Source organism: Sinorhizobium terangae (assembly GCF_009601505.1).
Lineage (GTDB): Bacteria > Pseudomonadota > Alphaproteobacteria > Rhizobiales > Rhizobiaceae > Sinorhizobium > Sinorhizobium terangae.
This window is the reverse complement of record NZ_WITC01000008.1, coordinates 1-54,958: the sequence shown is the minus strand read 5'-3', so window position 1 is coordinate 54,958 and position 54,958 is coordinate 1. Positions and strand designations below refer to the sequence as shown.

At 61.7% G+C, this 54,958-nt stretch carries 48 protein-coding genes, 1 tRNA gene and 2 pseudogenes; 29 read left to right on the top strand and 22 right to left on the bottom strand.

The genetic code is table 11. The features are described 5' to 3' along the window. Window positions 1–126: 126 nt before the first annotated feature. From GHK62_RS01245 to GHK62_RS01235, 3 genes are read right to left on the bottom strand one after another with little or no spacing between them, the layout of a single operon-like run. Entirely contained in the window at window positions 127–1,056 is a 930-nt protein-coding gene (locus GHK62_RS01245) for an NAD-dependent epimerase/dehydratase family protein (protein ID WP_153436549.1), read from the bottom strand. Next, window positions 1,053–1,931 carry a glycosyltransferase gene (locus GHK62_RS01240; protein ID WP_153436548.1) on the bottom strand — a complete coding sequence of 293 codons (879 nt, stop codon included), beginning with the start codon at window positions 1,929–1,931 and terminating at the stop codon, window positions 1,053–1,055. Before GHK62_RS01240 ends, GHK62_RS01245 begins: the two co-directional genes overlap by 4 nt. After that, on the bottom strand, window positions 1,928–3,148 hold the full coding sequence (locus tag GHK62_RS01235; RefSeq protein ID WP_153436547.1) for an NAD-dependent epimerase/dehydratase family protein: 1,221 nt from the start codon (window positions 3,146–3,148) through the stop codon (window positions 1,928–1,930). The genes GHK62_RS01240 and GHK62_RS01235 overlap by 4 nt, the downstream gene beginning before the upstream one ends. Before the next feature lie 130 nt (window positions 3,149–3,278). Here GHK62_RS01235 and ybgC point away from each other — a divergent pair, with 130 nt between their 5' ends. Continuing rightward, window positions 3,279–3,746 carry a tol-pal system-associated acyl-CoA thioesterase gene (gene ybgC / locus GHK62_RS01230; RefSeq protein WP_153436546.1) on the top strand — a complete coding sequence of 156 codons (468 nt, stop codon included), beginning with the start codon at window positions 3,279–3,281 and terminating at the stop codon, window positions 3,744–3,746. 29 nt (window positions 3,747–3,775) lie between these two features. On the opposite strand, the gene ligD is transcribed toward ybgC, so the two are convergent. The 4 genes and pseudogenes from ligD to GHK62_RS01215 all read right to left on the bottom strand — a co-directional run bounded on the left by ligD (window position 3,776) and on the right by GHK62_RS01215 (window position 7,520). Then, the gene (ligD, locus tag GHK62_RS01225) at window positions 3,776–6,373 is read right to left on the bottom strand and encodes a DNA ligase D (RefSeq protein WP_153436545.1); all 2,598 of its coding nucleotides are present in this window, start codon (window positions 6,371–6,373) and stop codon (window positions 3,776–3,778) included. Window positions 6,374–6,382: 9 nt separating this feature from the next. Then, complete coding sequence (locus GHK62_RS35365) at window positions 6,383–6,706, bottom strand: hypothetical protein (RefSeq protein WP_452595773.1); 324 nt, start codon at window positions 6,704–6,706, stop codon at window positions 6,383–6,385. A 113-nt stretch (window positions 6,707–6,819) separates the two neighbouring features. Further along, window positions 6,820–7,236 (bottom strand): annotated as a pseudogene (gene ku / locus GHK62_RS35360) (non-homologous end joining protein Ku); the annotation flags it as partial. An 11-nt stretch (window positions 7,237–7,247) separates the two neighbouring features. Further along, window positions 7,248–7,520 (bottom strand): hypothetical protein, encoded by a 273-nt coding sequence (locus GHK62_RS01215; RefSeq protein ID WP_153436544.1) that lies wholly within the window; start codon window positions 7,518–7,520, stop codon window positions 7,248–7,250. Between the two features lie 301 nt (window positions 7,521–7,821). Here GHK62_RS01215 and tolQ point away from each other — a divergent pair, with 301 nt between their 5' ends. The 14 genes and pseudogenes from tolQ to serA all read left to right on the top strand — a co-directional run bounded on the left by tolQ (window position 7,822) and on the right by serA (window position 24,830). Then, on the top strand, window positions 7,822–8,541 hold the full coding sequence (gene tolQ / locus GHK62_RS01210) for a protein TolQ (RefSeq protein WP_136508078.1): 720 nt from the start codon (window positions 7,822–7,824) through the stop codon (window positions 8,539–8,541). Window positions 8,542–8,568: 27 nt separating this feature from the next. After that, on the top strand, window positions 8,569–9,021 hold the full coding sequence (tolR, locus tag GHK62_RS01205; RefSeq protein ID WP_136508077.1) for a protein TolR: 453 nt from the start codon (window positions 8,569–8,571) through the stop codon (window positions 9,019–9,021). A 9-nt stretch (window positions 9,022–9,030) separates the two neighbouring features. Beyond that, window positions 9,031–10,101, top strand: coding sequence for a hypothetical protein (locus GHK62_RS01200; protein WP_153436543.1), 1,071 nt, complete (start codon window positions 9,031–9,033; stop codon window positions 10,099–10,101). An 81-nt stretch (window positions 10,102–10,182) separates the two neighbouring features. Further along, the gene (gene tolB / locus GHK62_RS01195; RefSeq protein WP_153436542.1) at window positions 10,183–11,493 is read left to right on the top strand and encodes a Tol-Pal system beta propeller repeat protein TolB; all 1,311 of its coding nucleotides are present in this window, start codon (window positions 10,183–10,185) and stop codon (window positions 11,491–11,493) included. Between the two features lie 474 nt (window positions 11,494–11,967). Further along, window positions 11,968–12,498 (top strand): peptidoglycan-associated lipoprotein Pal, encoded by a 531-nt coding sequence (pal, locus tag GHK62_RS01190; RefSeq protein WP_153436541.1) that lies wholly within the window; start codon window positions 11,968–11,970, stop codon window positions 12,496–12,498. A gap of 204 nt (window positions 12,499–12,702) precedes the next feature. Further along, window positions 12,703–13,734 (top strand): tol-pal system protein YbgF, encoded by a 1,032-nt coding sequence (gene ybgF / locus GHK62_RS01185; protein ID WP_153436540.1) that lies wholly within the window; start codon window positions 12,703–12,705, stop codon window positions 13,732–13,734. A 10-nt stretch (window positions 13,735–13,744) separates the two neighbouring features. Beyond that, window positions 13,745–15,077: pseudogene (gene tilS, locus GHK62_RS01180) on the top strand (tRNA lysidine(34) synthetase TilS); the annotation flags it as partial. A gap of 104 nt (window positions 15,078–15,181) precedes the next feature. Continuing rightward, window positions 15,182–17,119 (top strand): ATP-dependent zinc metalloprotease FtsH, encoded by a 1,938-nt coding sequence (gene ftsH, locus GHK62_RS01175; protein WP_136508071.1) that lies wholly within the window; start codon window positions 15,182–15,184, stop codon window positions 17,117–17,119. 406 nt (window positions 17,120–17,525) lie between these two features. After that, on the top strand, window positions 17,526–18,878 hold the full coding sequence (glmM, locus tag GHK62_RS01170; RefSeq protein ID WP_153436538.1) for a phosphoglucosamine mutase: 1,353 nt from the start codon (window positions 17,526–17,528) through the stop codon (window positions 18,876–18,878). A 292-nt stretch (window positions 18,879–19,170) separates the two neighbouring features. After that, on the top strand, window positions 19,171–19,935 hold the full coding sequence (locus GHK62_RS01165; RefSeq protein ID WP_153436537.1) for an outer membrane protein: 765 nt from the start codon (window positions 19,171–19,173) through the stop codon (window positions 19,933–19,935). 214 nt (window positions 19,936–20,149) lie between these two features. Continuing rightward, window positions 20,150–20,770: a hypothetical protein gene (locus GHK62_RS01160; protein ID WP_153436536.1), complete on the top strand. Its 621-nt coding sequence runs from the start codon at window positions 20,150–20,152 to the stop codon at window positions 20,768–20,770. A 193-nt stretch (window positions 20,771–20,963) separates the two neighbouring features. Continuing rightward, on the top strand, window positions 20,964–21,812 hold the full coding sequence (locus GHK62_RS01155) for an outer membrane protein (protein WP_153436535.1): 849 nt from the start codon (window positions 20,964–20,966) through the stop codon (window positions 21,810–21,812). A 163-nt stretch (window positions 21,813–21,975) separates the two neighbouring features. Then, entirely contained in the window at window positions 21,976–23,154 is a 1,179-nt protein-coding gene (locus tag GHK62_RS01150; RefSeq protein ID WP_153436534.1) for a phosphoserine transaminase, read from the top strand. 80 nt (window positions 23,155–23,234) lie between these two features. Continuing rightward, complete coding sequence (serA, locus tag GHK62_RS01145; RefSeq protein ID WP_153436533.1) at window positions 23,235–24,830, top strand: phosphoglycerate dehydrogenase; 1,596 nt, start codon at window positions 23,235–23,237, stop codon at window positions 24,828–24,830. Between the two features lie 107 nt (window positions 24,831–24,937). Here the strand turns inward: serA and GHK62_RS01140 are convergent, their stop codons facing one another. After that, window positions 24,938–25,828, bottom strand: coding sequence for a DMT family transporter (locus tag GHK62_RS01140; protein ID WP_184108574.1), 891 nt, complete (start codon window positions 25,826–25,828; stop codon window positions 24,938–24,940). A gap of 206 nt (window positions 25,829–26,034) precedes the next feature. Here GHK62_RS01140 and GHK62_RS01135 point away from each other — a divergent pair, with 206 nt between their 5' ends. Together GHK62_RS01135 and GHK62_RS01130 are read left to right on the top strand one after the other, a co-directional pair. Beyond that, the gene (locus GHK62_RS01135; protein ID WP_153436531.1) at window positions 26,035–27,333 is read left to right on the top strand and encodes an adenylosuccinate synthase; all 1,299 of its coding nucleotides are present in this window, start codon (window positions 26,035–26,037) and stop codon (window positions 27,331–27,333) included. 63 nt (window positions 27,334–27,396) lie between these two features. After that, window positions 27,397–29,661, top strand: coding sequence for a hypothetical protein (locus GHK62_RS01130; protein ID WP_153436530.1), 2,265 nt, complete (start codon window positions 27,397–27,399; stop codon window positions 29,659–29,661). Between the two features lie 90 nt (window positions 29,662–29,751). Here the strand turns inward: GHK62_RS01130 and rpoH are convergent, their stop codons facing one another. Then, complete coding sequence (gene rpoH / locus GHK62_RS01125; protein ID WP_153436529.1) at window positions 29,752–30,657, bottom strand: RNA polymerase sigma factor RpoH; 906 nt, start codon at window positions 30,655–30,657, stop codon at window positions 29,752–29,754. A 291-nt stretch (window positions 30,658–30,948) separates the two neighbouring features. Continuing rightward, window positions 30,949–31,977 carry an RluA family pseudouridine synthase gene (locus GHK62_RS01120; RefSeq protein WP_153436528.1) on the bottom strand — a complete coding sequence of 343 codons (1,029 nt, stop codon included), beginning with the start codon at window positions 31,975–31,977 and terminating at the stop codon, window positions 30,949–30,951. Window positions 31,978–32,006: 29 nt separating this feature from the next. On the opposite strand from GHK62_RS01120, the gene GHK62_RS01115 reads away from it, so the two are divergent. Together GHK62_RS01115 and GHK62_RS01110 are read left to right on the top strand one after the other, a co-directional pair. Beyond that, window positions 32,007–32,393 carry a hypothetical protein gene (locus tag GHK62_RS01115; RefSeq protein WP_153436527.1) on the top strand — a complete coding sequence of 129 codons (387 nt, stop codon included), beginning with the start codon at window positions 32,007–32,009 and terminating at the stop codon, window positions 32,391–32,393. A gap of 10 nt (window positions 32,394–32,403) precedes the next feature. Next, window positions 32,404–33,234 carry a TrmH family RNA methyltransferase gene (locus GHK62_RS01110; RefSeq protein ID WP_153436526.1) on the top strand — a complete coding sequence of 277 codons (831 nt, stop codon included), beginning with the start codon at window positions 32,404–32,406 and terminating at the stop codon, window positions 33,232–33,234. 36 nt (window positions 33,235–33,270) lie between these two features. Here the strand turns inward: GHK62_RS01110 and GHK62_RS01105 are convergent, their stop codons facing one another. Next, window positions 33,271–34,425 (bottom strand): coiled-coil domain-containing protein, encoded by a 1,155-nt coding sequence (locus GHK62_RS01105; protein ID WP_184108573.1) that lies wholly within the window; start codon window positions 34,423–34,425, stop codon window positions 33,271–33,273. A gap of 226 nt (window positions 34,426–34,651) precedes the next feature. Further along, window positions 34,652–35,239, bottom strand: coding sequence for a DUF1134 domain-containing protein (locus GHK62_RS01100; RefSeq protein WP_153436525.1), 588 nt, complete (start codon window positions 35,237–35,239; stop codon window positions 34,652–34,654). 350 nt (window positions 35,240–35,589) lie between these two features. On the opposite strand from GHK62_RS01100, the gene chpT reads away from it, so the two are divergent. Continuing rightward, on the top strand, window positions 35,590–36,243 hold the full coding sequence (chpT, locus tag GHK62_RS01095; RefSeq protein ID WP_167528120.1) for a histidine phosphotransferase ChpT: 654 nt from the start codon (window positions 35,590–35,592) through the stop codon (window positions 36,241–36,243). Window positions 36,244–36,601: 358 nt separating this feature from the next. Next, window positions 36,602–36,964: a response regulator gene (locus GHK62_RS01090; protein WP_153436523.1), complete on the top strand. Its 363-nt coding sequence runs from the start codon at window positions 36,602–36,604 to the stop codon at window positions 36,962–36,964. 289 nt (window positions 36,965–37,253) lie between these two features. Here GHK62_RS01090 and ctrA read toward each other — a convergent pair whose 3' ends face one another. After that, complete coding sequence (gene ctrA, locus GHK62_RS01085) at window positions 37,254–37,955, bottom strand: response regulator transcription factor CtrA (protein WP_136508054.1); 702 nt, start codon at window positions 37,953–37,955, stop codon at window positions 37,254–37,256. A 443-nt stretch (window positions 37,956–38,398) separates the two neighbouring features. Between ctrA and GHK62_RS01080 the strand changes: the two genes are divergently transcribed. After that, window positions 38,399–38,749: a flagellar export protein FliJ gene (locus GHK62_RS01080; protein WP_136508053.1), complete on the top strand. Its 351-nt coding sequence runs from the start codon at window positions 38,399–38,401 to the stop codon at window positions 38,747–38,749. A 318-nt stretch (window positions 38,750–39,067) separates the two neighbouring features. On the opposite strand, the gene GHK62_RS01075 is transcribed toward GHK62_RS01080, so the two are convergent. Next, a complete protein-coding gene (locus tag GHK62_RS01075; RefSeq protein ID WP_153436522.1) occupies window positions 39,068–39,349 on the bottom strand; it encodes a GNAT family N-acetyltransferase in 282 nt (93 codons plus the stop codon). 228 nt (window positions 39,350–39,577) lie between these two features. Then, on the bottom strand, window positions 39,578–39,853 hold the full coding sequence (gene sciP / locus GHK62_RS01070) for a CtrA inhibitor SciP (RefSeq protein WP_003527546.1): 276 nt from the start codon (window positions 39,851–39,853) through the stop codon (window positions 39,578–39,580). 482 nt (window positions 39,854–40,335) lie between these two features. On the opposite strand from sciP, the gene GHK62_RS01065 reads away from it, so the two are divergent. From GHK62_RS01065 to GHK62_RS01055, 3 genes are all read left to right on the top strand, one after another. Then, entirely contained in the window at window positions 40,336–41,079 is a 744-nt protein-coding gene (locus tag GHK62_RS01065; protein WP_153436521.1) for a helix-turn-helix transcriptional regulator, read from the top strand. 178 nt (window positions 41,080–41,257) lie between these two features. After that, a complete protein-coding gene (mnmA, locus tag GHK62_RS01060; protein ID WP_184108572.1) occupies window positions 41,258–42,454 on the top strand; it encodes a tRNA 2-thiouridine(34) synthase MnmA in 1,197 nt (398 codons plus the stop codon). A 134-nt stretch (window positions 42,455–42,588) separates the two neighbouring features. Beyond that, window positions 42,589–42,665, top strand: a tRNA-Met gene (locus tag GHK62_RS01055). 193 nt (window positions 42,666–42,858) lie between these two features. Here GHK62_RS01055 and GHK62_RS01050 read toward each other — a convergent pair. From GHK62_RS01050 to GHK62_RS01040, 3 genes are all read right to left on the bottom strand, one after another. Then, window positions 42,859–43,890 carry a hypothetical protein gene (locus GHK62_RS01050; protein ID WP_202982032.1) on the bottom strand — a complete coding sequence of 344 codons (1,032 nt, stop codon included), beginning with the start codon at window positions 43,888–43,890 and terminating at the stop codon, window positions 42,859–42,861. Window positions 43,891–44,052: 162 nt separating this feature from the next. Next, a complete protein-coding gene (locus GHK62_RS01045) occupies window positions 44,053–44,775 on the bottom strand; it encodes a hypothetical protein (protein ID WP_153436519.1) in 723 nt (240 codons plus the stop codon). Window positions 44,776–44,794: 19 nt separating this feature from the next. Further along, entirely contained in the window at window positions 44,795–45,283 is a 489-nt protein-coding gene (locus GHK62_RS01040) for a Panacea domain-containing protein (protein ID WP_153436518.1), read from the bottom strand. Window positions 45,284–45,777: 494 nt separating this feature from the next. Here GHK62_RS01040 and GHK62_RS33435 point away from each other — a divergent pair, with 494 nt between their 5' ends. Further along, a complete protein-coding gene (locus tag GHK62_RS33435) occupies window positions 45,778–45,945 on the top strand; it encodes a hypothetical protein (RefSeq protein WP_167528119.1) in 168 nt (55 codons plus the stop codon). On the opposite strand, the gene GHK62_RS01035 is transcribed toward GHK62_RS33435, so the two are convergent. From GHK62_RS01035 to hutF, 3 genes are all read right to left on the bottom strand, one after another. Then, window positions 45,935–46,240 carry a hypothetical protein gene (locus tag GHK62_RS01035; protein WP_234886732.1) on the bottom strand — a complete coding sequence of 102 codons (306 nt, stop codon included), beginning with the start codon at window positions 46,238–46,240 and terminating at the stop codon, window positions 45,935–45,937. The genes GHK62_RS33435 and GHK62_RS01035 overlap by 11 nt on opposite strands. 333 nt (window positions 46,241–46,573) lie before the next feature. Further along, window positions 46,574–47,158 (bottom strand): HutD/Ves family protein, encoded by a 585-nt coding sequence (locus tag GHK62_RS01030; RefSeq protein WP_153436517.1) that lies wholly within the window; start codon window positions 47,156–47,158, stop codon window positions 46,574–46,576. Window positions 47,159–47,362: 204 nt separating this feature from the next. Next, window positions 47,363–48,739, bottom strand: a complete 1,377-nt coding sequence (gene hutF / locus GHK62_RS01025; protein ID WP_153436516.1) for a formimidoylglutamate deiminase — start codon at window positions 48,737–48,739, stop codon at window positions 47,363–47,365. A 132-nt stretch (window positions 48,740–48,871) separates the two neighbouring features. On the opposite strand from hutF, the gene hutC reads away from it, so the two are divergent. Together hutC and GHK62_RS01015 are read left to right on the top strand one after the other, a co-directional pair. Beyond that, the gene (gene hutC, locus GHK62_RS01020; protein ID WP_153436515.1) at window positions 48,872–49,615 is read left to right on the top strand and encodes a histidine utilization repressor; all 744 of its coding nucleotides are present in this window, start codon (window positions 48,872–48,874) and stop codon (window positions 49,613–49,615) included. A gap of 31 nt (window positions 49,616–49,646) precedes the next feature. Beyond that, window positions 49,647–52,565, top strand: coding sequence for an aminotransferase (locus GHK62_RS01015; protein WP_153436514.1), 2,919 nt, complete (start codon window positions 49,647–49,649; stop codon window positions 52,563–52,565). Window positions 52,566–52,616: 51 nt separating this feature from the next. On the opposite strand, the gene GHK62_RS01010 is transcribed toward GHK62_RS01015, so the two are convergent. After that, window positions 52,617–53,558 carry an AraC family transcriptional regulator gene (locus GHK62_RS01010; RefSeq protein ID WP_153436513.1) on the bottom strand — a complete coding sequence of 314 codons (942 nt, stop codon included), beginning with the start codon at window positions 53,556–53,558 and terminating at the stop codon, window positions 52,617–52,619. Window positions 53,559–53,779: 221 nt separating this feature from the next. Here GHK62_RS01010 and GHK62_RS01005 point away from each other — a divergent pair, with 221 nt between their 5' ends. Next, the gene (locus tag GHK62_RS01005) at window positions 53,780–54,826 is read left to right on the top strand and encodes an NAD(P)-dependent alcohol dehydrogenase (protein WP_153436512.1); all 1,047 of its coding nucleotides are present in this window, start codon (window positions 53,780–53,782) and stop codon (window positions 54,824–54,826) included. The last annotated feature ends 132 nt before the right edge of the window (window positions 54,827–54,958 follow it).

Below are 54,958 nucleotides of genomic sequence, written 5' to 3'. Positions count from 1 at the left end.
CGTCCTTTGGGACGCACAAAGGACGCTGTAACTCTTTGATTCCACGCATTGTGCTTTCCGAAAATCGGGCCCGATTTTCGGGCCGATGCGCTAACACCGCTTGCGGGGAGAGGATTATTCCTCGAGTTAAACGCGACGAGAGGGGCAATCGCCGGCGTTCGAGGTCCCGTATCCCGCCAACCCCCGGGTCGTCGCGGCTAGCCGGTCCTTTCCGCCGGGCGCCCAGCCGAGCGCGCGCAGATTGTCGGTGGACATTGCGTTGAAAGCGGCCATCTCCGCCACGGGCGGTAACGGATGGGAGCAACCGGTTGCCTTCTGCAGAATGGAGAGGATTTCACGGTTGTCGGTGAGCACGTCTGAGACGTTGAAGACTTTGCCGGAGACCTTGGTGGTCTCCGCCTCCAACACAAGCCTCACAGCCTGAGCTACGTCGTCGCCGTGCACTTCCGTACCGGCGCGTGGCGGAACCGCTTTGCCAGCGAGATAGTCGGCGAACAGGCTGCTCCATTTGTGTTTCCGCCCGGGACCCGCCGGCCCGTAGACGCCGGTCACGCGCAGGCTGGTCGTGGCGAAGCTGTGGCCGGTCATCGATTTCAAGGCGTCTTCGCCGGCTAGTTTTACCATGCCGTAGAGCGTGTCGGGCATCGCCGGCGACGTCTCGTCGACAAGGGGCGGCGCCGTTTCGCCGTAGACGGCACGGCTCGACAGAAACACACAGCGGCGAACCCCGGCCGCGCGTGCCTCATCGAAAAGGCGGACCGAGCCGTCGAGGTTGGCGCGCCGGAAGCCCTCCGGATCCGCGCCTTCGCCGCCACGATACTTGCCCTCGACATGCTCGAAGGCGGCGTGTACGAAATAATAGATGTCGTCGAATGCCGTGATCTGGTTCGCATCCGGGTCGAGGCGGAGGGGAACATAGGCTACCGGCTGCGAGAAGAACCCGGTGGCCGGAGGCATGCGACCGCCGACTGCAGCCTTGTAGCCGTGGGCGATGAGGTGCTCGACGATGAACCGGCCGACGAAGCCGGTGCCGCCGGAAACAAGGACGCGAGTCATGGGGTCAGGGCGCCGGGTTGTGGCGGATTGTCGAGCGTGTGGAGGTCCGGAATATTCTCGCCAGTCAGGTAGGCGTGCCAGAGCTCGATCAGCGGCCGAAGAGCGTCGGCGCGCGGGTGATCCGCCTCCCACGGCTTCTCATACTGGTAATGCAATACGCCGATCGAGCGCCAGTCCCAGAGCGCCGGCAGATTGAACCAGACATATTGCAGCATGTTCATCGTCACCGGCAGGCCGTGCCAGTCGGGAAAGTAGCTCTGCAGGAATGTCTGGTCGGTACGGGGCCAGAAGGCCCCCGGCGCGTCCAGAACCGCAAGCATCCTGTCGAACGTCTCGACCGACGGTTCCGCGACGAAGACGCCGGAATTCAGTCGGTGAAAATCGCCGAGGCTCTCGTAGACGTTCGGCGCGGCGGAAAATTCCGGGTAGCGGAAGAGCTTGTCGATGTTACGCAGGACGATCGCATCGGCGTCGATGAAGACGCAGCGCTCGTATTCGACGAGCTGCCAGAGCCGGAGCTTGCAGAAATTGTCGAGCGGCGAGTGGAATTCGGGTTTCCGGCCCTTGGTGAAGGGCACCTTCTCGTGGACGTTGCGGCGCGCATGGCGGGCGTTGAAGTCGTCGGAAAGGGGCAGGAGCTCCGTTTCGACGAGGCGGCAATCGAATTGCGTGAGCGGCTCGAGCGCGGCGGCATCCACCCCGCCGGTGTAGAGCACGACGATATCTGCGGGCGTTCGGGTAAGCCGGATCGACCGCAGCAGTGCGCGTGCGCCGAGCACATACTCGGCATTGGTGACGAGCGTCACGAAGGCGTGGCGGGCGGCAGGAGGCGAGGAGGGGCGGAGCCCCCCCGGCTGGGGCGTCGCAGGGGTCATGAAACGGATTTCAGTCGCTTGCCTTCCGGATCGTGATTGATCAAGGGTGCAATGTCCTTCGTCCAGGCGGAGACAGCCGGGACACGCGAACGATCGACGCGGTAGGCGAATTTCTTTGCCACATCGACGATTTCCGAAAGCAGGCCGTCCTGAAGGCGGATCGGATCGAGGCCCAGCGCCAGGAATTTCTCGTTATGAACCACCAGGTCGTTCTCGGCGGCCTCCTTGCGGGGATTGGGCAGCCAGGCGATTCTGGAGTCGGTCATGGCGGCGATCATTTCGGCGAGATCACGGACGCGATGCGTCTCGGTCATCTGGTTGAAAATCTCGACACGGCTGCCGCGCGCAGGCGGATTGTTGAGCGCGAGCTCGATGCAGCGGACCGAATCCTGGATATGGATGAAGGCGCGGGTCTGGCCGCCGGTGCCGTGAACCGTCAGTGGGTAGCCGATTGCTGCCTGGATCAGGAAGCGGTTGAGCACCGTGCCGTAATCGCCGTCATAGTCGAAACGGTTGATGAGCTGCTGATGCCGGCGCGTCTGTTCGGTGTGCGTGCCCCAGACGATGCCCTGGTGCAGGTCGGTGATCCGGAGACCATCGTTCTTGGCGTAGAACTGGAAAAGAAGCTGATCGAGGCACTTGGTCATGTGGTAGATCGAGCCGGGATTGGACGGATAAAGAATCTCCTGGCTCACCGTCTCGCCATCCGTCGTTTCGATCCCGACCGGCAGATAGCCCTCGGGGATCGCCGCGCCGACGGTCGAATAACCATAGACGCCCATTGTACCGAGATGCACGAGGTGAGCGTCGAGGCTCAATTCCACCAGCGCATTGAGGAGGTTGTGGGTGGCGTTGACGTTGTTGTTGACCGTGTAGTTCTTGTGCCGGTCGCTCTTCATCGAATAGGGCGCGGCGCGCTGCTCGGCGAAATGGACGATCGCATCCGGCCGGTGCTCGGCAAGCCAGTTCTTGAGGAGTTCGTAGTCGCGGGCGAGGTCGATCAGGTTGAAGTGGATGCGCCGGCCCGTCTCGGCATGCCAGATGCGGGTGCGCTCCTGGATGGAGTCCATCGGGGTCAGCGACTGCACGCCGAGCTCCGTATCGATCCAGCGGCGGGAAAGGTTGTCGAGAATATGGATGTCGTGGCCCGCATCGGATAGATGCAGCGCGGTAGGCCAGCCGACGAAACCATCACCGCCGAGGATTGCAATCTTCATGCACGGTTCTCCTGATCGCGAAGAAGGACATGGTGAGGTGATAGGATAGGATTGTGACAAAGCTGCAATGCTTGCAAATGGCTTTTTGTTCCTGCACAGGAAAAGAAGAATCCTCCCGGAGAATGAGACGATGTCACTAATTTCGCTCGCGGGCGAACTGACCGAGAACGGCCACCGACTCGTGCAGCGGGTCTATTACGAGGACACCGATTTTTCCGGCGTCGTCTATCATGCGCGCTACCTGCATTTCATGGAGCGGGCCAGAACCGACTATCTGCGGCTGCTCGGCGTCGAGCAGGCATCGCTTGCCATAGAAGGCGATACGGAAGGCCTCGTCTTCGTCGTTCACCGCATGGAGATCGACTTCAAGTTGCCGGCGCGCATGGACGACATCCTGACGATCGAGACGACGACCGAGAAGGCGGGTGGTGCCAAAATGGTGCTGCAGCAGGAGGTCCGTCGCGACGGCACCCTGCTGATCGCCGCCAAGGTCATCATCGCCGTTATCAACGGGCAGGGCCGACCGCGCCGCTTGCCGGAAGCGCTGGCGATAAAGTTCCTCGCCGCAGGGCACAAGATTCCGACTCGGGTCGAGTGACCCGGCCATGAAGTCTCAGTGGTCGAAGATCAGTCGCCGACCGAACTCAGTATTTTCTTCGTCAGCGACTGCCTGATTTCGCCGATATCCGCCCACGGATCGGTGCCGGATTCGATGCGTTCAAGAATGTCCGGAATGTGGAATGTGTTGGCGGCCTCAAGATCCTCGAGCTCATCCCAGTCGACCGGTGTCGCAATCGGCCCGCCCTCCCGGGCGCGGGTGGAGTAGGGGCAAATCGCCGTTGCGCCGCGGTCGTTCCTGAGCCAGTCGATGAAGATCCGGCCCTTGCGCTTGGCCTTCGACATGGTGGCGATGAAGTTGTCCGGATCGCGATCTGCGAAACGCTGCGCCATCTTCTTGGCGAACCCCTTGGCCTCGTCCCACTCGGCATGCGGTCGAAGCGGCACAATGACGTGGACACCCTTACCGCCCGTTACCATGGCAACCGTTCTGAGGCCGATATTGGCAAGTTCATCCCTCAGGCTGGCGGCAGCCGCCTTGACGGTGGCGAAGTCGACACTGGGATCCGGGTCGAGATCGAAAACCAGGCGATCGGGCTTTTCCAGCCGGTCGATCGTTGCACCCCAGATGTGAAACTCCAGCGTACCCATTTGCACGGCGGCAACGAGACCTTTCGCATCGCGAACGTACATGTATTTCTCGGTTTCGCCCGACGCCTCCTCGATCGGAACTTCACGAATCTCCTTCGGAAAACCGTCGCTGGCATGTTTCTGATAGAAGCACTGCCGCTGTCCGCCTTGCGGGCAGCGCACCAGCGAAACGGGATGGTTGGCCGCGAAGGGCAGCATCCTGTCCGCAACGACTGCATAGTAGCGGGCAAGGTCGATCTTGGTGACGCCCTGGCCGGCAAAGAGAACGCGGTCCGGATGCGATATGCGGATCCCGAGGATATCGGCATCGCCCTTCGCAGGCGCCACTGTCCGTGCCCTCGTCGCGCGTTTGCCCTTCCCGGTCTCCGCCGCGGCGTCCGTGGGGTTCGGTCTTTCCAGTTTCACGGCTTTGGCCTCCTTGTCCTCGCGCAATCCCTCGAATGAGCCGTGGCGGATATGTCCGTCATGGGTAAGCTCGGTGAAGTCCACCTCTGCCACAAGATCGGGCTTCAGCCAGACGGAATCCCGGTTCCTTTCTTTTGGCACGCTGTCGAACGGTGACGTCTTGCGCTTTCGCCTTGCGAAGGCGGCCGCAAGCTCTTCCATGGTCTTCTGCCCGAAGCCGGTGCCGACGCCGCCGCGGTAGACCAGTTTATCACCCTCGAAGGTGCCGAGAAGGATCGAGGCGAAGGCGCGCCCTTTTTTCGTCGACGGGGTGTAGCCGCCGATGACGAACTCCTGGCGTTTCGTACATTTGACCTTCAGCCAGCTTCGGGTGCGTCCGCTGCGATAGGGAGCATTCGCCTCCTTCGCGATAATCCCTTCCTGTCCGGCCTTGCAAATGGCGGCGAGCACGTGCTCGGCTTTGCCTTGAATATGCTCGCTGTACTGGACGGTCGAGGTGGGGCCGAGCGTGTCGACCAAGGCTTTCAGCCGTTCCTTTCGCTCGATAAGCGGCTTGCGGCTCAGGTCCTTGCCGTCGAGTTCGACGAGATCGAAAGCGTAAAGCCGTGTGCTGGCGCCGGTCCTCATCGCCCTTTGCAGGGCCGAAAAAGTCGAGCCTTCATCCGACAGCGCCACCACTTCACCGTCGATCAGGGCGGACTTGCAATCAAGCTCTGCAAGTGCGGAGGCAATGGCCGGAAACTTCTCGGTCCAGTCGAGACCATTGCGCGTGTAGCAGCGGACGGTGCCGCCGCCAACAGCAGCCATCAAGCGGTAGCCATCGAACTTGGCTTCGTTCAGCCATTCGTCTCCGGCGGGTACCTTCGTGACCAGGGTTGCAAGCTGCGGTGCCTTGAAGGCGGGCAGCTTTCCGGAGGATTTTCGGGTCGTGGGCTTGCGTCGATTGTCGTTCTTGGCAACCGCGCCGGCCTTGAGATTGGCGGCCGTGCTCTTGTTCGAATGCCAGACCCGCCCCCGCTTTTCGCCCTTGCCTTCAGCAATTTCATCCATGGTGCGGCCGGTACGGACACTCGTCAGGTTGTCTTCAACGAGGCGTTCTCCATCGTCCGAGGCGTCCTTGTCCTTTTCCTTGATCAGCAGCCAGTTTTCGCGCTTCTCATCATCTCGCGGCCGCATGCGCACCAGCGCCCAGCCGCCGCTCATCCGCTTCCCGTGCAATTGAAACGAGAGTTTGCCCTTCTTCAGGCCTTGGGTTGGGTCGTCATCCGGCTCCCACCAGCCGGTATCCCAAAGCATGACCGTGCCGCCGCCATATTCCTCTTCCGGTATCGTGCCTTCGAAGTCGCCATAGGCCAAGGGATGGTCCTCGGTGCGCACCGCAAGGCGCTTGTCTTCGGGATCGAGGCTAGGGCCGCGCGTTACGGCCCAGCTTTTAAGCACACCCTCCCATTCGAGCCGGAAGTCGTAATGCAAGCGGGTGGCATCGTGTTTCTGGACCAGAAAGCGTTTTCTGCCGGCATGTCCCCGGGCGACGGTTCCCTTGGGCTCGCTCGTCCTCGCAAAGTCGCGGCGTCGGTTGTATTCGGAAAGGGGTTCGTTGCGAGCAGCCATGGATCGTCCTCACGCCGATTTCCGCCGGCCGCGGCGCGAGGAGGATTGCGCCTTTGGCTGCGGCTTCTTCCCCTCGCCGCCTTCGAGGCTCTTCTTCAGCGCCGCCATCAGGTCGACGACATTGTCCCCACGCCGCTCCGGCCGTTCACCTTCCTCGACGGCGACCCGCGTCGACTTGCATTTCATCTTGCGCTTGACGAGCTCCTTCAGCGCTGCCGTGTAGTTGTCCTTGAAGGCGTTGGCGTCGAAGGGCGCGGTTTTCTTCTCAATAAGGGCGCTGGCGACCTCCAGCAGCTCCTTTTCAGCTTTCTTGCCGGAGATGTCGGAAAACATCGGGTCGGCCTTCCGCAATTCGTCGGCATAGCGCAGCGTCTCCAGCAGCAGGCCGTCGCCGCAGGGTTGACCGCCGCCAGATATTCGCGGCCTCTCAGTGTCAGTTGACCCAGGCCGATCCTTTCCGATTGCCGGAGCGCGTCGCGCACGACCCGGTAGGCATCCTCCGCAAGTTCATCTGCCGGGACGAGATAGTACGGCTTGTCGAAATAGAGGGGCGAGATGTCGGCGACGCCGACGAATTGAACCAGTTCCAGGGTCTTCTTTGTCTCGAGCTTGATCGAATCCACCTCCTTCGGTTCGAGGAGAACGTATTTGTCGTCCTCGTATTCGTAGCCCTTGACGATATCGTCGACGTCGACGGGCCCGACGCCTTCCACCACCTTCTGGTAGTGGATCGGCTTGCCCGAAGGTTTATGGATCTGGCGGAATGAGACGCTGGCGCCCGAGCGGGTCGCACTGAACAGCTCGACCGGGATCGAAACCAGCGAGAGACGAAGTTGACCTTTCCAAAGTGCGCGAGCCGCCATCGTTCCTCCATTCACCGGCCGAGCCTGCGGCGCGGCTCCGGCTCGTTGCGAGGAGGGTCACGCGCAAGCACGCGTTCGATGGCAGCGATGTGCTCGCCGGTGACGGTGGGGACGGGATCGGCAAGCAGTGCCTGGAGCACTTCCTTCGAAAGCACACCGTTTGCGATCGCCTCCTCGAAGGCGCAGCGTGTCTCTCGCTCGGCCTTCAATTGCGCATAGAGCGCAAGGATCAAGCGGTCGCGGGGGTCGAGCCGCGATGGCGCTGATTTCTCTTTTCCGGACATCTGGAGCGTCATGCGGGGAAAACGTGCGATAGCGTGGTGAAGTTCCAGAGCGTCCGCCACAGGAATGTCTGCCCGGTAACATTCCTTTAACCATAATGGTGTCTTAATCCGTGCATTAGGATTTGTGCAGTGCACGTCATCCTTTGACCAAAATTGACGGCAAGAAGGCAACCTGAAGCATTAGATCGCAATGCCGCGATCAGCGGCGATGCCGGGGCATTTTTGCAACAGGACGTTTGGGCGACCCGGTCATGAGCATGAACCGCTCTTGCCGGGTATTTGGATTCGGGGACTGGAAACGATGGAACAGGTTGGATTGGCCGCGACGAGCGATGTGACCCTCTGGTCGCTGTTCATGGAAGCGGGCTTTGTCGTGAAGCTGGTCATGCTGGGGTTGATCGCGGCCTCTGTCTGGACCTGGGGTATCGTCGTCGACAAGACTTTGAACTACGGCCGTGTTCGCCGTCAGCTCGATAATTTCGAGCAGGTTTTCTGGTCCGGCCAATCGCTCGAAGAGCTCTATCGCACGCTCTCCGACCGGCAGACGGCCGGCATGGGCGCGATCTTCGTCTCCGCGATGCGCGAATGGAAGAAGAGCTTCGAGCGCGGCGCCCGCTCGCCGATCGGCCTGCAGATGCGTATCGACCGCGCCATGGACGTGACGCTCGCCCGTGAATCGGAGACACTCGAGGCAAGGCTCGGCTCGCTCGCGACCATCGGCTCGGCCGCTCCCTTCATCGGTCTCTTCGGCACCGTCGTTGGTATCATGACCTCGTTCCAGGCAATCGCCGGGTCGAAATCGACCAACCTTGCCGTTGTCGCGCCCGGTATCGCCGAGGCGCTTCTTGCGACCGCTATCGGCCTGCTCGCCGCTATTCCGGCCGTTATCGCCTACAACAAGTTTTCCGCCGATGCCGGCAAGCTGACGGCGCGCATGGAAGCCTTTGCCGACGAGTTCTCCGCCATCCTGTCGCGGCAGATCGACGAGAAGCTGCAGTCCTCGCGCCAGGCCGCGCAATAACGACCCTCGAGCACGGAGACCACGCTGATGGGTATGGCAGTTGGCGGAGCCAAGGGTTCGGGCGGCGGGCGCCGTCGGCGCAATGGCAAGAAGGCGATCATGAGCGAAATCAACGTCACGCCCTTCGTGGACGTGATGCTGGTGCTGCTCATCATCTTCATGGTGGCGGCACCGATGATGACGGTGGGTGTGCCGATCGATTTGCCGGAGACGCAGGCCAAGGCGCTCAACTCCGATACCCAGCCGATTACCGTTTCGGTCAATCCGGCCGGTGAAATCTTCCTGCAGGAAACGCCGATCGGGATCGACGAGGTCGTTCCGAAACTCGAGGCCATTGCCACCACCGGCTACAACGAGCGCATCTATGTGCGCGGCGACACGAATGCCGACTACGGCACGGTGATGAAGGTCATGGCGCGGATCTCCGCGGCCGGTTTCAAGAACCTCGGCCTTGTCACGCTTCAAGAACAGGAAAAGTGATCCCCGGTCATGAAGGGCAGTCTCGCAACATCTGCTGTCCTCCACGCCCTGGTACTGACCTGGGCGCTGGTTTCGCTCGGTAGCCCGGCCGACTTCGAGGTCGCGGATGTCGAGGCGTTGCCCGTCGACATCGTCCCGATCGAATCGATCACGCAGATCCAGCAGGGTGACAAGAAGGCTCCCGCGAAGGAAAAGGCTTCCCCGGTTCCGACCAAGAAGCCGACGCCGGTCGAGAACGCCGAGAACGTCGGCGACAACGACGTGGACCTAAAGACACCGCCGACGCCCAACACGAAGCCGGTCCAGAATGAATCGGCGGCCGCGCCGGAGAAGACCGAGAAGGCGCTGCCGACACCGGATCCCGTCAAGGAGGAGATCGAGAAGGTCGAGGAACCCGAGCCGGCCTCCGAGCCCGCCACGGAAGTCGCGGCGCTGCCCGAGCCGAAGCAGGAGGTAAAGCCCGAGACCAAGCCGGAACCGGCCCCGGCCGAAGAGCAGCCGGCCGAAAACCCGGAGGCCGAGGCATTGCCGGACAAGGTGCCGACCCCGATGGCCAAGCCCAAGGTTGAAAAGCCGGCGCAGACGGCAAAGACACCGGAGCGCAAGAAGGAAGAGACCAAGAAGGAGCAGAAGAAGGCGTCCTCCGCCAAGGAGAGCGACTTCAATGCCGACGAGATCGCGGCGCTGCTCAACAAGCAGGAATCCTCCGGCGGCGGCGCGAAGCGCTCGACCGAGGAGGCGGCGCTCGGCGGCAAGAAGACGACCAGCGGCAACACGCTTTCGCAGAGCGAAATGGACGCGCTTCGCGGGCAGATCCAGAACAACTGGTCGATCATCCCCGGCATGGCCGACGCGGCTGATGTCCGCATCAAGGTAACGATGCGGCTCGACCCGAATGGCGAGCTGATCGGCGAGCCCGAAGTGGAAGCGAGCGGTGGCTCCGATGCGGCGCGCCGGGCGCTCATGGGCGGCGCTCGCCGCGCCATCCTCAAATCCGCACCCTTCAAGGGACTGCCGGCCGACAAATACGATTCGTGGAGCGAGGTCGTCGTCAATTTCGACCCGAGCTCAATGCTCTAAACAGGTTGGGGCGGGAGCGGGCGGAAAACCGCGCGCACTTTTCCTCATCCCGCCTAGAAAAATGAGAGGCTGAAAGGCTTTATGGAAATGCTGAGACGCAATTTTATTCGCCTCCTGATGGTGCTCGTCGCAGGCTGCGGGCTCGTTGCCTCGCCTGCTAACGCGCTCGTCGAGCTCAACATCAACAAGGGCAACGTCGAGCCGCTGCCGATCGCGGTGACCGACTTCCTGCAGGGGGAACTCGGTCAGAAGATCTCCGACGTCGTCGCTGCCGATCTTAAGCGCTCCGGCCTTTTCGCACCGATCGACAAGGGCGCCTTCATCGAGAAAGTTTCCAACCCGGATGCTGCCCCGCGATTTGAGGACTGGAAGGTCATCAATGCCCAGGCGCTCGTCATCGGTCGCGTCACCCAGGAAGGCGACGGCAGGCTGAAGGCGGAATTCCGTCTCTGGGATACCTTTGCCGGCCAGCAGATGCTGGGCCAGCAATTCTACACGCAGCCGGAAAACTGGCGCCGCGTCGCCCACATCATCGCCGATGCGATCTATGAGAGGATCACCGGCGAAAAGGGCTATTTCGACACCCGCATCGTCTATGTCGCCGAAAGCGGTCCGAAGACGGCGCGCAAGCGCCAGCTCGCGATCATGGATCAGGATGGCGCCAATGCGCGTGCGCTCACCAACTCGAACGACATCGTACTGACCCCGCGCTTCTCGCCGAACCGTCAGGAAATCACCTACATGTCGTTCGAGAACCAGCAGCCGCGCGTATACCTGCTGCAGCTCGAAACCGGACAGCGCGAGGTGGTTGGCAACTTCCCGGGCATGACCTTCGCGCCGCGTTTCTCGCCGGACGGCCAGCGGGTGATCATGAGCCTGCAGCAGGAAGGCAACGCGAACATCTACACGATGGACCTGCGCTCCCGCACCACGACGCGGCTGACCAACACCGCGGCGATCGACACGTCGCCGTCCTATTCGCCGGACGGCAGCAGGATCGTTTTCGAAAGCGACCGCGGCGGCAAGCAGCAGCTTTACGTCATGGGCGCCGACGGGTCGGGCCAGACGCGCATTTCCTTCGGTGACGGCGCCTATTCGACGCCGGTCTGGTCTCCGCGCGGCGATCTCATCGCCTTCACCAAACAGTCGGGCGGCAAGTTCTCGATCGGCGTCATGAAGCCAGACGGTTCGGGCGAGCGCATCCTCACCACCGGCTTCCACAATGAAGGCCCGACCTGGGCGCCGAATGGCCGCGTGCTGATGTTCTTCCGCCAGAATGCCGGTGCCGGCGGGCCGCAGCTCTATTCGATCGACCTCACCGGTTACAACGAGCAGCCGGTCCAGACCCAAGGCTTTGCATCCGACCCGGCCTGGTCTCCCCTGATGGAATAAAGCGCACGAGAGGAGCGCGAGCGGTTCTCCGCCCGCATCCCGCGTCTTTACTTGCTGAAGCGCGCCGCGGCCGATTCACGCGGCGCGCTTCTTTGTTTGGTGCATGTCGTAGCCTACGGCATGTTTCCTTAAATCGTCGCCGATTTAGGATAAGAACTTGCAGCACTTCAGAGCGCTACAGCTACTTTTGCGCGTCTGATAAGACGCGCGGCGCTGCAGGACCGCTGTGCATCTCCGGATAGCGTGGACCACAACCGATCACATTTACGATCTGCGCGAAATTATCGTGATCGGGTGTCCACAGGTGTGGCGGGAAATGTGGCCGATGTGCCGCTTTCTCGCCGCAAAGTGCTGTTCTAGCAGGCGCCCCACGCAAATTATCGATTTGTTAACCATAACAGTTGAAAAGCAATTAACCGCTTCCGGTTACAGTCTGGCAACCGTGAATCAGACACTTCCAAGGAGACCCGGCCCATGAGCCGAATTGACACCCCGGCCGCGAGCCGCATGCAGACCATCGCCCGCAATCCTGTCATGATCGCTCTCGTTATGACGCTCGCTCTTGCCGGCTGCGCTTCCAAAAAGAACCTGCCGAACGATGCCGCCGGCCTCGGACTTGGCGCAGGTGCTGCAACGCCGGGTTCGCAGCAGGACTTCACCGTCAACGTCGGCGACCGCATCTTCTTCGATACGGATTCCAGCTCCATCCGCGCCGATGCCCAGGCGACGCTCGACCGTCAGGCCCAGTGGCTGGCGAAGTACCCGAACTACGCGATCACTGTCGAAGGCCACGCCGACGAGCGCGGCACCCGCGAGTACAACCTGGCGCTCGGCGCCCGCCGTGCCGCGGCGACCCGCGACTATCTCGCCAGCCGCGGCGTTCCCGCAAATCGCATGCGCACGATTTCCTACGGCAAGGAAAAGCCGGTTGCCGTCTGCGACGACATTTCCTGCTGGTCGCAGAACCGCCGCGCCGTTACCGTTCTCGGCGGCGCCGGCATGTGATCGTCCGGCCACTGATGTGGAGGTTTGAAGGGGCGGCCACGGGCCGCCTTTTCTTTTTTACCACACTTTGGCCGAACTCCGTTGCTTTTTCACAGCGATTGGAAAACTGTGCGGCACTCACCTTTAGAATCGGCGACAGTATCGAGTATCGCGGACCGTGATCGCAGGGGTGGGAGTATTCGGTATTCGAACAGGACAAATGAAATGAAGAAATTTGTCGTGGCAGGACTGATTGGTCTTGTGGCCCTCTCGGGTCTCGGGCCAGCGGCAAATGCCATGCCACTTTCCGGGCTTTTCGCCCGCTTGACCCATGCCGATGCCGCCAGCAAACAGAACTTGCCGGTGGTGAAGGTGCAGTCGGCCGACCTCGGACGGATCGGTCAACTCGAGGAAGAGATCCGCTCGCTCAACGGGCGTATCGAGGAAATGAGCTTCCAGCTCTTGCAGATGCAGGAACAGATCCGGAAGTTCCAGGAGGACAACGAGTTCCGCTTCCAGGATCTCGAAAACGGCAAGTCCTCTTCCAAGAAGAGCGGCGCACTCGAAACGCCGAAATCCAGTGATCAGGCGTCCGTCACCCCCGGGGTGACGGATAGCCAGACCCCGGCGGCGCCTTCTGCCGGCGGCAACGACATGGCGGCAACGGGCGCCAATCCCGGCTCGACGGGTGCTTCGCCGCCGACGACGTTGGGGCAGATCATTTTCGACGAGAGCGGCAATCCGATATCGGCGACCACGGACGCTGAACCTGGCGCCAACGCCACGCTCCCCGGCGTCGACAACGGGACGGCGAACTCCGCCGGTGCGGGTATCAACGCCAATCCGGGCACCGAGCAGCAAACCGCTTCTCTCGACAATCCCGGAGATCTCTACCAGTCCGCCTACGGACACGTGCTTTCCGGCGATTACTCCATGGCGGAACAGGAGTTCCGTGACTATCTCGACGTCTTTCCCAATGGCGACAAGGCGGCCGATGCCAGTTTCTGGATGGGTGAAGCCCAATATTCGCAAGGCAAGTACAGCGACGCAGCGAAGACCTTCCTGAACGCGCATCAGGCTCATGGCAAATCGCCAAGGGCGCCCGAGATGCTGCTGAAGCTCGGAATGTCGCTTGGCGCTCTCGACAACAAGGAAACCGCTTGCGCCACGCTGCGCGAGGTGAACAAGCGCTACCCCAAGGCTTCGCCCGCCGTGAAGGCCAAGGTGTCGAGCGAACAGAGCCGCTTTGGCTGCTGAGGCCCGCGGCGTGCCCGGAGCCGTCATAGCCGCGGCCAGACAATTCCTGCGTTCCTTCGCCAAACCTTGCCGGATTCTCGTGGCTGTCTCCGGAGGCAGCGATTCCAAGGGGCTTCTTCTTGCGCTCCACTCCGTAATCGGAAACAGGGATCGCGACGGTTTCTCGCTTGCAGCCTGCACGATCGATCATGCCTTGAGACCGGAATCCGCGGATGAAGCGGCAGCCGTGGCAGCGTTCTGCGCCGAGCTAGGTATTCCCCATCGTGTCTGCCGTTGGGAAGGCAACAAGCCGCGAACCGGGATCCAGGCGGCCGCACGCCTGAAGCGCTATGAACTGCTGGCCGATGCTGCCGCCGAGCTCGGCGCCGATTGCATCGCCACCGCACACACGCGAGATGATCAGCGCGAGACGGTCGCGATGCGCAGTGCACGCGGCGAAGGGGAGGGGCCCGGCAGCGCCGGCATGGCGAGCGCCGTGCTATACGGGCGCCGCATCTGGGTGTTGAGGCCATTCCTTGGCCTAAGCCGTGCCGACATACGGGCATTCCTCACCGCGCGGGGTGTCGAATGGCTCGATGATCCGAGCAACGCCAATCCGCTGTTCGAGCGTGTTCGTGTGCGGACCGAACTCAAAGCTTCGCAAGAGGCGCCCGTTGCCCCATGGAGCGCCGCGCAAAGGGCCGCGTCATCGGCGCGGGCAGCCGCCTTGATCGAACGTCATGTCCGCGTGCACGAGACTGTCGTGGCTGAGGTTGCGGCGGCACAGGCGGGAAACATGAGCGATACCGATTGGCGTCGCGCGCTTTTGTCCGTCGCCGCAGTTCTCGGCGGCCGCAATCATTTGCCGGGGCATGCGACGATCGAGCGCATAGCCGGCTTTGTGCAAGCGGGCATCGCGGGACGCATGACGGCGGGAGGCGTTGTCTACGACCGGCGTCCAAACGGTCTCTATCTCTACCGTGAGGCGCGCAGCCTGTCCGATTGCGTTGTCGGTCCCGGCGAAGCGAACGTATGGGACGGGCGCTTCAGCGTGACGAACGGCGGGCGCTACCCGGTGATAGTGACTGCCTCGCACCGGGATAGTCAATGGGATCAAAGGCTTATTGATGCCGGTCTGCTCCCCGGCATCGCCAAACGAGCCGCCCGTGCAGCGCCACACATCGCTCCAGCGCCAGCCGATGCCGCCGGCTTGGTCCAGGCTAAAGTCGAATGCCGCATTGCCCTTTACGACACCTTTTTGCCCGGTTTTGACCGGACTATGGCGAATGCGGTCGCGATGCTTTTCGGGCGCGAACCTTACCCCGCTCCGCCGGTATTCGATGATTTTGACAGAAATGGAGAGGGACCTGGCGGTTTGCCTTGGCAAGGCGACGCCAGAACCTTATGTTAAGGAACAAGACTGTAGCTCGGAGAAATCTCCGAGCTGCGACAGGTTCCGGGGAGTTCGATGAACCCTAATTTTCGTAATTTTGCCCTCTGGGCAATCATAGCGCTTCTCCTGATTGCGCTGTTCAGCATGTTCCAGCAGCCGACGGAGCGCGCCGGTTCACGCGAAATTCCATTCTCGCAGTTTCTGAAGGACGTCGACGCCAGCCGCGTCAAGGAAGTCGTGATCACCGGCTCGAAGGTGATCGGCAGCTACTCCGAAAGCGGCGCCACCTTCCAGACCTATGCGCCTTCCGTCGATACCGCTTTGACCGAACGGCTGGAAGCCAAGGACGTTACGGTCACCGTGCGTCCGGAAACCGACGGATCGTCGGGCTTCCTGAGCTATATCGGCACGCTGCTGCCGATGCTGTTGATCCTCGGCGTCTGGCTGTTCTTCATGCGGCAGATGCAAGGCGGCTCTCGTGGGGCCATGGGCTTTGGCAAGTCCAAAGCCAAGCTCCTGACCGAGGCGCATGGCCGTGTCACGTTTGACGATGTCGCCGGCGTCGACGAGGCCAAGCAGGACCTCGAGGAAATCGTCGAATTCCTGCGCGATCCGCAGAAATTCCAGCGCCTCGGCGGGCGCATCCCGCGCGGCGTGCTGCTGGTCGGCCCCCCCGGCACCGGTAAGACGCTGCTTGCCCGCTCGGTTGCCGGCGAAGCGAACGTGCCCTTCTTCACGATCTCCGGCTCCGACTTCGTCGAAATGTTCGTCGGTGTCGGTGCGTCGCGCGTCCGCGACATGTTCGAGCAGGCGAAGAAGAACGCCCCGTGCATCATCTTCATCGACGAGATCGATGCCGTCGGCCGTCACCGCGGTGCCGGCCTTGGCGGCGGCAACGACGAGCGCGAGCAGACGCTGAACCAGTTGCTCGTCGAAATGGACGGCTTCGAAGCCAATGAGGGGATCATCCTGATCGCCGCGACCAACCGTCCCGACGTGCTTGACCCGGCGCTGTTGCGCCCGGGCCGCTTCGACCGCCAGGTCGTCGTGCCGAACCCGGACATCAACGGTCGCGAACGGATCCTCAAGGTGCATGTCCGCAACGTGCCGCTGGCACCGAATGTCGACCTCAAGGTCCTGGCGCGCGGCACGCCGGGCTTCTCCGGCGCGGACCTGATGAACCTGGTCAACGAGGCTGCGCTGATGGCGGCGCGGCGCAACAAGCGCCTTGTCACCATGCAGGAATTCGAGGACGCCAAGGACAAGATCATGATGGGTGCGGAGCGTCGCTCCTCCGCCATGACCGAGGCCGAGAAGAAGCTGACCGCCTATCACGAGGCCGGCCACGCGATCGTTGCGCTTAACGTTCCGACCGCCGATCCGCTGCACAAGGCGACCATCATTCCGCGCGGCCGCGCGCTCGGCATGGTGATGCAGTTGCCCGAGGGCGACCGCTACTCGATGAGCTACAAGTGGATGATCTCGCGTCTCGCCATCATGATGGGCGGTCGCGTTGCCGAGGAACTGACCTTCGGCAAGGAGAACATCACCTCCGGCGCGTCCTCCGACATCGAGCAGGCGACGAAGCTTGCACGTGCGATGGTGACACAATGGGGCTTCTCCGATCAGCTCGGACAGGTCGCCTATGGCGAGAACCAGCAGGAGGTCTTCCTCGGTCACTCCGTCGCGCAGCAGAAGAACGTTTCGGAAGCGACCGCACAGAAGATCGACAATGAGATCCGCCGGCTGATCGACGACGCTTACGGAACGGCGCGTCACATCCTGACGGAGAAGAACCACGAATTCGTAGCCCTCGCCGAAGGCCTGCTGGAATACGAAACTCTGACCGGCGACGAAATCAAGGCGCTGATCCGCGGCGAGAAGCCTGCACGCGACCTTGGAGACGACACGCCTCCGCATCGTGGCTCGGCCGTCCCTTCCGCCGGCACGAAGAAGGAAGCCGGTGCCAAGGGCGAGGAGCCGGAAGGCGGCTTCGAACCGCAGCCGCAATAAGAGTGGTCGGAAAGGAAATCAGAGGCCGCCGCGCCGAAAGGAGCGGCGGCTTTTTGTTGGGCATATTCGTCCAAAGTGTCTTTCGCGCGCTTGGTAACGCGATGTAATGATTTCTGATGATAGGATTGCTGCCGTTTGCTGCGGTTTTATGCCAAAGATGAATCAAATATGCCTGATCTGCGCTGGACGCGAGCGGGCAGCAGCAATAGAGGGAGCCGCTACTGCACGATGCATCATGCAGCAGTTCACAGTGCTACAGCGACCTTGGCGCGTCTGATTGGACGCGCGGCGTTGTAGGGCGTCAACTCTGGATACGAGGTCCGGCGATATGAAACCCAATCGCGGAACACGCAGACAGACGCGGCCGGTAAAGTCGATCCTGCCGAACCAGGACCATGGAGTTCTTATGAAGCGTAAATATTTCGGCACTGACGGCATTCGCGGCCAGTCCAATATTTTCCCGATGACGCCAGACCTCGCCATGCGTGTCGGCATCGCTGTCGGAACGATCTTCCGTAATGGAGCGCACCGCCACCGTGTCGTGATCGGCAAGGACACGCGCCTTTCCGGTTATATGCTCGAAAACGCAATGGTCGCCGGCTTCACCGCCGCCGGACTCGACGTCTTCCTGCTCGGACCGATCCCGACGCCAGGCGTCGCCATGCTGACGCGATCGTTGCGCGCCGATATCGGCGTGATGATCTCGGCCTCGCACAATCCATTCCGTGACAACGGCATCAAGCTCTTCGGACCCGATGGCTACAAGCTTTCCGACGACATCGAGGAAAAGATCGAGGAACTCATCGACCAGGATATGTCCGGCCAGCTTGCCAAGCCCGAGGATATCGGCCGGGCCAAGCGCGTCGATGGCGACATCTACCGCTATATCGAACAGGCGAAGCGGACGCTGCCGCGCGACGTCACGCTGAAGGGACTGCGTATTGCCATCGACTGCGCCAACGGCGCCGCCTACAAGGTTGCCCCGTCCGCGCTCTGGGAGCTCGGCGCCGAAGTGGTGACGATCGGGACGGAGCCGAACGGCGTCAACATCAATCTCGAATGCGGCTCGACGCACCCGGCCGCCCTGTCGAAGAAGGTTCACGAAGTCAGGGCCGATATCGGCATCGCACTCGACGGCGACGCGGACCGCGTCCTGATCATTGACGAAAACGGAACCGTCGTCGATGGCGACCAACTCATGGCGGTGATCGCCGACAGCTGGGCTGCGGACGGGATGCTGAAGGGTGGCGCCATAGCCGCGACGGTGATGTCGAATCTCGGCCTCGAACGCTATCTCAAGGGCAGGGGCATCGGACTGCACCGCACCAAGGTCGGCGACCGCTATGTCGTCGAGCAGATGCGCCAGGATGGCCTGAACGTGGGTGGCGAACAGTCCGGCCACATCGTGCTCTCCGATTTCGGGACGACCGGCGACGGTCTGGTGGCTGCGCTGCAGATTCTCGCGGTGGTCAAGCGGCAGGGCAAGTCGGTCAGCGAGGTGTGCCATCGCTTCGAGCCCGTACCGCAGATCCTGAAGAATGTTCGCGTGTCGGCGGGCAAGCCGCTCGAGCATCCGTCCGTGCAGCAGGCCATCGCCGACGCCGAAGCGGGTCTTGCCAAGAATGGCCGCCTGCTGATCCGTCCGTCTGGAACGGAACCGCTGATCCGAGTCATGGCGGAAGGCGACGACCGCAGCCAGGTCGAGCGCATCGTCGATGAACTCGTCAACGTGATCGGCAGTGTCCGCAGCGCGGCTTGACCTTCAAGCTACTCCAGAAAGTAGTATCAAGGAATTAAAGCATTCACTGTTTCAACAAACAGTAATGATCAGCAACGCTGAACAGCTTGGAAAGGCCGGCACCGATTGCCGGCTTTTTTATTGTCACGAGGCATCGGTTCAGGGTCGAGGAACATCAGCAACTGTTAAAAAACATAGTAAATTTCTATGCTTAATCCGATATTAACCCCCGCATGCGATTTCTGACGCAACATCAGTTGCAGTATCCGGCCGAGGCAACGCGGCGCGGGTCAGAACATTCGCGGGGCATATTATGAAGAGACCTCTGATTGCATGCATTGCCGCATTGGTGGGCGGCGCTCCAGCTTTTGCTGCCGACCTTTACGTCGAAGATCCTGCGCCGGTTGTGGTGCCGGGCGGCTGGTATCTGCGCGGCCATCTCGGCATGAGCAACCAGAAGCTTGGCAGCATGCACCACCCGTTGATGGACCAGGTCGAACTTCACGAGTTCCTCGATGAGGGAAGCTTCGACAGTGCACCGCTCGCGGGCGTCGGTGTCGGCTATCAGTTCAACGACTGGCTGCGCCTCGACGGCATCGTCGAATATCGCGGCAAGGCCGACTATTCGGCGCTCGACCGCTATGGCCATACCACACCGGGCGGTCCTGTCTGGGATGCGACGAATGATTACGATGGCGCCAAGTCGGAATGGCTGCTGATGGCCAACGCCTATGTCGATATCGGCGACTGGTACGGCGTAAAGCCCTATGTCGGCGCGGGCATTGGTGCGTCGCGCAACACGATCTCGCGGTTCCGCGACGTCAACGTGCCGACCCAGGGCGTTGCCTATGCCGGAGACGAATCCACCTGGAACTTTGCCTGGGCCCTTCATGCCGGCGTCGCGTACCAGGCGACCGAGCGGCTGGCGATCGATTTCGGCTACAGCTACGTCGACCTCGGCGATGCCAAGACTGGCAGAATCCGAAGCTACGACAATACCGTGAACGAGGGCCCGATGAATTTCGACCACATCACCTCGCACGACTTCAAATTGGGTATGCGCTACGCGCTGCAATAACGCGGGGCGCATGGCCACACCTTCGTTTTCGGGGCCGCCACGCGGCCCCTTTCGATTGCGGTTAAAGCACGGACAGATGAAGACGCTCGCGACCTGCTTCTTTTTCCTCTTCGCCACACTCGCCCATGCCGGATAGGCCCCGAAGTTCGCTTTGGCCGACCCGAGCGACGTCGTCGCGCAACGCTTCCTCCCCTGGCATGATTTTGAAATCGGAATGACCCGGTCAGAGGTCGAAGCGATCATTTCGCGGAAATATGCGCACTGGCAGAAGACGGAAAATCGCGAAGGGCTAAAAGCGAAGCAGGACGCGGCATCCGCAACCTTTACCGAATCGATAACGCTGGAGTCGCGCGGGCAGTCGCCGATTGCCGATGTCTATCGGCTCGATTTTACCTCGCCCCTGTCGGGTGGTACCGTCTACAGCATTATACGCGACGTCAAATTCTCTCATCTGCCGAAGGATCGCCTCGCTTCAGACGAATGGAAGAAGACGATTGCGAGATACTGGGGAAAGCCATACGCGGCCGTTGGGCCGGATCGCGACAATCTCGTTCAGGCGATCTTTTTCTTCAATGACGCCGGTGTCGCCACGGCTCGGGACAAGGCCTTCTGCACGACCATATTCGGGAAAGTGGGCGCGATATCGCGAAAAGCGGCCGACGGCGACGTCGCGGAAGTGATTACCGGAATCGAAAGAGAGGGGTGTCGCTTCTTCACAGAAGCAAGGGCGATCGTGGGCGAAGGCGGTTTGCTCGTGCGAACCGCATCGCGGCGGACCGATATGCTTTCCTATGCGCGAGACTTGGCAGCGCGCGCTTCGCATGCCGGCCGGTGATTCACTCGAACCGGCCCTCCAGATACTTTTGCGGCAATCGTCCTCCTAACGCTCCAGCCTTCACAATGCTGGTTTCCTAAATTTTTCGTCAAACAACATGCTTAACCGCTGGTTAACTTGTCCCTGCCAATAGTTAACGCAGGTCCGGCCACCACGAAGGTCGGTCCGACGGCATTGACGAAAGGGCATACGGATGGACTGGCGGCACGGGATCTGCGGGATCGCACTTGGCGCTGGTCTGGGCGCTGGACTGCTGGCGTCCGGTGCGGCACATGCAGCAGACGATGAATTGCTTGACGCGCCGGAGATCACCATTTCCCCCGAAGCAAACGATGTCGGTGGTGTCTATTTGCGCGGCGACATCGGCTATGCGCCATGGCGCGACGAGGGCGATCCGTCCTATCGCACTTTCGACGCTGGAACGGGCACCTACGACAACGTCCCGTTCGACAATGCCCGCTTCGACAAGCCGATCTCGGGGACGATCGGCATTGGCTATCGGTTCAACGATATCGTGCGTGCAGACGTAACAGCGGAATATTTCGAGGGGCGGTTCGACGGCTCGTCGCTGTCAGCCGCTCCCTGCGCGGGCCAGGGCGCCGGAACGTCATGTGCTTTTTCGCATGACGCCAATTTTTCCGCGCTCGGCCTCATGGCGAACGGTTATGTCGACCTGGCGACGCTCGCCGGATTTACGCCGTATATCGGCGCCGGCATCGGTGCCACCAACATCAACTGGAACACAGTTCGCGAGACCGCGACCTGCATCCCTGGCGGCGGCGTCTGCGCCGGTGGCGCTGGCGGAACGTCCTATGAGGGAGAGGATAGCTGGCGCTTCACCTATGCGCTCATGGCCGGTGTCTCCTATGACATCACCGACCGGCTGAAACTCGATCTCGGCTATCGTTATTCCCGCATAGCGGATGGAGATATGTTCAACTTCGGGGCGGAGGCACTTGCCGGCGCCCGCGGCGCCAAGGGCCACGACGACGGCCTTTCACGCCATGAGATCCGCGCGGGCCTGCGCTTCTCGCTCTGGTGACGACCGTTCGGCAGTCGCACCGACGGTTTTTGCACTTTGCCCAGAACGCCGAATATTTTTTCAAAAGCGACGCAAGCCGCTTGACTTCCTCTCGGACCCACAATATTCCCGACGGCGGGACACCCCTCCCCAACGAGGGGCTTCTATCTGAGAGGATAGCATTATGACGAAGCCTGCCAAGCCGGACGTGCGTCCGGCAAATACCCATTTTTCTTCTGGCCCCTGCGCAAAGCGCCCTGGTTGGACGCTCGACGCTCTCTCCGATGCCGCACTCGGTCGCTCGCACCGGGCGAAGATCGGCAAGACGAAGCTCAAACAGGCCATTGACCTTACCCGTGAAATTCTTGAAGTGCCGGCCGACTACCGCATCGGTATCGTGCCCGCCTCCGATACCGGCGCCGTGGAAATGGCGCTCTGGTCGCTGCTCGGCGCCCGTGGCGTCGATATGCTTGCCTGGGAAAGCTTCGGTGCCGGTTGGGTGACCGACGTGGTCAAGCAGCTGAAGCTTCCCGACGTTCGCAAGTTCGAAGCAGGCTATGGCGAACTGCCGGATCTCGCCAAGGTCGATTTCGACCGCGATGTCGTCTTCACCTGGAACGGCACGACCTCGGGCGTGCGCGTGCCGAATGCCGAATTCATCCCCGCGGACCGCAAGGGCCTGACGATCTGCGACGCGACCTCCGCCGCCTTTGCTCAGGAGCTCGATTTCGCCAAGCTCGACGTCGTCACCTTCTCCTGGCAGAAGGTGCTCGGCGGTGAGGGGGCGCACGGCATCCTCATCCTTTCGCCGCGCGCAGTCGAACGGCTGCTGACCTATGCACCGGCGTGGCCGTTGCCGAAGATCTTCCGCCTGACCAGCGGCGGCAAGCTGATCGAGGGCATCTTTGCCGGCGAAACAATCAACACGCCGTCGATGCTCTGCGTCGAAGACTATATCGACGCGCTCCTTTGGGCGAAGTCGGTTGGCGGCCTCAAGGGACTGATCGCCAGGGCAGACGCCAACGCCGACGCGATCCATCGGTTCGTCGACGCAAATGCCTGGATTGCAAACCTGGCGATCAAGGCGGAAACCCGCTCCAACACCTCTGTCTGCCTCAAGATCGTCGACAAGGACGTATTGGCCCTTGATGCCGACGGCCAGGCCGCTTTCGCGAAGGGCGTCGTTGCCCTGCTCGAAAAGGAAGGTGTGGCCCACGATGTCGGCCACTATCGCGATGCCCCCTCCGGTCTGCGGATCTGGGCTGGTGCCACTATCGAAACTTCCGACATGGAAGCGCTGATGCCGTGGCTCACCTGGGCTTTCGAGACCCAGAAGGCGACGCTGTCGCAGGCCGCCGCCTGATCCAAGCGATAAGCTTCGCTCGCAGACGAGCGAAGCCAATCCCGCATCCCTTTCAGAACTGATCCTTAAGGAGGCCTCTCATGGCACCTCGCGTTCTCGTATCCGATGAACTGTCGGAAACCGCCGTCCAGATCTTCCGCGACCGCGGCGTCGAAGTGGATTTCCAGCCGAAGCTCGGCAAGGACAAGGAAAAGCTCGCCGAGATCATCGGCAACTACGACGGTCTCGCCATCCGCTCCGCCACCAAGGTGACGGAGAAGCTGATCGCTGCCGCCACCAATCTCAAGGTCGTCGGCCGTGCCGGCATCGGCGTGGACAATGTCGACATCCCGGCTGCGTCGCGTCGCGGTATCATCGTCATGAACACGCCCTTCGGCAACTCGATCACCACGGCCGAGCATGCGATCGCGCTGATGTTTGCCGTCGCCCGGCAACTTCCCGCAGCCGACGGTTCCACCCAGGCCGGCAAGTGGGAAAAATCGAAGTTCATGGGCGTCGAGATTACCGGCAAGGTGCTGGGCGTCATCGGCGCCGGCAATATCGGCTCGATCGTCTGCGCCCGCGCCATCGGCCTGAAGATGCACGTCATTGCCTATGATCCGTTCCTGTCGAAGGAGCGCGCCGAGGAGATGGGCGTCGTCAAGGTCGAGCTCGACGAGCTTTTTGCGCGAGCGGATTTCATCACCCTGCACGTGCCGCTGACCGACAAGACCCGTAGCATCATCGATGCAGAAGCAATCGCCAAGATGAAGCCGGGCGTGCGCATCATCAACTGCGCGCGCGGCGGCCTCGTCGTCGAAAGCGCGCTTGCGGAGGCGTTGAAGTCCGGCCATGTCGCCGGCGCCGGCTTCGACGTCTTCGAGGTAGAGCCCGCCACCGAAAGCCCGCTCTTCGGTCTGCCGAACGTCGTCTGCACGCCGCATCTCGGTGCCTCCACGACGGAAGCGCAGGAGAACGTGGCGTTGCAGGTTGCCGAGCAGATGGCCGACTACCTGGTCAATGGCGCCGTCTCGAACGCGATCAACATGCCGTCGATCACGGCGGAGGAAGCGCCGATCCTGAAGCCCTTCATCCGGCTCGCCGACGTTCTCGGCGCCTTCGTCGGCCAGGTCACGGAAAGCGCGATCAAGGAAATCGAAATCCTCTATGACGGCTCCACGGCGGGCATGAACACCAAGGCACTGACGAGCGCGGTTCTCGCCGGCCTGATCCGGCCGCAGGTAGCCGACGTCAACATGGTTTCCGCGCCGGTCATGATCAAGGAAAAGGGCGTGATCCTTTCCGAAGTGAAGCGCGACAAGTCCGGTGTCTTCGACGGCTATATCAAGCTGACGGTGACGACGGCGAACCAGACCCGTTCGGTCGCAGGCACGGTCTTCTCCGACGGCAAGCCGCGCTTCATCCAGATCAAGGGCATCAATCTCGACGCCGATGTCGGCAAGCACATGGTCTATCTGACCAACACGGATGTCCCGGGCATGATCGGCTTCATCGGCACGACGCTTGGCGACGCTGGTGTCAACATCGCCAACTTCCAGCTCGGCCGTGAGAAGGAAGGCGGCGACGCCATCGCTCTGCTTTATGTCGACGGTCCGGTCTCCGAGACGGTGCTCGACAAGCTGCGTGCCAACGCGGCAATCCGCCAGGCGAAGCAACTGGTGTTCAATATCGATTAAACGGAAGCATTCCGGAACTCGGTCACAGCGCCGCACGTCTTTCAGATGTGCGGCGCTATCGCATTTTTATGTGGAGGCGGGCAACGGCCTTGCCGGCGCCGTTCCTGTCATCGCGGCAGTTTGGGGCGGCCGCGTTCCGCGATGGCAATGCCGCCAAGCACCAGCAGCAATGCTACCAGGTGAAAGGGATGAAACGTCTCGCCCACAAGAAGCACGGATAGAAGCGTTCCGAACACCGGGATGGCGTTGATGAACAGGCCGGCGCGATTGGCGCCGATCATCTCCACGCCACGCACGTATAGAACCTGCGACATCAGCGACGGGAAGATCGCGGCATAGACCACGATCGCCCAGCCGCTGGCATCGGGCACGATCGCGTTGCCGTCTGAGAATTCCCAGATGAGGAGCGGGACGGCGCTCACCAGCGCCCCGAAGGCCGGTGCCGCGATGAAGCTCTGCCAGTGCATGTTCGGCTTCCAGCGCAGCGCGACGGTATAGGCGGCATAAACGATACAGGCGAGGATCATCAGTGCGTCGCCGAAATTGAACTGCAACTGCAAGAGGCTCGCGAGGTCGCCATGCGCGGCGGTGATCAGGACGCCGATCAGCGTCACGGTGAAGCCGATGACCTGCGCGACTGAAGCTTTCGTCCGGAAGAGGGCGAAGTTGAAGAGGAAGATCAGCATCGGAATGCCGGCCTGCAGGATCACTGCGTTGATAGCGCTCGTATATTTCACCGCGGAATAGAGGAACGCATTGAACATCGTGAAGCCGACGGCACCATAGGCAAACAATTGCAGCCAGTGCTCACGGATCTTGTCCCAGTCGCGACGGATCTGCGGCGTCATCAATGCCAGGATGACGGCAAGCGCGACCATCCAGCGCAGTGTCGTCAGCATCATCGGGCTGACGTGTCCGACGGCCATTTTGCCTGCGACTGAATTGCCGCCCCAAAAAAGCGAAGTTATTGCGAGATAGAAATAAGCCCTGGCGTTCACGATGCTGCGATCCATGTGGGACGGGAAATGGAGTGCCGGAGAGGCGGGAGAGCAGCAGAGATATAGGCGCTAAATCCATCGCTTGTCATGCAAAAAGGGCGCCGCGCGGGTCACAACGGGGTCGCTTTCCGCAGGACAACACAGTATAGATGCGCGGGTTTCAGGATGGCGCAATCCCTTCTGCGCGTGCGAACAGGAAGAAAATTATGACGAATGTCGTGGTGGTCGGGTCCCAGTGGGGCGACGAAGGCAAAGGCAAGATCGTGGACTGGCTCTCGGAGCGCGCGGACATCGTCGTGCGATTCCAGGGCGGCCACAATGCCGGCCATACCCTGGTGATCGACGGCGTCAGCTATAAGCTGTCGCTGCTTCCCTCCGGCGTCGTTCGTCCCGGCAAGCTCGCCGTCATCGGCAACGGCGTCGTGATCGACCCCCATGCGCTGATTGCGGAAATGGACAAGCTCGCCAAGCAGGGCGTGAAGGTCACGCCCGACAATCTGCGCATCGCCGACAATGCGACGCTCATTCTGTCGCTGCACCGCGAGCTCGACGGATTCCGTGAGGATGCCGCCTCGAACAGCGGCACCAAGATCGGCACGACACGCCGCGGCATCGGCCCGGCCTACGAAGACAAGGTCGGTCGCCGCGCCATCCGCGTCATGGACCTTGCCGATCTCGATACCCTGCCGGCGAAGGTCGATCGGTTGCTGACGCACCACAACGCACTGCGCCGCGGGCTGGGCGAAGCGGAGATCAGCCATCAGGCGATCATGGACGAACTCTCCTCCGTCGCAGCGCGGGTGCTGCCGTTCATGGACACGGTCTGGCTGCTCCTCGACAAGGAACGCCGCAAGGGCGCGCGTATCCTTTTCGAGGGTGCTCAGGGCACGCTGCTCGATATCGATCACGGCACCTACCCCTTCGTCACCTCGTCCAACACGGTTGCCGGCCAGGCCGCTGCCGGTTCCGGCATGGGTCCGGGATCGCTCGGCTATATCCTCGGCATCACCAAGGCCTATACGACGCGCGTCGGCGAAGGGCCGTTTCCGACCGAGCTTAACGATGAGGTCGGCCAGTTCCTCGGCGAACGCGGCCATGAATTCGGGACCGTCACAGGGCGCAAGCGCCGCTGCGGCTGGTTCGACGCCACGCTCGTGCGTCAGTCGGTTGCCGCCAACGGCATCACCGGCATTGCGCTCACCAAGCTCGACGTGCTCGATGGCCTCGACGAGTTGAAGATTTGCGTCGGTTATACTCTGGACGGACAAGAGATCGACCACCTTCCGGCAAGTCAGGCGCAGCAAGCTTCGGTAAAGCCAGTCTACATTACGCTTGAAGGCTGGAAGGAATCGACGGTTGGTGCCCGCAGTTGGGCCGATCTTCCGGCACAGGCGATCAAGTATGTTCGCCAGGTCGAGGAACTGATCGGCGCACCGGTTGCACTTCTTTCGACGAGCCCGGAACGCGACGACACAATACTTGTGACGGATCCTTTTGAGGACTAGTGTCCCGCAACGACAGTGGCGTCGTGATTGCGGGCGCACGCCTGGGAGTATGAGAAAGTTCTGATGGCAGATTTTGTTGCAGTTATTCGCAGGACCGTTGACGGCCTGTCGGAAAACACACCGGAAATGCGAGGCAAGGTTTACGAGAAGGCGCGCAGTGCTGTGCGCCGGCAACTCGAAAACATGAACCCGCGGCCGTCGGACGACATGATCAATCGCCAGCTGAACAAGCTCGAACAGGCGATCGGCGAGGTCGAAAGCGAACACGTTGAAGCGCTCCCCGCGGTCGAGGAAGTCGATGCGGTCGAGCCTGGCGTAGCTGAAACGCCGGTCGCACAAGAGCCGCATGCCCCTGTCGAGCCCGAGACTGCCGCGAGCGCCGCTCCAGAACCGGAACAGGCACCGTCGGAAGAGGAGCTCGAGGAACCTGCAAGCGAGGGGCCGAGCGTCGAGGAACCGGTGTCGCCACCTTCGGTTACCGCCGAGGCTATGGACGAGCAGCCGCACGTCGCGCAGGACGCCGCCTATAACGACGGCGTTCCATCCGAGACGGCGCGTGAGGCAGAGGCCGAAGAGCCTGCTGAGGGAGCAGCGGCGCAATGGCCTTCTTCGACAGAAGAGCAGCCGGCCGCGCGCGAACATGAAGTCGAGCAGGCGCCGGCGGTTGATCATATCCGGGAACCCGAACGGCACGCAGACGAACGCCACGGCGAGCAGCCCGACCATATGGAGCCGGTGGAATCCGAGCCCCCGTCGAGCGAGGAGGGGACGAAGAAATCGGCCACGTCCGAATGGGCTTTGCCAGAGTGGGAGGATACGACTCCAGCCACGAAGGCCGCCGACGCGCAGGTGGCGCCCGAGGACACGTCTTCGTCGACACCCGAGCTTTTGGGCATTCATCCGGTGGAACCGGAGGAGGTCGAGCCGGCACAACATGCCAAGGAGGCGGAACCGTCGCGCTCCTGGTCCTTCGACGAAGGTGATCCTTTCGCGGTCACAACGGAAGGCAGAAAGGATAAGCCTGCCGACGACGATATTTCCGAATGGTCGTGGCCGGTGGAAAAAGCGCCTGTGCCCGCGAGCCAGGAAGAACGTGCCAGCACGGCCTGGGACCATATCGACGACCTGCTTGGCTTTGGCGAGAGCAACGGGGCCGCGGTAGCGAACGGAGCGGCCAAGGAGAACGGCCGCGAGCAGCCTCCGATTTCCGCGCCGGCACGGCCGGCGTCCTACCGCGCGACACCGAAGCCTTCCCGGTTCAACTTCAAGCGTCTGGCGATCGGCGCCGTTATTGCGCTTCTCCTCGGTGGTGGCGGTTACGCCTATTGGCAGAACCGGGAGGCGGGCAACGCCTGGCTTTCGGGGCTGATTGCGAAGGTTATGCCCGCAGCGCCGGAGGGCACTGAAACACCGGCGGGTGAGACCGCGCCTACCGGTCAATCAAGCGGACAATCTGGTGCGCCTGACCAAACGGCGCAGCCGCAGGACAGTTCCACCAAGTTCACCCAGCGGCTGCTTGCCGACGGGTCTGAAGTGGACGATGGTCCGGCAGGGGTGAACGGCACGGAAGTTGCCCAGGAAGGCAAGTCCGTCGCTCCCCAGACGGAGGCAGGGCATGTGCAACCTGGCGGCACCGCACCACAGCCGCCGGCGGGAGAGCAAGCCGCGGCAACGGCACAGGGCCAGAACGCAGCACAGGGTCAGAACGCAGCACAGGGCCAGAATGCAGGGCCGGCGCCTCAGGCGGAGGTTTCCGTCGCAGATGGGGAGAAGATGTTCCTTTACGAGGAGCGTCTCGGCCAGTCGTCGCCGACAGCGATCCCGGGCACCGTCGCCTGGTCGATCAAGGATGAGTCGCCGGGCGGCGACGCGAAACCCGAGCCCGCCATCCAGGCGCAGATCACCGTTCCCGATCGAGGCTTTACCGCGCTGATGACGATCAAGCGCAATGCCGACCCGTCTCTGCCGGCAAGCCATGTGATCGAATTCGTGTTCTCACTTCCGGAGAACTTCGAGGGCGGTGCCATCGACGGTGTCCAGCGCGTTTCGATGAAGCGCACCGAGCAGGACCGTGGCGATCCGCTGATCGCCGTCCCGGCGAAGATCACCGACGATTTCCACATGATCGCACTCAACGACTTCGCCGAAGCGGTCAGCAACAATACGGAACTGCTGCGCAGCCGAAGCTGGATCGATATTCCGATTACCTACCGGAACGGTCGCCGTGCCCTGCTGACGCTGGAAAAAGGTGCGGCCGGCGTCGAAGCCTTCAACAAGGCTATGCAGGCGTGGGGTACGCTCGGCAACACGGCCGCAAGCAGCCAGTAGCGGGTAACGAGACACCGATGCAAAAAATCCCGGCGGGGCAACCTGGCCGGGATTTTCGTTTGTTCCCGCGTCGCGCGGAAGCTTAACCCTTTACGCGCCTTCAACGACGCGCAAGGCGCTGGAGCGCTCCAGCGCCGCCTTGCGGACGGCATCCTGCACTTTCTCGAACGCCCGGACTTCGATCTGCCGGACGCGTTCGCGGCTGATGTCGAACTCGGTCGAGAGATCTTCCAGCGTTACCGGGTCCTCGGCCAAGCGGCGGGCCTCGAAGATCCGACGCTCGCGATCGTTCAGCACCTTCATGGCGCTGGCGAGCAGGGCCCGGCGATTGTCGAGTTCGTCCTGTTCGATCAGGATCTCTTCCTGGTTGTCGTGGTCGTCGACAAGCCAATCCTGCCACTGTCCGGAATCGCCCTCGCTTGCCTTGATCGGCGCGTTCAGCGAGGCATCGCCCGAGAGGCGGCGGTTCATGGAAACGACCTCGTCCTCGCTGACCTTCAGTGTCGTCGCGATTTCCTTCACCTGCTCGGGCTTGAGGTCGCCCTCGTCGAGTGCCTGGATGCGGCCTTTGAGCCGCCGGAGGTTGAAGAACAGCCGTTTCTGGTTGGCGGTCGTGCCCATCTTGACGAGCGACCAGGAGCGCAGGATGTATTCCTGGATCGCTGCCTTGATCCACCACATCGCGTAGGTCGCGAGCCGGAAGCCGCGATCGGGCTCGAATTTCTTGACGGCCTGCATCAGGCCGACGTTGCCTTCCGATACGACTTCGCCGATCGGCAGACCATAGCCGCGGTATCCCATCGCGATCTTGGCGACGAGGCGAAGATGGCTCGTTACCAGCTTGTGCGCAGCGTTGCGGTCGTCATGCTCCTGGTACCGCTTGGCGAGCATGTACTCTTCCTGCGGTTCGAGCATCGGAAATTTGCGGATTTCGTCGAGATAACGGTTGAGACCGCCCTCTCCAGCGGTAATGGTCGGCAAAGTATTGCGGGCCATGAAGCACCCCCTTTTTGCGTCTCCGGTCTCCGGGACGGCAGACCGGACATGTGGGTCTTCATCAAGACCCCACGAGGCTAGAAGATAAGTACGGCGAAAGCATGATTCAAGGACTCCGGTTTCACGCTGTCGTGAGACCGGGGAAGGGAATGGCGCAAGTTGAAGCTCTTATAAGATTGGAATCCGGAACCAAGAATTCAAGGGCTATGGCATGATTCCTGAAAGTCTACGCGGCTTAGGAATCACGCAGCAATTCAAAGTGATACAGCGCCGTTTGCGTGTGCTGCAGGATTAATCTCCGGCCCGCAAGGCGGCAACCAGGGCTTCCATGTCAGAGGGCATCGGTGCCTCGAAATGCATCGTCTCGCCTGTCGTCGGGTGCTCGAACTGCAGCATGAAGGCGTGCAGCGCCTGCCGGTGAAAGCGGTTGACGACGGTTTTCGCCAGCTCGGGCAGCAGATTGGCCTTGGTCCGGAAAGCCGCGCCATATTCGGGGTCGCCGATCAGCGGATGGCCGATATGGGCCATGTGGACGCGAATCTGGTGGGTACGGCCCGTTTCAAGGTGACAGGTCACGGTCGAGGCGAGGCAGGTGCCATCCGGCTTTTCATGGTAACGCTCGACCACTTCATAATGGGTGATGGCTTCGCGCGCGTCGTCGCTTTCCTCGTGTTTGACGGCGCGCTTCGTCCGATCAGCGGCCCGTCCCAGCGAGGCGTTGATCGTGCCCTTCAATTGCCGGGGACGCCCCCACACCACCGCCTGATAGGCGCGTTCGAGTGGGCCGGTGCGCCCGTGGTCGGCAAACTGGTCGGAGAGATGCCGGTGGGCGGTATCATTCTTTGCCACGACCATGACGCCGCTCGTTTCCTTGTCGAGCCGGTGAACGATACCCGGTCGCCTGACGCCGCCGATGCCGGAGAGGCTGTCGCCGCAATGGTGGATGAGCGCATTGACAAGCGTGCCCGTCCAGTTGCCGGCACCCGGATGGACGACCAGGCCGGCAGGTTTCACGAGGACGATCAGGTCGTCGTCCTCATAAAGCACGTCGAGAGGGATCTCTTCGCCCTTCGGCTCGGGATCCTCGGGCTCAGGCAAGGCGATCTCGAACACGTCGCCGGGATGCACCTTACGCTTCGGCTCGACGATCGTCTTGCCGTTGATCGAGACGGCGCCTTGCTCGATCAGGCTTTTGATGCGATTGCGGGAAAACTCGCCCGCAAGCGCGGCCGTAAGGAAGGCGTCCAGCCTTCCCGCCGCGTCCTCATTGGCCTTCAGGACTTTCCTATTGCCGGCGGCTTGTTTAAAGGGATCGTTCATTCCGTTTCAATTCCGACAGAAAGCCAGCCATGACTGCATTCGAGCCCGATGAACAGGAAGAAAAGCCGCTGGATCCCGCGATGGAAAACGTCCGTCGCAAGATGGTGCGCCTGCAGCTCGTCTCGGCCGGCGTGATGCTTGTCATGCTTATGGCTGTCCTTGGGACGATTGTCTACAAGCTGACCCGCACGGATGACGGTGCGGCGGCAGCGCCGATGGCAGCCGTGAGCGTGCCGGGCGACGCGCCCGTAAGCGCGATCGCTGCGCTGCCGGCCGGGTTTTCAGTGAGCAATGTCGCGCTCTCGGGGTCGCAGGTGCTTTTCTACGGCAGCCTGCCCGGCGCCGAGCCGCGCGCGATCGTGTTCGACATTCCCGCCGGACGCATCGTCGCCGACATCACCGTCAGGACCAATTGACGGCATCGCCATGACGCTGCCCGCCCCCGTCCGCATCGATGATCCTTCCGATGCCCGCATCGCCGGCTTCGTCGCGATCAAGGAGCGGGATCTCACAGGGCGGCAGGGTCGTTTCATTGCCGAGGGCACGGTCGTGCTCCGCATGCTGGCTGCCGCTCATCGCGCCCGGCGTGGCATCGTCGCCGAGGCGATCCTGCTGCTCGAGAGCCGTGTTGCCGGCCTGACCGAACTGCTTGCCGACTTTCCGGCCGATGTCCCCGTCTACGTGGCGGATGGGCGGGTTTTCGATGCGATCGCCGGCTTCAACATGCATCGCGGCGTGCTGGCGCTCGGGCGACGCGATGCGGTGCCTGATCGGGATTCGCTCATCGCCAGCCTTCCGGCAGAAAGCCTCGTCCTCGCCGCCTGCGGGATTTCGAACCACGACAACATGGGCTCGCTGTTTCGCAACGCCGCCGCCTTCGGCGTCGATGCCGTCCTGATGGATGCAGCGAGCTGCGATCCGATGTACCGCAAGGCGATCCGGGTGTCGGTCGGATCGGTGCTGACGATGCCGTTCGCGCGGGAAGGGACGGGGGCTGCGCTGATCGAACGACTTCAGACCGCGGGCTTTGCGATCTGGGGACTGTCGCCGCGCGGCACGGTCGACATCAGCGACATTCCGCCAGCGCCACGAACGGCGCTTCTCGTCGGCACCGAAGGCGAAGGGCTGCCGGAGGCTATCCTGTCCGGGATCCAGACCGCGCGCATCCGCCAGCGGCCGGGTCTCGATAGCCTGAACGTCGCCATGGCTGCCGGCATAGCGCTGCATCAGGTCGCGCTGATCAACGGGCGAATCTGAAGCTGGTCCGTTCGGGAGCAGGTCCGTTCGGGGCGCTCACTCCGGGGGCAAGATTTCCTTGGCGCGGCTTGCCAGGCTCTTGCGGTTCGGCGTGGCGTCCGTCTCCTCCCCGGCGAGCAGGCTGCGGATCGGTGAGGCCTTGCCTTCGCTTGCCGCCGTCAGCGCAATCATGCCCGCGGCGATGTCGGCGACCTCCTGCCGCAGCGCCTCGTCATGGGCGGCGGACTTGGCGTTTATCAGGCGCTCCGAAAGCGCTGTGGCGCGATTGCGCAGGTCTTCAGACATGGTCTTGTCAGGGGCTTGCTTCGCCATTGCGTGTGGCTCGGCGCTCGCACCATCCACGGCGTCCGCAGCAACCGCTTTCTTAGGAATTGCGAGGCCGGCCGCACGAAGGACTTTCGCCGCTTCGCGCATCTCCTGATTCAACTCTTTCAGGCGCGCCTTCAATTTTTCGATCTCGTCCGCCCGCCGCGCGAGCGCATTCTCGCGCTGCGCATTGGCGGCGGCTTCGCGTGCGACCGCGGCATCGAGCTGGCGTATCCGGGCCTCGTCCTTACCGAGCCGCAACTCCATTTCCCGTGCGCGGGCATTCTCGGCCTTGAGATCGCCGCGCAGCGCCTGGCGCTCGTCATGCAGCCCGGCGAGCCGGCTCTTCAGGTGCTCGATCTCGGTTTCGCGTGCGGCGAGGTCTATCCGGAGATTGTCTATATCGGCCGTATGTTTGTCCATTTTGCCGTTGAGCGTACGGATCGTATCGCTCTTGGTGCCGTTGTCCTTTTCCGAAGTCTCGAAGGTTGCCTTCATCTGCTCGAGACGTTGTTCGAGTTGGCGGACCGTGGAGCGCATGTCCGCCGCTTCCACGTTCATATCGGCAAGTTGAGCCTGCAGATCGGCATTTTCCCCGGCGAGCCTGCGCGCCTCGCGAAGGGTATTTTCGTTTTGCAGCATCAGCGTGACGCTCTTGTCGCGTTCGCGCCGGAGCGCCTGCTGGGCCTTGGCGTTTTCGGCAGCATAGGTGGCGCGGGCGGCATCCCTCTGCGCACGCACCTCCTGGGGGCTGAGGGGCATGGTTGCCTTCAGGCGATCTTCTGCAAAGCGAACGATCCGCCTTTGAATGGCGGGGGCGATCATCAGGCCAATAACAACCGCCGTCAGAAAGCCCAGGGCAAAGAGGAGCGCATATTCAATCACGAGCTGGCCGTTTCAATCTGGACCGGATGCACCGCCCGCGGCGGAGCGCGGGCGCCATCCAGTGCTTTTCCTGCAGTAAACATGATGGCTGGAATGCTGCAAGTGCTGCAACAGGAAAGCGCGCCTTTTCAGACGCGCCAAGATCGGGTGAGACGGAGAGGTGAGGTTTACTTCGCGAGTGCCCGGTCAGCGGTGCGCCGGAACAGGCCCCTCGCTTCGAAGCGCCTCAGAAGGGATTCCACGTCGGCTGTTGCGTCAGCTTGAGGTAGCCGACGTTGAGGCCGAGCCTTGCGCCGATGCCGGTGCGGATCGGCACGACGACGACCTGGTCGTCCGTCAATACGGTCATCCCGACGCCGGCGACGACATAGGCCGAGCCGGAAACGCCGCCGAAGCGCTTGTAGAGCGCCGGAACGCTGGGGAGGTTGTAGACGAGCATCATGGCGCGGCTGCCCTGGCCGCCCCAATCGAGCCCGAGCGAGGGACCTTGCCAGAAGACCGAGTGTCGTCCTACGTTTTTGGTATAGAGCTCGCCCTCGCCATAGGTCAGGCCGGCGATAAAGGCGCCGGAGCCTTCCTGTCCGAGAATATAGCCATTCGGCAGGCCGTAGCGCTCGAAGGCGCGCTCGACGACCTTGGCAAGTCCGCCCGACGTTTCGCCGAAGAAGCTGTGGCCGGCATCGACGATTTCCTGCATCGTGTACTGGCTGTTGTTCGGGGACTGGGCGTGGGCGACAGACATGGCGCCGGCTATTAGCATCATCGTCAGGATAGCGCGGACAACCATTGTGGTTGCCTTCATGAACGGCTGCATCGTTTCCTCCGTCAGGCACGAAAGTGACCTGCGCCGGCTGTCATGGCCGGTATTTGCATCGGTTGCGCGTCCGGCGCGGGTCTTGTCCATTTCCAGGGGCGGGCGCGGAAAAGTGTGGAAACCGGTTCCGGCCGCGCATCCTCCAGCGATTCGCGCTGAATTCGGGATGCACCAGCAATTTGAACCGATCATCTTAACAATCGGTTTACCAAATGTGATGTCATTATGACCTATTGATTACCGGCCGCGCCCGCGCGATTCATGGCCCGTGCCATGGTCGTGCGGCAGCTGTGTTGTGGGGCAAGAAGGCGCGCCGGCGCCGGTAGACGGATAGCGAACAAGGAAGAATGATGGCAAAGAATCCGAACCTGACACTGACGGGACCCGATCTGGCCGCACTGCTCTGCAGCCGGGTTTGCCACGACATCATCTCGCCGGTCGGCGCCATCAACAACGGCCTCGAACTCCTGGACGAGGGCGGAGCCGATGCCGACGCGATGGACCTGATCCGTACCAGTGCGCTCAATGCCTCCGTCCGCCTGAAGTTCGCCCGTCTTGCATTCGGTGCGTCCGGGTCGGTCGGCGCCTCGATCGATACGGGCGAAGCCGAAAAGGCTGCGAAGGACTTCGCCGCAGCGGAAAGGAAGACCGAGATCAGTTGGAACGGCCCACGCGCGATCATCGCCAAGAACCGCGTCAAGCTTCTCCTCAATCTCTTCCTGATCGCCTACGGCTCGATCCCGCGCGGCGGTTCGATCGATGTGACGCTCGAAAACCCTGAGTTCGACGCGACCTTCAGGCTTGTCGCCAAGGGGCGAATGATGCGGGTCAACCCGAAGCTGGTGGAATTGCTCTCCGGCAGCCCGGAAGAAGCTGTCGACGCACATTCGATCCAGCCCTACTACACCGTCCTGTTGGGCGAGGAAGCTGGCATGACGATCGATGTCGTTTCGACCGGTGAGGAGATCGTATTCACGGCGAAGTCCGAGGCCGCTACTGCATGATTCCTTAAATCGCAATCGATTTAAGGACAAAATCACGCGGCAGATCAAAGTGCTACAGCGACCGTAGCGCGTCCGATTGGACGCGCGGCGCTGCGGGGGACAGGCTCGTCGTCCCATTCGCCGGACGATGAATATCGACACGTTACCGACCCTTCGGCATCAGTCTGCCGGAGGGTCTTTCGTATGTGGCCCCCTGGGTTGGGTTCGTCTCACGTGCGACCGGGACGTGTTGACCTTCGATGTCCGTGCCGAAACGAAGTATTAAGTAACCCTCGTAACAGTTTCTTTGCCAAATCTGTATAAGATTTGTTGCATGATTGCCGGTGCGCGTGCAGGTAGAGTGTGAAGGAGTTTGGACATGCGGCGCTTGATGATTGCTGATGGCTCGGAAGCTGTCAGGAAAGTTGGAAAGCGCATCCTTTCGGGCATGGGATTCCTGGTGCTCGAGGCGCCGAGTAGCCTTGATGCGTTGGTGCGCTGCGAAGCCGAGTTGCCGAACATTCTGATCGTCGATGCGGCCCTGGACGGTGCGCTCGATCTGATCGCCAATATCCGGCATCTGCCGAACGGAACGTCGGTGCGCATCTACTATTGCGTTGTCGAGGCGGACCTGAAGAAGATGATGGCTGGCAAGCGCGCCGGCGCCGACGACTTCCTGCTGAAACCCTTCGACCGCAAGATTCTGACGAGCGTTTTCGCCAGCCAGTCGATGGCCGCCTGACGGACCTTTGCAGCGCCGCGCGTTTTTGAGACGCGCAAAGGTCGCCGTAGCACTTGAATTGCTGGATGATCGACACGGCCGTGGCATTCCGCGGCCGTTTTTCTTACACCCTGCCCATGCCCAATGTCGATCCGACGCGGCGGCGCCGCCATTCCCTCGTTCGGTTGGCGAGCGCAATGAAGGTTGGCCTAAAAGAAAAACCCGCCCGGGAGGGGCGGATTCTTCGATCCGATGATAGCTGCTAGAGCGGCCGAGGAAATGCGGGGTCCCGACCGCGTTGCTATCGAAATCAAGCCGTTTCCAGGTAGTCGTTGCCGTCCGGCTCGCGCAGGACGTAGCCGCGCCCCCATACGGTCTCGATATAGTTGGCGCCGCCGGCGGCGTTTGCGAGCTTCTTGCGCAGCTTGCAGATGAAGACGTCGATGATCTTCAGTTCCGGCTCGTCCATGCCGCCGTAGAGATGGTTGAGGAACATTTCCTTGGTGAGCGTCGTGCCCTTGCGCAGCGAGAGGAGCTCCAGCATCTGATATTCCTTGCCGGTCAGATGCACGCGCTGGCCGCCGACTTCCACGGTCTTGGCGTCGAGATTGACGATCAGCTCGCCGGTCGAGATCACCGACTGGGCGTGGCCCTTGGAGCGACGGACGATCGCATGGATGCGTGCGACCAGTTCGTCCTTGTGGAAAGGCTTGGTCATGTAGTCATCGGCGCCGAAGCCCAGGCCGCGCACCTTGTCTTCGATGCCCGCCATGCCCGACAGGATGAGGATCGGGGTCTTCACCTTCGACAGGCGCAGCGTCCTCAGGACCTCGTAGCCGGACATGTCCGGAAGGTTCAGGTCGAGAAGGATGATATCGTAATCATAAAGCTTGCCGAGATCGACGCCTTCTTCACCGAGATCGGTCGTGTAAACGTTGAAACTCTCGGACTTAAGCATGAGCTCAATGCTTTGAGCTGTCGCGCTATCGTCTTCGATCAGTAGAACCCGCATTTTTTTCCCCTTTTCCGCCGCCCAAGGTCGTCCGTGGCCCCCTTACGCGATACGGATCCAGTCGTTGCCTGATTTGGAGGCTGCCACCAAATGGTTAACAAATTCTGATTCACTCTGGCAAGGTGTATCGAGATTGTTAAATATTTTTAGCAGTCTCCTGATTCCAAAGGTGAATCTCAAATGGCACTTCTCACGTAGTTCATGAGGAAACGCCGTTAACTGACTCTTGCGACTCGGTAATGGCGAAGTGCCACATTTCGTGCTTCAGCATTTACGGAGCCTTAAATCATCACACCTATGATTAACGATGCCCGTAAACGAAAGGTTACCAGCGGTAGGCCTTTGTTAATGCCGCTTCGATTTTTTGTTTCCGGCCGCCACAGGGCCGGCACGACGGGTCAGGATCAGTAACCGGGGTCTCGGTATCCACGGGAGTATTGCGTATGAAAGCACGTGAGAGCCTTGTCCGCCTGAAAGAGTTTCAGGTCCGGGAGAAGCAGCGTCAGTTGAACCAGCTTCAGATGATGATGGCCGAGTTCGAGCGAATGACCAAGGATCTGGAAAGCCAGATTGTATTCGAAGAGAAGAAATCGGGAATTTCCGATCCCGCGCATTTTGCCTATCCCACCTTCGCCAAGGCTGCCCGCCAGAGAGCCGACAATCTCCAGGTATCGATTCGCGAGCTGAAGGCGCAGCAGGATGCCGCCGAACTTGCCCTCGAGGAGGTCCAGGCCGAATACGCGAAAGCGGCGGCGCTCGAAGAACGGGACACGGGCGCACGGATGCGCGCCTGATAAGATGGAAGCGCTTTGCAGCGCCGCGCGTCCTATCCGACGCGCAAAGGACGCTGCAGCACTTTCAGTCGTCTCCGGCTTGACCGGAAGACAGCCTGGCCTGAAGCGAACCCGCCTCGCATGTCTGGATGCAGGGCGGGTTAAGGCGTTTCCTGGACGCGCCGTTCGTCGAAATGGAAAGAGGGGCATGGCAGAAGCCGCCCGCGCCGGCGTGACTAAAGCGCGTCGCGTTCAATTGGACTCATGCGACGCGCTTTAGGTCGTTGCTTTTAAGCATGCCGCTGGCCCAAACCGCTGCACACTCTTGGGCGACATGCATCAGGCCTGGATCACGTCCTGCCACTCCTGATGGCGCATGGCCTGGGCGCGCATGAAGGGGCAGAGCGGGATGATCTTCCAGCCACCCTTTCGCGCTTCTTCGACCGCGTGCTTTGCGAGCGCTTGGCCGACACCCTTGCCGCGCAACTCATCCGGCACCAGTGTATGATCGATGATGATCAAGGTCGGCGAGGAGCGAGAATAGGTCATCTCGCCGGTATAGCCCTCCACGGTCGCCGAATAGCGGCCCTTCGAATTGATTTCCTCGTCGACGATTTCCATCGATCTTCCGTGCTCCGCATCTGTTGCTGACGGCTGGGATGCTACAGCATAACTTCCGAGATCGAAATCGACTGCGATCTCGTGCCGCAATTCAAAGTGCTACAGCGTCCTTTGCGCGTCCGATGAGACGCGCGGCGCTGTAGGAGCACCCTGCCATCAAAAACAACACCGGCGGCTGCGGGCAGATCCCGAGCCGCCGGTGTCGAATTATGGCCCTGTCGGGTGAACTCAGTGGCGATACTGTTGGATGCGCGTGGTCCGCAGGCCGGCGAGACCGTGGTCGTTAATGGAGGACTGCCAGGAAAGGAACTCCTCGACGGTCAGCGTGTACCGTTCGCACGCCTCTTCAAGGCTCAAAAGGCCACCGCGCACGGCGGCGACGACTTCAGCCTTCCGGCGGATGACCCAGCGCCGGGTGTTCGCCGGCGGGAGATCCGCAATCGTCAGAGGGCTGCCATCGGGGCCGATGACATACTTTACGCGTGGTCGCATCATTTCGGTCATGGGACTCTCTACACAAACTCAAGACCATATGAACGCGACCTTAGCCTGCCACATTTAACATTTGCCTAAGCGGCAGGTAACAATTTGCTCATAATTTGAGACACTTCGCGGCTGGGTGTAGCGATCCTGTCGCGTTCAAAAGATCAGGCCAGCATGCTTCATCCAATTTGCTCCGCTATTGCTGTGCCTTGCGTGGAAAACCCTGGATTCGCGCGGTTTTCACATGGGAGCCATGCAATTACCACATTTCACTTCAACTAAAATTTTTGATAGCGAGGCGTCCATCAAAGAATGAGCGTTCGCGTGTACGCTCCCGGAATTGTCTCCTGGATACAACTTATTTCGTGATCGGCCGCGTTGCTTGCGCGACCGGCGGAGTGGGGCCGGTTGTATTTCAGCTGCACTCGAAGACGATGCCCGGTTGTAGGAAAGCATTCCATTCTCGACCGGTCGAACGAGCGCCGGCAACGTGGTGACAAGGTATGAAGGAATCGAGTGAACCGGCCTTGCGGCGCGAGGCTGAGGCGGACATGTATTTCGAATTTGATCCGGCATCGGTGCGCACCGAATACGAGCTGCTGCACCTGATGCGCAGACTGATTGCGCGCTACCGGTTTCAACGCTTCCTGATCGCGCGGCTGCCGCTCGCCGAACAGCAGCGGTTTTCCGAAAGCCTGGTGCTCAGCAACTGGCCGCCCGAGCTGGTTCGCCAATACGATGCTTCCGGCGCCTTTCATGCGAGCGTCCTTGTCCAGCGCCTGCGCCAGACGAAGCTGCCGCTCGCGGGCGGCGCGGAGCTTCTGGACGCGGCAAGCACGGAGGGAGGAGATATCTCCGTCCGTCACCTCGCCGATCCCGACATGGCGCGTCATTTTGCCTTGCTTTTGCATACGACCTACGGAGAACCATACGTGGTCCTGCTTTCGGGCGCGCGGGAAGAGCCGGTCGGCGCGGAATGCGCGATGCTCTATCTGACGCTCGTGCAGCTCTTCGAGTGCCTCGAGCGCACCTTCGATACGGGCAGCACCGTGCGCGAAAAGTTGTCCGGCCGCGAGATCGAGTGCCTGCGCTGGGCGGCGGCGGGCAAGAGCAGCGACGAGATCGCCATCATCCTCGGCATTTCCGCCTATACAGTCAGCAGCTATTTCAAGAGCGCGACCCGCAAGCTCGACGCGGTCAACCGCATGCAGGCGATCGCCCGGGCGATGCGGATGAAGCTGATCTGACCACGTCTATCGGCCACCAAACCTCCGCTCTTGCCGCAAGGCGGACAAGTTTCTATATGTCGCGGCACAGAAAGCCTTGAAAATGCCGGCCGGCGCCGCCTTTGCGGGAGGCCCACGGCAAGAGCGTGAAACAGGGCGGCGCAAGCGATCGGCGCGCCGCAATGCCGGATTGGATCCCGTGAACAGTCTCGATTTTGACCGCAAGCCCGAAGATACGCGCGTCGTCGTCGCCATGTCCGGCGGCGTCGATTCCTCTGTCGTGGCGGGGCTGCTCAAACGCGAGGGCTACGACGTACTCGGCATCACGCTGCAGCTCTATGATCATGGGGCGGCGGTGCACCGCGCCGGCTCCTGCTGTGCCGGCCAGGACATCGACGATGCGCGGCGCGTCTGCGAGACGCTCGGCATTCCGCACTATGTGCTGGACTATGAGGCACGCTTCCGCGAGACGGTGATCAACCCCTTTGCGGAAAGCTATATTGCCGGCGAGACGCCGATCCCCTGCGTTGCCTGCAACCAGACGGTCAAGTTCGCCGATTTGCTTGCGACCGCCAAGGAGCTCGGTGCCGACGCGCTCGCCACCGGCCACTACATCCGTTCCCGGCGGAGCCCGAACCCGCGTTACGCGGGGCAGCGCGCGCTCTACCGGCCGACGGATGCCGAGCGGGACCAGAGCTATTTCCTGTTCGCGACCACGCAGGAACAGATCGATTATCTGCGCTTTCCCTTGGGCGGCCTTTCCAAGGCCGAGACGCGGGCGCTTGCCGAAGACATGGGCCTGATCGTCGCCAAGAAGGCCGACAGCCAGGACATCTGCTTCGTGCCGCAGGGCAAATACAGCGACATCGTCTCGAAGCTGAAGCCGAATGCGGCGCTTGCCGGCGAGATCGTCCATCTCGACGGTAGGGTGCTCGGCAGCCATGACGGCATCCTGCACTATACGATCGGTCAGCGGCGCGGCATCGGGGTCGCCACCGGCGGGCCGCTCTACGTCGTCTATCTCGACGCCCGCTCGCGCCGCGTCATCGTCGGCCCGAAGGAAGCGCTGGAGACGCGCCGCGTCTATCTGCGCGACATCAACTGGCTGGGTGACGAGGAGCTTGAGCAGGCGGCCGCCCGCGGCTTCGACTGCTTCGCCAAGGTACGCTCCACCCGCCAGCCGATGCCGGCGGTCCTGAAAAGCGACGCCGAGGGCCTTTATGTCGAGCTTGCCGAAGGGGAGGCGGGCGTCGCGCCCGGCCAGGCCTGCGCGCTCTATTCCGGCACCGGCGAAGACGCACGCGTCTATGGCGGCGGCTTCATTCGCAAATCCGAGCGCGAGCCCGGCGCGGAAGCGGCGCTCAAGGCGCTTTTGCAGGCGCCGGCGGCGGCTTGAGAAGGCGTGATCAGCAACGTCAGGAAAAGTTCACATTTTCCCGCAGACTTTGCTTGACACTAGCCGGAACAGCACCTTATAAGCCGCCCGTCCAGCCGAGACGGGCTTCTTCACGAAGCCTCCACGGCACCGGCGGCGGAGTAGCTCAGTAGGTTAGAGCAGAGGAATCATAATCCTTGTGTCGGGGGTTCGAATCCCTCCTCCGCTACCAACGATTTAGCCGACAGTGTGGAATCGATTAGGCTCGATGTAGCTCGCCGCGCTTTTCCGGATGTAGCTCGCCGCGATTTTCCGGAATTTTGACACCGAAAATCGGAATATTGGATTTTCCGGCCCTTCTGTCAAAATCCGCCCGAAAGTGCCTTTTGAGCCCGTAGGAATCCGCAGGGCGTAACGACGATATCTCAGGCGGGAGCATCTGCCATCTTTGCGGGCTGCTTCTTTTGAACGCCGGGTCCGTGTTCTTTCCAGACCTTATCCATGTCGATGCCCTCTTCGAGCGCCGCCTTCATCTTGTTCCGGGCATTGTCAGAGAAACGGTCGTGCTTAGAGCTCCCGAACTCGAACCTGTGGTGACACGAAGGGTCGTCATCGATCTTGAGGTAGCGCCGGAGGGCCAACGCTCGCGGGAGGCTCAGCTTGAGCACCTTCGCTAGCTCCGTAGCGCCCATATGGAATTTCTTCTGCAAGTCCACCTGTCGCACGGCCGCAGCTGCTTGCGGGTCGTCCCCAGCCACGAACTTGACGGGAGGGCCTTCCTTCTTCGAGAAGTGCACCGTGATCGCCGGCCCGTCGCCCTCAATCGTGCTGGCGATAGTGTTAAGCCTCGGGAAGACCTCTCCCATTTCGCTCCCCGCCTTTATCGCTTTCTCGATCCTGTTGATGTCCTTCTCAGAAATCTGGACCTCCTCGGCGGCGAGGCCCTCCATCGCGAGTAGTGCGCGTATGCGGGCGCGGGCCTCGTCGCGTTTCCGTTTGCCGGGTTTAAGTAGCTCGCCGATTAGCCGGTACTCTCGGTCTACGAGAAAGTCGAAGTCGCCCGGCGGCTTGGTCGACACGGGCAACACACGGGCGGGGATGCGGGACGAAAGGTCGAGGTCGAGTGCCCGCTTCAGGTACATGTCGAATACGGTGACCAGCGCCCGCGTCTGGAGGTACAGAACGTCTTCCTCGACGACCGTGAACCAGTGCTGCTCGGCGTCGCGGAGCGCGTCGATCATGCGCATCGTTCCAGCCTCGGCTTCCGTGAGACCGTGATCCTGTCGGCACAGGTGTAGCGCCCGATCGAAGCTGATGCTCTTTCCGTTCTCCTCGTCGAAGACCTTCACTCTGTTCTGCACCAGGACAGCCTTGAGGAGCATTTCGCAGGCGTGCTGCAAGTGCAGGAGAACCGAGCAGACCCGGCCCTCGTCGTCGTAGCTGTTGAACGTGCTCATGGCCATTCGCATCGAGCAAATGGCCTTGTTGGATAACGTCTTGGCGTCTCGGATTAGCGGCATGCATGAATCTCCTGAAAGGCGCCACCAAGACCACCTGCTTTTTAACAGGGGCTTGGCGCGCTCTCTCAGCAGGAAAGCTGATTCGTGGATCGAACCCAACTACGACGGATCCGGTTCGTCTCCGAGTTCAAGAAGGAGATCGTGAACGCTTTGGACCTCTGGGGCTAGGTCATCCAACGAGATAAGGTCGTCTCTCGATAGCCGCACGATGCGAGGCGAGCGGACCTTGGGTAAACGGTCGCGGCGGGACTCGACGGTCTCAAAATCACAGCTCAAGTCGGCTAGCTCCACAACTGCCGCTTCACGGTCACCAACTGCATATGCGTGGTGGATGATGGAGAGCAGAACCTTGATTGTGTGATCGTCAAGACGCTCTCGCCGAGGATAGGCAAACTGAAAAATCAGCTCGTCGTCTTTGACCAGCTCGTGTTGAAGCCCAATCGCCGCTGTTCTGTTAAGGCCGAGCGCCAGATTGCGTGCTGGATGGTCATACGCGGCATAGCCTCTCGGCCTGACTACATCAAAAAGAGTCAAAGCGGCGTCGACATTGATGCCCTCGTCTATACCCTTGCACGCCGCCTTAACATATCGCTCCAGCTCGCCTCGTCCGACAGGTGGAGACGGATCCAGGCCCCGGGCAACACCATAGATGGTGGGAATGGCGGCGCGAAAATATCGGTAGCTCGGAAATTTTCCGCCGTTCAACGCACGATGAAGGTATCTTCTGAGCCAGCCCTTTCGCGCGGCCGAGGAAACGGTGACGGCTTGCGCAAGGTCAATAAATTGTATGCGATTTAGAAGGCCGATGGCCTTGCGTTTCATCTTTCCCAATTAAGCGCCCCTAAGCGGTCTGTAGCCCCTCGAAGTACGACAAGATCAGATCATCCTTGATTCGCATACCAACGTTAACACGGGACTTTGCTGCCTCGATCGTTCGAGACCAAGGGGTGCCGGGACGGTGAGTGATGTCCACCAAGGTGAAGCTCGGAATCTCAAGATACTTGTAGAGATGCTGCTCGATCGTGGAGATCGCAGCATTATCAGTTAGCTTGGGAAGGGGCGCGGTGGTCCGCTTCACCGGGTCGAATTTCTGGGCAAGCTCGGTAATAGGTTCGTCGCCATATTTCTTGAACTCGTCGTAGACGGATCTTTGGACAGGTCCAAACTCCCAAGCCTCAAACTCAGACTTTACGAGAGCTTGCCCATACTCGGTTAGATGATGCCCATGCAGGAAGTAGAGGATTTTCTGCACATCGATCTGCGTGAGTTCGAGGCCTTCGTCCCACGCCCTAGTGAGCATTTCGTTAGCGATGATCCGGGCATCAAACATATTCTCTGTCCACTCGCTGCTTGCGATGCTGGGTCATGGCGCATCTCCTTGCGCAAATCAGTTGCATCCTATCTTCAACTCACATCGTCTCCAAAGGCTTAAAATCGCTTCAAAGGGCCTTTAAATGTGCGTTGTGGTTTATGTGGGCAGCCTGAGAGTTCGCCACGCACGCGCCGCCGCTCGGCTGATGGGGATATCCTCAATCGTCGGACTAAAGCGGCGTGCGTGACGCTGCCTTGTTTCACACCCCCCAAAAGAAAAAGCCCCGCGCAAGGGCGGGGCAAGTTTCGCATCCCGTTGCCTTCAAGGGATACGGGGGAAAGATGTAGTTCCAGCGGAAACTACGGTGCGACGCTATCCATGGAGTGAGTGGAGAGGAAGGTCGGATTCTTCGATTCCGGTACGCTTCTGCAAATAAAGCCAGTATGGCGATCTGCTGCATTTGCGCGATAGAATTTAGAATTTGCTAAATCATTTATCGCTAAGATTCAGGAATGCGCGGCTTGCTACTCGTCATTGTTGGACTGTGTGGCCTCCTGGCGATCGATCAGATCGCAACCGAGGGCCGGTATCGCCGCGCGGTCTGGAGCGAAGCAAAAGCGCAAGGAAACACGATCCAGGATCGGGTGGAATATTGGGTGAACGGTATCATCAGGTTTTGACGCGGGCCCGCCGTGCGGCCCTCCGTTCCGCTATTTTTGCCTGGAGTTTTTCGCTGAACCGCGGCGCCCTCGGCAGGGCCATGTTCATGGCCTTGTCCAGATCTTCCCGGTACCAGAACTTGCGCCTGGGGCCTTCGACGAGGCGCGGCTGCGGGTAAATTGTTCCGATCCGCTCGAGGAAGTCTTCGACGTGCTTTTCACCAACGTAACCGGCCGCCATCTCCGCCATCATGCGTGGCGGCCAACTGCCGGTGGGAATCTGGGCGGCACGGCGTTTCCTGTCTTTTTCGGGCATCGCGGCACCGTTTCCTCGACTGCAACCGAGACGTCCTGCAGCGCCGCGCGTCTTTTGAGGCGCGCAAGGGATCACTATAGGACGTTGAACCGCTGGCATGATCGCTCAAATCGATTCCGATTTGAGCGATCATGCAGTAGGCTCTCACAGTGCCGGTTGCTGTCAAGAATTAGCGGCGCCCCCCAAAGGGAGTAGGGCGATCAACATGCCGGTCGCGGCCACGTGACCATACCTGTCGCCGATCGGATCGCCGCCGAAATTATCGCCCACGCACTCGATCTGCTTCACGAGGTAGGCCGCAACGCCCACGCGGAGGTCGTCGACCGCTCGATGTCAGGCCGCGCCGCCGGGCACGATCTCGACAAGGAAAAGCCCGGACGCGATCTCCGCCGTCAGCGTGAGGGGGAGTGGCTGGATGAGGATCGCGGCGTCCAGCGCATGAAGCGTTGCGGTCACGCCCTCCGTCGCCAGCGTGACGCTTCCGCGGTGGCAGAAGACGATGAGTTCCCGGGCATGGGATTCGAGCGATTGCGAACCCTCGACGTGAAGCCGCCGCACGCGGTGCTTCAGCACGCCGCGCCGCGTCATGACGTTAAGGTCAATCACCGGGCCGTCGCGAAGCGTCGCCGATGTCGGCGCCTCGGCGGGGAAGGAGAGGGGAGGATCGGCGACCGTCAGCAGCTTCGGCTGCCGGCCTTCGATTGCAAGCGTCATGCCGGCACCTTCGAGGATCGAGAGCGTGCGGTCGATGCCGGGGAAGCTGGAGAAGGAGCCGTCGCTCGCGACCGTCGCCATGCTGATGCGCCAATCGAAATCGGAAAGCGACGCGCGCTCCGGGGAGACGGCAATTTCCACGGTTTCGCCGCCACCGTTTTTCCACGGCATGCGCCGGTATTCGTTCGAGCGCAGGATCTTCATGGCGTGGCTCCTTGCATCAGGTTGCGCATCCGGTCGATGTCATTCGCAGGCTTGTCGCCGGTCTGGGTCTTGCATCGCGAAACATGGCCGGCGCCGCACAAGGCGCGACATACGGTTAGCCAGATTGCACAGAATATCACCCGACGTTCTATTGTGCACGGCCTGCAATCGTCGGTCGTCTGATCTTGATCGTTGCTTCGGTGACTATTTCAGTTTCGTCAGAACCCGTGCGAAGGCGCGGTCGATCTCTTCCTCCCGATCATGGCGTCCATTGCGGATCTTCCATTGGCCGGCGACCATCACGTCGCGCACCGCCTCACCACCGAGCGCGAAGAGCCAGCGGTCGAGAATCTGGTTGTCGGTGGCGGCGGCGATATACGGGTTGGCGCCGTCGAGGACGACGAGATCCGCGCGTGCGCCCGCCTTGATGCCCGGCGCGTCGAGGCCGGCGGCTTGCAACCCGCCGGCAAGGGCCGCCTCGAAGACCGATCGCCCGACGGACGCGCCTGGACCGGCGGCAAGCCGGTTGCGCCGGCGATCGCGCAGCCGCTGGCCGTATTCGAGAAGCCGCAGTTCTTCCGCGACGCTGGTTGCGACATGGCTGTCGGTGCCGATGCCGATGCGGCCGCCGTCGGCGATGAACTCGACGGCGGGAAAGATGCCGTCACCGAGATTGGCCTCGGTCGCGGGGCAAAGGCCGGCAACCGCCCCGGAAGCGGCGAGCCGCTTCGTTTCCTCGGCCGTCATGTGCGTCGCGTGGATGGCGCACCAGCGTGCGTCGACAGGCATTTCATCAAGCAGCCATTCGACCGGCCGCCGGCCGCTCCAGGCGAGGCAGTCGTCGACCTCGCGCGTTTGCTCGGCCACATGAATATGAATGGGGCCGGAGACCGGAGCCGCAGCGAGAATTGTCCGCATCTCGTCCGGCGTCGCGGCGCGCAAGGAATGAATCGCATAGCCGAGCTTGGCGCCACCGCTCGCGCAGGCGGGACCAAGGCGATCGAGAAGGGCGAGAAAGCGATCCGGATCATGCAGGAACGGGCGTTGGCCGGGATTGGGCGCCACACCGCCGAAATTGGCATGGGCATAGAAGACGGGAAGATGGGTCAGGCCGATGCCCGTCGCCTCGGCCGCGCGCAAGATCCGAAGCGACATTTCGGCAGGATCGGCATAAGGGGTGCCGTCTGCCTGGTGATGGAGATAATGGAACTCGACCACACGGCCGAAGCCGCCCTTCAGCATCTCCATGTAAAGCTTGGCGGCGATGGCCTCGGCGTCGTCCGGGTCGACGAGGCCGACGGTGCGATACATTTCCTCGCGCCAGGTCCAGAAACTGTCATCTCCCGTGCCTGCTACTTCCGCGAGGCCGGCCATGGCGCGCTGAAACGCATGGGAGTGAAGGTTGGCAATCGCCGGAATCACCGGTCCCGAAAGTCGCTCGTCGCCTTCCGCAATGGATTGGCCGGGCGTGACCGATGCGATGCCGCCCCCGTCGTCAAGGGTGATGGCCACGTTTTCGGCCCAGCCGCCTGGAAGAAGAGCACGCTCCGCAAAGAGCCGTTGGACGGGAAACGTGGCCATGCTGCGATTTTCCTGTACGTGGTTGTATATGGAACTATAGGTATTTTGTGGTGGCGCGCAAGGCTAAAATCGACGAAAAGAGTGATTGCCGAGATGGTCGTTGCCTTCATAGGCGTTAATTGGGAGCAGGTGATGACGGCACCGGGGTGGACGAACGACATGGCAGCCTTCGCGCCAGGGTCAGTTCCGCGCTACGAGGCGGTGAAGCAGTTCATTCGCAGCCGGATTGAGAGCGGCGAGTGGCCGGCCAATCACCGGATACCGTCGGAAAACGATATCGTCGCGGATCTCGGCGTCAGCCGGATGACGGCGAACAGGGCTTTGCGCGAGCTTGCGAGCGAGGGCGCGATCACACGGGTGCAGGGGGTCGGATCCTTTGTCGCGGCCCACAAGGGCAGCACGGCGCTCCTCGAGGTCCGCAACATCGCGGACGAGATCCGCGAGCGTGGTCATCGGCACACTTCGCGGCTGACCCTTTTAGAGGAGGAGCCGGCGAGCCCCGAGATCGGCGATGCGCTGGGCGTCCCGACGGGGGCAAGGGTGTTCCATTCGATCATGGTCCATTGCGAGGATGAGGTGCCGATCCAGATCGAGGATCGGTTCGTCAACCCGACGGTCTGCCCGAGCTACATGGCGCAGGATTTCAGCGCCATCACCCCAAACGCCTATCTGACCCTGGTGGCGCCGATCACCCGCACCGAGCAGATTGTCGAGGCCGTATCGCCCAAGCCTTGGGAATGCAAGCTTCTCGCGATCGGCCGCAACGAACCGTGCCTGATGATCCGCCGTCGGACCTGGTCGGAGACGGCGAGTGTTACGACCGCGCGGCTGCTTTATCCGGGCACGCGCTATCGCCTTGAGGGCGTCTCGCAGTGAGGCGGTCCCGCGAACAAACGGGAATTGAAGGATGGACGGAGAAGCGCTCAAGCTCCGCACGCAACTTGCCAGGCCGGATGTTTCGGCCGAGGAGGCGAAACGCGTTCTGTCGGTTGAGTACGACCTTTCCGGCGCGCTGACAGAACTCGGCAGCCAGCAGGATCGAAACTACCGCGTGGATACCGAGGACGGCCGGTTCGTCCTGAAAATCTGCCGGATGGAATATGCGCGGGTCGAACTTGAGGCGCAGAATGCAGCGCTGCATCATCTCGGCGCCACCGCGGGCGCTCCGAAGGTGCCGGCCGTCATCCCGGCGCGGAATGGCGAGGACATCGTCGTCGCCATCGTCCGGGACGTGCCCTATCAGTTCCGGCTGCTCACCTATCTCGACGGTACGCCTTTGACCCGCCGCAAGCATCTTCCGGCGCAAACGGTGGCGGAACTGGGCGATCTCGCCGGAAGGTTGGCTTCGGCGCTCAAGGGGCTGGATCATCCCGGGCTCGAACGCGAACTGCAATGGGACCTGCAACGGGCTGGACCGGTCGCCCTGCAACTGCTGCAGACCATGACCGACGTCGATTTGCGCAAGCGTGTCGCAGAGGCGATGGTCGCCGCCATGCGGCGCGTGCAGCCGCTGATGCCGGAGTTACGGGTGCAGGCGATCCACCAGGACGTCACCGACGACAACGTCGTGAGCAGGGTGGAGGGCGGCAGGCTGGTGCCCGAGGGCGTGATCGACTTCGGTGATGTCCTCAAGGGGTGGCTCGTTGCGGAGCTGGCGGTCACCTGTGCGTCGCTGCTTCACCACGCCGACGGCGACCCGTTCTTCATCTTGCCGGCGGTCCAGGCGTTCCACGCGGCATTCCCGCTGACGGATGTCGAGCTGGAAGCGCTCTGGCCGCTCATCGTGGCACGGGCGGGCATTCTGGTCGCAAGCACGGAACAGCAGTTGGAGATCGATCCCGACAACGCCTATGTCCGTGGAAACGCTGCCCATGAACGCGAAATTCTCGATGTTGCGCTGTCCGTGCCTTTCGCTCTGATGGAGCAGGCAATCCGCCGGACGGTGGGGAAGGGGGCGGCACCGACCGTGCCCCTGACGGCCGGCCGGCTGCTGCCGGACATCGAGCCCTCCCGCGTCGGGATCGTCGATCTTTCGCTTCTTGGGCCTCATCTTCCGGCCGACCGCTGGCACTATGAGGACACCGAAGCGCTGCTCTTACAGTCGGCGGCGCGGGCGGCCGGCACCTCCGCCACGCGCTACGGCGAATTCCGCTTGACCGAGACGCGGCTTCTCCAGGCAAGGTCGCCTGCGACCTTCGCCCTGCACGTCGATCTCTGCCTGCACGGGCAAACGGCCGTCCATGCGCCCTTCGCGGGGCACCTCGGGCGGCGCGGCGATAAAATGGTTCTGTCGACCGATGGGCTGCATCTTCATCTGCATGGCATCGAACAGGCCGCCGAAGGTGCGATCGAAGCCGGAGCACCGATCGGCGTCGTGTCCGGCGATCCGCCGGCGCTCGGCTTCATCCGCGTCCAGCTCTCGACGGAAGCGGAGATCGACCCGCCGCCTTTCGCGACAGCAAGCCAGGCGGAAGCCTGGCGGGCGCTTTGCCCGTCGCCCGCCCAAATGCTCGGTTTCGACTGTGATGCGCCTTTGCCGGCGGCAGGCGAGCTGCTTCAGCGCCGGCAACGTCATTTCGCACGGCCGCAAAACAACTATTACCGGCAGCCGCCGCAGATCGAGCGGGGCTGGAAAGAACATCTCTTCGATGTCGAGGGCCGCGCCTATCTCGACATGGTCAACAATGTCACGATCGTCGGCCACGGCCATCCGCGCCTCTCGGCGGCGGTTGGCCGGCAATGGTCGCTGCTCAACACCAATTCGCGGTTCCATTATGCGTCCGTCGCGGAATTTTCGGAGAGGCTTGCAGAGTTAGCGCCCGATGGACTTGACACGGTCTTCCTCGTCAACAGCGGCTCGGAGGCGAACGACCTTGCGATCCGGCTCGCCTGGGCCCATTCCGGCGCGCGCCACATACTCTCTCTGCTCGAAGCCTATCATGGCTGGACGGTTGCGAGCGATGCGGTCTCGACCTCGATCGCCGACAACCCGCAGGCGCTGACGACGCGGCCCGATTGGGTGCACCCGGTCGTCTCCCCGAACACCTATCGCGGACCGTTTCGCGGGGAAGGTTCGACGGTCGATTATGTTCGTGCCGTGACCGAGAAACTGGAGGAACTCGACGAGAACCGGGTGGGCCTTGCGGGCTTCATCTGTGAAGCGGTCTATGGCAACGCTGGCGGCATCCCGCTGCCGCCCGGATATCTCCAAGCCGTTTATGCCATGGTCAGGAAGCGGGGCGGCGTCTGCATCGCCGACGAGGTGCAGGTGGGTTACGGCCGCCTTGGCCATTACTTCTGGGGGTTCGAAGAGCAGGGTGTCGTCCCGGACATCATCACGGTCGCCAAGGGCATGGGCAACGGCCATCCGCTCGGTGCCGTCATCACGCGGCGCGAGATCGCGGAGGCGCTGGAAAAGGAAGGCTACTTCTTCTCGTCGTCCGGCGGCAGTCCGGTAAGCTCGGTCGTTGGCCTCACGGTTCTCGACATTCTCCACGACGAGGCGCTGCAGGAAAATGCCCGCACGGTCGGCGACCACCTCAAGGCGCGACTGCAGGCGCTTGGCGAGCGCTTTCCGCTCGTCGGCGCGGTCCACGGCATGGGGCTTTATCTCGGCGTCGAGTTCGTCCGTGATCGCGAAACGCTGGAACCCGCGACGCAGGAGACGGCGGCGATCTGCAACCGGCTCCTTGAACTCGGCGTCATCATGCAGCCGACCGGCGATCACCTGAACGTATTGAAGATTAAACCGCCGCTCTGCCTCAGCCGCGAGAGCGCCGACTTCTTCGCCGAGATGCTGGGGCGGGTGCTGGAAGAGGGCTGGTGAACGAGACGCCCGCGCCGGGCGTCCAAAGATACGCGAAGAATCGTCTGGCTCCTAACCCTCGCTCAAAATCTCCGTCTCGCCACCTAAACGCTCGACGAGGCTGCGGCGAACGCGGCCGATATGGCGCGCCGGCGGTTCGCCGAACTGGCGGGAATATTCGCGGCTGAACTGCGACTGGCTCTCATAGCCGACCTGATGGCCAGCATCGCCTGCATCGAGACGCTCTTCCAGCATCAGGCGCCGCGCTTCCTGCAGCCGGAGCTGCTTCTGATACTGCAGCGGGCTCATCGCCGTGATTGCCTTGAAGTGATGATGAAGCGAGGAAACGCTCATGCTGACCCGGCTCGCGAGATCGTCGATGCGCAAGGGGTGCGTATAGTGCTCCTTCAGCCATGCGACGGCGCGGCCGATCTGGTGCGGCTGACTTTCCGCCGTCATCATCTGCCTGAGCCTTACGCCATGCGGCCCGACGAGCAGGCGGTAGAGGAGTTCCCGCTCGATCAACGGCAGAAGGGCGGCAATGTCGTCCGGGCGATCGAGCAGCCGCAGCAGGCGGAGTGCAGCGTCTTCGAGATCTGGTGTTATCTTGCTGACCGTCATTCCGCGCGCGGAGGCCGACGCCTTCGCGGGGCGGCTACCGATCAGATCGACCAGTGCCGGTATCTTTCCGGTATCGATCTGGAACGCGAGGCTCATGTACGGCTCTTCCGGCGACGCATGCGAGATTTGGGAAATGACCGGCAGGTCGATCGAGGTCAACAGGTAGTCCGAAGCGCCGTAGACGATGGTCTCGTCGCCAACTACCACGCGCTTGGCGCCTTGCACGATGATCGCCAGGCTCGGCCTGTAAGCTGCGCAATTCGGCTTCGCTGTGCTTGAATGCCGGTGGACGCTGAGACCCGGCACGATCGTGGCGTGGTCTCCATCCTTGTCGGCGATACGGGCAATGATATCGATCATCTCCTGGCGCGGCGTCTGTCTTGTCGTCGTCATATTCAGCGGCCTTTCCAATATCTTAGGTCTGTGCGGCGTGCCGTTCAGATAGGTTCCCGCCGCAGCCTCGCCACGGCGGCGCCTTCATTCATGCAGAATTGTGCAAAACTTTTGCAGGATCGCACTAACGCTTCGTCGCTCCGAGACAGCATAGTCCGCCCTGTCGCTCGAGGTCCACGCCTCACGAGCGCATCATTTCCCAAGACATCAAGGACAGACCCATGGCTATAGCTAGAGGATATGCGGCGACCGATGCATCGAAGCCGCTGGTACCCTTCACATTCGAGCGCCGCGAACCGCGTGACGACGATGTGGTCATCGACATCAAATATTGCGGCGTCTGCCATTCCGACATCCATCAGGCCCGCAACGAATGGGGCAACTCGACTTTTCCCATGGTGCCGGGCCACGAGATCGTCGGCATTGTGTCGGCGGTCGGATCGAAGGTCACCAAGTTCAAGGTCGGCGACCGTGCCGGCGTCGGCTGTTTCGTCGATTCCTGCACGACCTGCGCCACCCGCGACCTCGATCTGGAGCATTACCTACCCGGCCTGGTCGTCACCTATAACGGCGTCGAGGCCGACGGCAAGACCGCGACCCAGGGGGGTTACTCGGACCATATCGTCGTCAAGGAAGGCTATGTGCTTTCTATTCGCGAGAACCTGCCGCTCGACGCGGCCGCCCCGCTGCTTTGCGCAGGTATCACGCTTTACTCGCCGCTCCGCCACTGGAAGGCGGGGCCCGGCAAGAAGGTTGCAATCGTCGGCATGGGCGGCCTCGGCCACATGGGCGTGAAGCTTGCCCACGCGATGGGCGCCGAAGTTACCGTGCTGAGCCAGAGCCTCTCCAAAAAGGAGGATGGGCTGAAACTCGGCGCGGATCATTATTACGCGACCAACGATCCGGAGACGTTCCAGGCGCTTGCCGGAAGTTTCGACCTGATCATCTGCACCGTTGCCGCCGAGGTCGACTGGAACGCCTATCTCAATCTCCTGAAGGTCGACGGCGACCTGGTGCTTGTCGGCATTCCTGAGACCCCGGTGCCGGTCCACGCCTTTTCGCTGGTTCCGGCGCGGCGCAGCATTTCCGGTTCGATGATCGGCTCGATCAAGGAAACCCAGGAGATGCTGGATTTCTGCGGCGAGCACGGCATCGTTTCCGAAATCGAGACGATCGAGATGGAGCAGATCAACGAGGCCTACGAGCGGGTGATCAAGAGCGACGTTCGCTACCGCTTCGTGATCGACATGGCTTCGCTCAAGGCGTGAACCTTCTTACTGCACCGTATGCCTTGCCGGCCATACGGCGCTATAGAGGGCTGGAGGGGGAATCCGGTTGCGGAAAGCAGCTGTGATACCCCCCTCTGCCCTGCCGGGCATCTCCCCCACAAGGGGGGAGAT

Bases quoted from the DNA above. Each gene is read 5' to 3' on its own strand.
- GHK62_RS01080 (WP_136508053.1), top strand. From the start codon at position 38,399: ATGAAAGCACGTGAGAGCCTTGTCCGCCTGAAAGAGTTTCAGGTCCGG.
- GHK62_RS35365 (WP_452595773.1), bottom strand. From the start codon at position 6,706: ATGTTTTCCGACATCTCCGGCAAGAAAGCTGAAAAGGAGCTGCTGGAG.
- GHK62_RS01155 (WP_153436535.1), top strand. From the start codon at position 20,964: ATGGACTGGCGGCACGGGATCTGCGGGATCGCACTTGGCGCTGGTCTG.
- GHK62_RS01010 (WP_153436513.1), bottom strand. From the start codon at position 53,558: ATGACGACGACAAGACAGACGCCGCGCCAGGAGATGATCGATATCATT.
- GHK62_RS01215 (WP_153436544.1), bottom strand. From the start codon at position 7,520: ATGTCCGGAAAAGAGAAATCAGCGCCATCGCGGCTCGACCCCCGCGAC.
- GHK62_RS01165 (WP_153436537.1), top strand. From the start codon at position 19,171: ATGAAGAGACCTCTGATTGCATGCATTGCCGCATTGGTGGGCGGCGCT.
- GHK62_RS01240 (WP_153436548.1), bottom strand. From the start codon at position 1,931: ATGACCCCTGCGACGCCCCAGCCGGGGGGGCTCCGCCCCTCCTCGCCT.
- GHK62_RS33435 (WP_167528119.1), top strand. From the start codon at position 45,778: ATGCGCGGCTTGCTACTCGTCATTGTTGGACTGTGTGGCCTCCTGGCG.
- serA (WP_153436533.1), top strand. From the start codon at position 23,235: ATGGCACCTCGCGTTCTCGTATCCGATGAACTGTCGGAAACCGCCGTC.
- GHK62_RS01090 (WP_153436523.1), top strand. From the start codon at position 36,602: ATGCGGCGCTTGATGATTGCTGATGGCTCGGAAGCTGTCAGGAAAGTT.
- glmM (WP_153436538.1), top strand. From the start codon at position 17,526: ATGAAGCGTAAATATTTCGGCACTGACGGCATTCGCGGCCAGTCCAAT.
- GHK62_RS01050 (WP_202982032.1), bottom strand. From the start codon at position 43,890: ATGAGCACGTTCAACAGCTACGACGACGAGGGCCGGGTCTGCTCGGTT.
- GHK62_RS01235 (WP_153436547.1), bottom strand. From the start codon at position 3,148: ATGAAGATTGCAATCCTCGGCGGTGATGGTTTCGTCGGCTGGCCTACC.
- GHK62_RS01150 (WP_153436534.1), top strand. From the start codon at position 21,976: ATGACGAAGCCTGCCAAGCCGGACGTGCGTCCGGCAAATACCCATTTT.
- chpT (WP_167528120.1), top strand. From the start codon at position 35,590: ATGGCAAAGAATCCGAACCTGACACTGACGGGACCCGATCTGGCCGCA.
- GHK62_RS01135 (WP_153436531.1), top strand. From the start codon at position 26,035: ATGACGAATGTCGTGGTGGTCGGGTCCCAGTGGGGCGACGAAGGCAAA.
- pal (WP_153436541.1), top strand. From the start codon at position 11,968: ATGAGCCGAATTGACACCCCGGCCGCGAGCCGCATGCAGACCATCGCC.
- hutC (WP_153436515.1), top strand. From the start codon at position 48,872: ATGACGGCACCGGGGTGGACGAACGACATGGCAGCCTTCGCGCCAGGG.
- GHK62_RS01115 (WP_153436527.1), top strand. From the start codon at position 32,007: ATGACTGCATTCGAGCCCGATGAACAGGAAGAAAAGCCGCTGGATCCC.
- tolQ (WP_136508078.1), top strand. From the start codon at position 7,822: ATGGAACAGGTTGGATTGGCCGCGACGAGCGATGTGACCCTCTGGTCG.
- ybgF (WP_153436540.1), top strand. From the start codon at position 12,703: ATGAAGAAATTTGTCGTGGCAGGACTGATTGGTCTTGTGGCCCTCTCG.
- GHK62_RS01045 (WP_153436519.1), bottom strand. From the start codon at position 44,775: ATGAAACGCAAGGCCATCGGCCTTCTAAATCGCATACAATTTATTGAC.
- GHK62_RS01075 (WP_153436522.1), bottom strand. From the start codon at position 39,349: ATGGAAATCGTCGACGAGGAAATCAATTCGAAGGGCCGCTATTCGGCG.
- GHK62_RS01200 (WP_153436543.1), top strand. From the start codon at position 9,031: ATGAAGGGCAGTCTCGCAACATCTGCTGTCCTCCACGCCCTGGTACTG.
- GHK62_RS01035 (WP_234886732.1), bottom strand. From the start codon at position 46,240: ATGCCCGAAAAAGACAGGAAACGCCGTGCCGCCCAGATTCCCACCGGC.
- rpoH (WP_153436529.1), bottom strand. From the start codon at position 30,657: ATGGCCCGCAATACTTTGCCGACCATTACCGCTGGAGAGGGCGGTCTC.
- GHK62_RS01065 (WP_153436521.1), top strand. From the start codon at position 40,336: ATGAAGGAATCGAGTGAACCGGCCTTGCGGCGCGAGGCTGAGGCGGAC.
- ctrA (WP_136508054.1), bottom strand. From the start codon at position 37,955: ATGCGGGTTCTACTGATCGAAGACGATAGCGCGACAGCTCAAAGCATT.
- GHK62_RS01160 (WP_153436536.1), top strand. From the start codon at position 20,150: ATGACCCGGTCAGAGGTCGAAGCGATCATTTCGCGGAAATATGCGCAC.
- sciP (WP_003527546.1), bottom strand. From the start codon at position 39,853: ATGACCGAAATGATGCGACCACGCGTAAAGTATGTCATCGGCCCCGAT.
- ligD (WP_153436545.1), bottom strand. From the start codon at position 6,373: ATGGCTGCTCGCAACGAACCCCTTTCCGAATACAACCGACGCCGCGAC.
- GHK62_RS01015 (WP_153436514.1), top strand. From the start codon at position 49,647: ATGGACGGAGAAGCGCTCAAGCTCCGCACGCAACTTGCCAGGCCGGAT.
- GHK62_RS01110 (WP_153436526.1), top strand. From the start codon at position 32,404: ATGACGCTGCCCGCCCCCGTCCGCATCGATGATCCTTCCGATGCCCGC.
- hutF (WP_153436516.1), bottom strand. From the start codon at position 48,739: ATGGCCACGTTTCCCGTCCAACGGCTCTTTGCGGAGCGTGCTCTTCTT.
- GHK62_RS01245 (WP_153436549.1), bottom strand. From the start codon at position 1,056: ATGACTCGCGTCCTTGTTTCCGGCGGCACCGGCTTCGTCGGCCGGTTC.
- GHK62_RS01040 (WP_153436518.1), bottom strand. From the start codon at position 45,283: ATGTTTGATGCCCGGATCATCGCTAACGAAATGCTCACTAGGGCGTGG.
- tolB (WP_153436542.1), top strand. From the start codon at position 10,183: ATGGAAATGCTGAGACGCAATTTTATTCGCCTCCTGATGGTGCTCGTC.
- GHK62_RS01120 (WP_153436528.1), bottom strand. From the start codon at position 31,977: ATGAACGATCCCTTTAAACAAGCCGCCGGCAATAGGAAAGTCCTGAAG.
- GHK62_RS01030 (WP_153436517.1), bottom strand. From the start codon at position 47,158: ATGAAGATCCTGCGCTCGAACGAATACCGGCGCATGCCGTGGAAAAAC.
- tolR (WP_136508077.1), top strand. From the start codon at position 8,569: ATGGGTATGGCAGTTGGCGGAGCCAAGGGTTCGGGCGGCGGGCGCCGT.
- GHK62_RS01130 (WP_153436530.1), top strand. From the start codon at position 27,397: ATGGCAGATTTTGTTGCAGTTATTCGCAGGACCGTTGACGGCCTGTCG.
- GHK62_RS01100 (WP_153436525.1), bottom strand. From the start codon at position 35,239: ATGCAGCCGTTCATGAAGGCAACCACAATGGTTGTCCGCGCTATCCTG.
- GHK62_RS01005 (WP_153436512.1), top strand. From the start codon at position 53,780: ATGGCTATAGCTAGAGGATATGCGGCGACCGATGCATCGAAGCCGCTG.
- ybgC (WP_153436546.1), top strand. From the start codon at position 3,279: ATGTCACTAATTTCGCTCGCGGGCGAACTGACCGAGAACGGCCACCGA.
- ftsH (WP_136508071.1), top strand. From the start codon at position 15,182: ATGAACCCTAATTTTCGTAATTTTGCCCTCTGGGCAATCATAGCGCTT.